This window comes from Stenotrophomonas sp. BIO128-Bstrain (assembly GCF_030128875.1).
Lineage (GTDB): Bacteria > Pseudomonadota > Gammaproteobacteria > Xanthomonadales > Xanthomonadaceae > Stenotrophomonas > Stenotrophomonas bentonitica_A.
Genome location: NZ_CP124620.1, coordinates 1,553,390 through 1,610,727, shown reverse-complemented (window position 1 = coordinate 1,610,727; position 57,338 = coordinate 1,553,390). Strand labels below are relative to the sequence as shown.

The 57,338-nt window shown below is 63.4% G+C and carries 53 protein-coding genes, 1 tRNA gene and 1 pseudogene (1 of these 55 cut by a window edge); 29 read left to right on the top strand and 26 right to left on the bottom strand.

Annotated features, from left to right (window positions below; translation table 11 throughout):
* Positions 1-435 carry the 3' portion of an MBL fold metallo-hydrolase gene (locus POS15_RS07195; protein WP_232767548.1) on the top strand. Its footprint begins 435 nt before the window's first position, so the window shows 435 of its 870 coding nt (coding positions 436-870); its start codon lies beyond the left edge, outside the window; its stop codon occupies positions 433-435.
* 248 nt (positions 436-683) lie between these two features.
* Here the strand turns inward: POS15_RS07195 and POS15_RS07190 are convergent, their stop codons facing one another.
* A complete protein-coding gene (locus POS15_RS07190; protein ID WP_269801247.1) occupies positions 684-815 on the bottom strand; it encodes a hypothetical protein in 132 nt (43 codons plus the stop codon).
* Positions 816-929: 114 nt separating this feature from the next.
* Complete coding sequence (locus POS15_RS07185) at positions 930-1,775, bottom strand: DNA-binding protein (protein ID WP_254427895.1); 846 nt, start codon at positions 1,773-1,775, stop codon at positions 930-932.
* Here POS15_RS07185 and POS15_RS07180 point away from each other — a divergent pair.
* The 7 genes and pseudogenes from POS15_RS07180 to POS15_RS07150 all read left to right on the top strand — a co-directional run bounded on the left by POS15_RS07180 (position 1,755) and on the right by POS15_RS07150 (position 9,511).
* Positions 1,755-2,291, top strand: coding sequence for a hypothetical protein (locus tag POS15_RS07180; RefSeq protein ID WP_254427894.1), 537 nt, complete (start codon positions 1,755-1,757; stop codon positions 2,289-2,291). The genes POS15_RS07185 and POS15_RS07180 overlap by 21 nt on opposite strands.
* Before the next feature lie 92 nt (positions 2,292-2,383).
* A tRNA-Ile gene (locus POS15_RS07175) sits at positions 2,384-2,486 on the top strand.
* 605 nt (positions 2,487-3,091) lie between these two features.
* Positions 3,092-3,481 (top strand): hypothetical protein, encoded by a 390-nt coding sequence (locus POS15_RS07170; protein ID WP_224096875.1) that lies wholly within the window; start codon positions 3,092-3,094, stop codon positions 3,479-3,481.
* Between the two features lie 24 nt (positions 3,482-3,505).
* A complete protein-coding gene (locus tag POS15_RS07165) occupies positions 3,506-4,864 on the top strand; it encodes a TolC family protein (RefSeq protein WP_224096874.1) in 1,359 nt (452 codons plus the stop codon).
* Positions 4,861-5,862 carry an efflux RND transporter periplasmic adaptor subunit gene (locus tag POS15_RS07160; RefSeq protein ID WP_224096873.1) on the top strand — a complete coding sequence of 334 codons (1,002 nt, stop codon included), beginning with the start codon at positions 4,861-4,863 and terminating at the stop codon, positions 5,860-5,862. Before POS15_RS07165 ends, POS15_RS07160 begins: the two co-directional genes overlap by 4 nt.
* 350 nt (positions 5,863-6,212) lie before the next feature.
* Positions 6,213-6,305 (top strand): annotated as a pseudogene (locus POS15_RS07155) (heavy metal-binding domain-containing protein); the annotation flags it as partial.
* Between the two features lie 65 nt (positions 6,306-6,370).
* Positions 6,371-9,511, top strand: coding sequence for a CusA/CzcA family heavy metal efflux RND transporter (locus POS15_RS07150; protein ID WP_074058991.1), 3,141 nt, complete (start codon positions 6,371-6,373; stop codon positions 9,509-9,511).
* A 104-nt stretch (positions 9,512-9,615) separates the two neighbouring features.
* Here POS15_RS07150 and POS15_RS07145 read toward each other — a convergent pair whose 3' ends face one another.
* The gene (locus tag POS15_RS07145; RefSeq protein ID WP_005995738.1) at positions 9,616-10,446 is read right to left on the bottom strand and encodes a DUF4198 domain-containing protein; all 831 of its coding nucleotides are present in this window, start codon (positions 10,444-10,446) and stop codon (positions 9,616-9,618) included.
* Between the two features lie 26 nt (positions 10,447-10,472).
* On the bottom strand, positions 10,473-10,760 hold the full coding sequence (locus tag POS15_RS07140; protein ID WP_005413409.1) for a TonB-dependent receptor: 288 nt from the start codon (positions 10,758-10,760) through the stop codon (positions 10,473-10,475).
* Positions 10,761-10,848: 88 nt separating this feature from the next.
* Here POS15_RS07140 and POS15_RS07135 point away from each other — a divergent pair, with 88 nt between their 5' ends.
* Positions 10,849-11,037 carry an arginase family protein gene (locus POS15_RS07135; RefSeq protein WP_187756563.1) on the top strand — a complete coding sequence of 63 codons (189 nt, stop codon included), beginning with the start codon at positions 10,849-10,851 and terminating at the stop codon, positions 11,035-11,037.
* Between the two features lie 29 nt (positions 11,038-11,066).
* Here POS15_RS07135 and POS15_RS07130 read toward each other — a convergent pair whose 3' ends face one another.
* The 13 genes from POS15_RS07130 to POS15_RS07070 form a co-directional block, all read right to left on the bottom strand.
* Complete coding sequence (locus POS15_RS07130) at positions 11,067-11,618, bottom strand: DUF305 domain-containing protein (protein WP_005995733.1); 552 nt, start codon at positions 11,616-11,618, stop codon at positions 11,067-11,069.
* A gap of 74 nt (positions 11,619-11,692) precedes the next feature.
* A complete protein-coding gene (locus tag POS15_RS07125) occupies positions 11,693-11,968 on the bottom strand; it encodes a hypothetical protein (protein ID WP_005413412.1) in 276 nt (91 codons plus the stop codon).
* Between the two features lie 28 nt (positions 11,969-11,996).
* Positions 11,997-14,423 (bottom strand): heavy metal translocating P-type ATPase, encoded by a 2,427-nt coding sequence (locus POS15_RS07120; protein ID WP_074058989.1) that lies wholly within the window; start codon positions 14,421-14,423, stop codon positions 11,997-11,999.
* A gap of 61 nt (positions 14,424-14,484) precedes the next feature.
* The gene (gene copD / locus POS15_RS07115) at positions 14,485-15,414 is read right to left on the bottom strand and encodes a copper homeostasis membrane protein CopD (RefSeq protein WP_005995728.1); all 930 of its coding nucleotides are present in this window, start codon (positions 15,412-15,414) and stop codon (positions 14,485-14,487) included.
* A gap of 10 nt (positions 15,415-15,424) precedes the next feature.
* Positions 15,425-15,808 carry a copper homeostasis periplasmic binding protein CopC gene (gene copC / locus POS15_RS07110; protein WP_005413416.1) on the bottom strand — a complete coding sequence of 128 codons (384 nt, stop codon included), beginning with the start codon at positions 15,806-15,808 and terminating at the stop codon, positions 15,425-15,427.
* Positions 15,809-15,986: 178 nt separating this feature from the next.
* A complete protein-coding gene (locus POS15_RS07105) occupies positions 15,987-16,337 on the bottom strand; it encodes a four-helix bundle copper-binding protein (RefSeq protein ID WP_224096871.1) in 351 nt (116 codons plus the stop codon).
* 70 nt (positions 16,338-16,407) lie between these two features.
* Positions 16,408-16,773, bottom strand: a complete 366-nt coding sequence (locus tag POS15_RS07100; RefSeq protein WP_019184727.1) for a DUF411 domain-containing protein — start codon at positions 16,771-16,773, stop codon at positions 16,408-16,410.
* A gap of 173 nt (positions 16,774-16,946) precedes the next feature.
* Positions 16,947-17,456 (bottom strand): nuclear transport factor 2 family protein, encoded by a 510-nt coding sequence (locus POS15_RS07095; protein ID WP_012480215.1) that lies wholly within the window; start codon positions 17,454-17,456, stop codon positions 16,947-16,949.
* Positions 17,457-17,475: 19 nt separating this feature from the next.
* Positions 17,476-18,246, bottom strand: coding sequence for a cytochrome c (locus POS15_RS07090; RefSeq protein ID WP_012480216.1), 771 nt, complete (start codon positions 18,244-18,246; stop codon positions 17,476-17,478).
* A gap of 12 nt (positions 18,247-18,258) precedes the next feature.
* A complete protein-coding gene (locus POS15_RS07085; RefSeq protein ID WP_005413421.1) occupies positions 18,259-19,527 on the bottom strand; it encodes a copper-binding protein CopB in 1,269 nt (422 codons plus the stop codon).
* Positions 19,524-21,392, bottom strand: coding sequence for a copper resistance system multicopper oxidase (locus tag POS15_RS07080; RefSeq protein ID WP_012480217.1), 1,869 nt, complete (start codon positions 21,390-21,392; stop codon positions 19,524-19,526). Before POS15_RS07080 ends, POS15_RS07085 begins: the two co-directional genes overlap by 4 nt.
* 113 nt (positions 21,393-21,505) lie before the next feature.
* Entirely contained in the window at positions 21,506-21,925 is a 420-nt protein-coding gene (copL, locus tag POS15_RS07075) for a transcriptional regulator CopL (protein WP_074058987.1), read from the bottom strand.
* A gap of 174 nt (positions 21,926-22,099) precedes the next feature.
* Complete coding sequence (locus POS15_RS07070) at positions 22,100-22,450, bottom strand: helix-turn-helix transcriptional regulator (protein WP_043033515.1); 351 nt, start codon at positions 22,448-22,450, stop codon at positions 22,100-22,102.
* Between the two features lie 126 nt (positions 22,451-22,576).
* Between POS15_RS07070 and POS15_RS07065 the strand changes: the two genes are divergently transcribed.
* Positions 22,577-23,335 (top strand): hypothetical protein, encoded by a 759-nt coding sequence (locus POS15_RS07065; RefSeq protein ID WP_223293216.1) that lies wholly within the window; start codon positions 22,577-22,579, stop codon positions 23,333-23,335.
* Between the two features lie 20 nt (positions 23,336-23,355).
* On the opposite strand, the gene POS15_RS07060 is transcribed toward POS15_RS07065, so the two are convergent.
* Complete coding sequence (locus POS15_RS07060) at positions 23,356-24,408, bottom strand: DNA-binding protein (protein ID WP_032961134.1); 1,053 nt, start codon at positions 24,406-24,408, stop codon at positions 23,356-23,358.
* Between the two features lie 317 nt (positions 24,409-24,725).
* On the opposite strand from POS15_RS07060, the gene POS15_RS07055 reads away from it, so the two are divergent.
* From POS15_RS07055 to POS15_RS07010, 10 genes are all read left to right on the top strand, one after another.
* Positions 24,726-25,118, top strand: coding sequence for a hypothetical protein (locus POS15_RS07055; RefSeq protein ID WP_102789625.1), 393 nt, complete (start codon positions 24,726-24,728; stop codon positions 25,116-25,118).
* Positions 25,119-25,189: 71 nt separating this feature from the next.
* Positions 25,190-26,500 (top strand): TolC family protein, encoded by a 1,311-nt coding sequence (locus tag POS15_RS07050; RefSeq protein ID WP_102789626.1) that lies wholly within the window; start codon positions 25,190-25,192, stop codon positions 26,498-26,500.
* The gene (locus tag POS15_RS07045) at positions 26,497-27,981 is read left to right on the top strand and encodes an efflux RND transporter periplasmic adaptor subunit (RefSeq protein WP_167390410.1); all 1,485 of its coding nucleotides are present in this window, start codon (positions 26,497-26,499) and stop codon (positions 27,979-27,981) included. Before POS15_RS07050 ends, POS15_RS07045 begins: the two co-directional genes overlap by 4 nt.
* Positions 27,978-31,157 (top strand): CusA/CzcA family heavy metal efflux RND transporter, encoded by a 3,180-nt coding sequence (locus POS15_RS07040; protein ID WP_102789627.1) that lies wholly within the window; start codon positions 27,978-27,980, stop codon positions 31,155-31,157. The genes POS15_RS07045 and POS15_RS07040 overlap by 4 nt, the downstream gene beginning before the upstream one ends.
* Positions 31,158-31,244: 87 nt before the next feature.
* The gene (locus POS15_RS07035; protein ID WP_246333236.1) at positions 31,245-31,652 is read left to right on the top strand and encodes a copper-binding protein; all 408 of its coding nucleotides are present in this window, start codon (positions 31,245-31,247) and stop codon (positions 31,650-31,652) included.
* A gap of 245 nt (positions 31,653-31,897) precedes the next feature.
* The gene (locus tag POS15_RS07030) at positions 31,898-32,245 is read left to right on the top strand and encodes a metalloregulator ArsR/SmtB family transcription factor (protein WP_102789628.1); all 348 of its coding nucleotides are present in this window, start codon (positions 31,898-31,900) and stop codon (positions 32,243-32,245) included.
* Positions 32,242-32,790 (top strand): arsenate reductase ArsC, encoded by a 549-nt coding sequence (locus POS15_RS07025; RefSeq protein ID WP_102789629.1) that lies wholly within the window; start codon positions 32,242-32,244, stop codon positions 32,788-32,790. The genes POS15_RS07030 and POS15_RS07025 overlap by 4 nt, the downstream gene beginning before the upstream one ends.
* Complete coding sequence (arsC, locus tag POS15_RS07020) at positions 32,787-33,200, top strand: arsenate reductase (glutaredoxin) (RefSeq protein ID WP_102789630.1); 414 nt, start codon at positions 32,787-32,789, stop codon at positions 33,198-33,200. Before POS15_RS07025 ends, arsC begins: the two co-directional genes overlap by 4 nt.
* Positions 33,197-33,922, top strand: coding sequence for an arsenical resistance protein ArsH (arsH, locus tag POS15_RS07015; RefSeq protein ID WP_102789631.1), 726 nt, complete (start codon positions 33,197-33,199; stop codon positions 33,920-33,922). Before arsC ends, arsH begins: the two co-directional genes overlap by 4 nt.
* Positions 33,923-33,940: 18 nt before the next feature.
* Positions 33,941-35,245 carry an arsenic transporter gene (locus tag POS15_RS07010; protein WP_284129283.1) on the top strand — a complete coding sequence of 435 codons (1,305 nt, stop codon included), beginning with the start codon at positions 33,941-33,943 and terminating at the stop codon, positions 35,243-35,245.
* Positions 35,246-35,274: 29 nt separating this feature from the next.
* Here POS15_RS07010 and POS15_RS07005 read toward each other — a convergent pair whose 3' ends face one another.
* From POS15_RS07005 to POS15_RS06980, 6 genes are read right to left on the bottom strand one after another with little or no spacing between them, the layout of a single operon-like run.
* Positions 35,275-35,553 carry a hypothetical protein gene (locus POS15_RS07005; RefSeq protein WP_074052285.1) on the bottom strand — a complete coding sequence of 93 codons (279 nt, stop codon included), beginning with the start codon at positions 35,551-35,553 and terminating at the stop codon, positions 35,275-35,277.
* Complete coding sequence (locus POS15_RS07000) at positions 35,550-38,747, bottom strand: CusA/CzcA family heavy metal efflux RND transporter (RefSeq protein WP_284129282.1); 3,198 nt, start codon at positions 38,745-38,747, stop codon at positions 35,550-35,552. The genes POS15_RS07005 and POS15_RS07000 overlap by 4 nt, the downstream gene beginning before the upstream one ends.
* Before the next feature lie 8 nt (positions 38,748-38,755).
* Entirely contained in the window at positions 38,756-39,703 is a 948-nt protein-coding gene (locus tag POS15_RS06995) for an efflux RND transporter periplasmic adaptor subunit (RefSeq protein ID WP_102789691.1), read from the bottom strand.
* A complete protein-coding gene (locus POS15_RS06990; protein WP_102789690.1) occupies positions 39,700-40,980 on the bottom strand; it encodes a TolC family protein in 1,281 nt (426 codons plus the stop codon). Before POS15_RS06990 ends, POS15_RS06995 begins: the two co-directional genes overlap by 4 nt.
* Positions 40,981-41,036: 56 nt before the next feature.
* On the bottom strand, positions 41,037-41,393 hold the full coding sequence (locus POS15_RS06985) for a hypothetical protein (RefSeq protein ID WP_102789689.1): 357 nt from the start codon (positions 41,391-41,393) through the stop codon (positions 41,037-41,039).
* A complete protein-coding gene (locus POS15_RS06980; protein WP_102789688.1) occupies positions 41,390-42,007 on the bottom strand; it encodes a cation transporter in 618 nt (205 codons plus the stop codon). The genes POS15_RS06985 and POS15_RS06980 overlap by 4 nt, the downstream gene beginning before the upstream one ends.
* A 105-nt stretch (positions 42,008-42,112) precedes the next feature.
* Between POS15_RS06980 and POS15_RS06975 the strand changes: the two genes are divergently transcribed.
* From POS15_RS06975 to POS15_RS06965, 3 genes are read left to right on the top strand one after another with little or no spacing between them, the layout of a single operon-like run.
* On the top strand, positions 42,113-42,526 hold the full coding sequence (locus POS15_RS06975) for a helix-turn-helix domain-containing protein (protein ID WP_017160757.1): 414 nt from the start codon (positions 42,113-42,115) through the stop codon (positions 42,524-42,526).
* On the top strand, positions 42,523-43,794 hold the full coding sequence (locus tag POS15_RS06970; RefSeq protein WP_102789687.1) for a site-specific integrase: 1,272 nt from the start codon (positions 42,523-42,525) through the stop codon (positions 43,792-43,794). The genes POS15_RS06975 and POS15_RS06970 overlap by 4 nt, the downstream gene beginning before the upstream one ends.
* 23 nt (positions 43,795-43,817) lie before the next feature.
* A complete protein-coding gene (locus tag POS15_RS06965) occupies positions 43,818-46,811 on the top strand; it encodes a Tn3 family transposase (protein ID WP_074058973.1) in 2,994 nt (997 codons plus the stop codon).
* Here POS15_RS06965 and POS15_RS06960 read toward each other — a convergent pair.
* Together POS15_RS06960 and POS15_RS06955 are read right to left on the bottom strand one after the other, a co-directional pair.
* A complete protein-coding gene (locus tag POS15_RS06960; RefSeq protein WP_174704360.1) occupies positions 46,778-47,356 on the bottom strand; it encodes an adenylate/guanylate cyclase domain-containing protein in 579 nt (192 codons plus the stop codon). The two genes, POS15_RS06965 and POS15_RS06960, sit on opposite strands and share 34 nt — an antisense overlap.
* Before the next feature lie 2 nt (positions 47,357-47,358).
* On the bottom strand, positions 47,359-48,279 hold the full coding sequence (locus tag POS15_RS06955; protein ID WP_102789235.1) for a TIR domain-containing protein: 921 nt from the start codon (positions 48,277-48,279) through the stop codon (positions 47,359-47,361).
* 136 nt (positions 48,280-48,415) lie between these two features.
* Here POS15_RS06955 and POS15_RS06950 point away from each other — a divergent pair, with 136 nt between their 5' ends.
* From POS15_RS06950 to POS15_RS06925, 6 genes are all read left to right on the top strand, one after another.
* On the top strand, positions 48,416-49,948 hold the full coding sequence (locus POS15_RS06950; RefSeq protein WP_102789236.1) for an adenylate/guanylate cyclase domain-containing protein: 1,533 nt from the start codon (positions 48,416-48,418) through the stop codon (positions 49,946-49,948).
* Positions 49,949-50,653: 705 nt separating this feature from the next.
* Positions 50,654-51,292: a Pycsar system effector family protein gene (locus POS15_RS06945; protein ID WP_146027614.1), complete on the top strand. Its 639-nt coding sequence runs from the start codon at positions 50,654-50,656 to the stop codon at positions 51,290-51,292.
* Between the two features lie 862 nt (positions 51,293-52,154).
* Complete coding sequence (locus POS15_RS06940) at positions 52,155-52,388, top strand: hypothetical protein (RefSeq protein WP_102789238.1); 234 nt, start codon at positions 52,155-52,157, stop codon at positions 52,386-52,388.
* Positions 52,389-53,167: 779 nt separating this feature from the next.
* Positions 53,168-53,716: a hypothetical protein gene (locus POS15_RS06935; protein WP_146027615.1), complete on the top strand. Its 549-nt coding sequence runs from the start codon at positions 53,168-53,170 to the stop codon at positions 53,714-53,716.
* Entirely contained in the window at positions 53,713-55,602 is a 1,890-nt protein-coding gene (locus tag POS15_RS06930; protein ID WP_146027616.1) for a hypothetical protein, read from the top strand. Before POS15_RS06935 ends, POS15_RS06930 begins: the two co-directional genes overlap by 4 nt.
* Positions 55,599-56,564 (top strand): hypothetical protein, encoded by a 966-nt coding sequence (locus tag POS15_RS06925; RefSeq protein WP_102789240.1) that lies wholly within the window; start codon positions 55,599-55,601, stop codon positions 56,562-56,564. Before POS15_RS06930 ends, POS15_RS06925 begins: the two co-directional genes overlap by 4 nt.
* Positions 56,565-57,338 lie beyond the last annotated feature (774 nt).

Below are 57,338 nucleotides of genomic sequence, written 5' to 3'. Positions count from 1 at the left end.
GGCGGAGTGGCTATCTCCCGCACTGTGACTCAGCACGGCTCGGATTCAATGTACGCGATTGAGTCGCTGGCGAAGAGACTTGGCAGTGTTATGGGTTTGGTCTTTGAAAAGGCTGGTTCACCAACGATCTACCTTGCTGCTGATACCGTCTGGACGAATGAAGTACAGGATACGATCAATCGCTATAAACCGGATGTTATCGTCCTCAACACTGGCGATGCTCGCATCACGGGTTTTGATACGGGGATCATCATGAGTTCTGGGGATACACTTAGGGCGCACACGCTCGCCCCTAATGCGAAGATTGTGTCCGTGCATATGGATGCCGTGAACCACGCGACTGTCTCCCGCGCCGACCTGCGGCAGTACGTTATCGAAAATTCGCTCCAAGGCAGCGTCTTGATTCCTGAAGATGGTGAAACGCTCAAGTTTTGACCCCGCCACCTCTGGCGATGATGCGTTAGCGTTGGCCGCTGCAGCTGGATGGATCCTCTGCGTATGGGGCAGGGCGATAGCTTTGATTTTGCGCCGGCTCGAAGAAATAAGGCCGGCCACGGGATCAAGCTACTGCACATCTCGATAAATTCGGTAGACCAGCGGCGACCTCTAACGCAGGGGATGAGCTGAATGCTCAACGTGAGTATTGGCACATCATCGCCAAAGCCGGCCAGCGAATGGCATGCCTACTTGATCCAGATCCGGGCGCCGCCCTCCAGCTCAACGCAGTCGGGAGTCTCGACGGCATCGACCAGCGTGATCCATTTGAAGAGCTGCAATTCGACGCTGGGGATCCTGTTCACCTGGGCGTTGCTCATCATGGATCAGGTACCTCACGGGTCTATTGCGGCGAGTGGGATCCGGGGCAGGACTGCACCCTGCCCCGCTTGCGGATGATCGGGCTGGCCTAGCTAATCGCACCGGTCATCGGCCTACCCCGAGCGCGCCTTTCGGACCGGTTTTGCCTTGGTTCGCGCGGGCGCTGCCGGCGGTGTGAGTGCAGCGCGCACTTGCTCGGGCAGATCGCCCAAGCGCTCAAGCTGGCTGGCATAGGCGCTTGCCAGCGCGCTCTGGATGTCCCGGTCGCGCAGTGCCTGGGCGGTGGTCTGTTCAGCCTGCTGGCGGGCCGCGCTTAGGTTGCTGAGCTCACGCTGGTGCTGAAGGGATTGCGCGGTGACGCTGTGCTGGAGCTGCTGCAGCGCCTGGCGTGCCCGGTCCACCTCGGTCAGTGCGCGGTCTTCGGTGGCGCGGAGATGCGCCAGCAGCTCATCGCGCTCGGCGGTGTGCTGGTCGGCCTTCTGCGCCAGCTCGGCGCGCAGCGCGGCCACCTGTTCCTCCAGGAGTTCGTTGCGCGTGGAAGTGCCGTCGCGTTGGCGGCGCAGGTCGTCGCGCTCGTCGTGCAGCTGGCGCAACTGTTCGCGCAGGGCGGCGGCGCTGGTCTCAGCCGTACGGGCCTCGTGCTGGGCTTGAGTCAGCCGCTCCAGCGCTTGGGTGCGCTCATGCGCCAGCACGTCCTGCTGGCTGGCCACGGCGGCCTGCGCCGCGTGCAAATCGGCGCGTTCGCCAACCACCAAGGCCTGCGCGTGGTCGGCGGCGGCCTCTAGGGCGGCGGCCCAGCAGCGCTGCGCCAACGCGTCCACCTCCGTCGGCACGTCCGGGCGGCCCTGCTCGCGGGCGCGCTGCCGCAGGCGTGCGCCGACGCTGGCCCACCAGCTGTCCAAGTGACGGGTCACGGTATTGGGTGAACCGGTGCCCAGGTGGGCGCGGATGCGTTCCACCGTGGGGCGATCGCCTCCGGCGATGAGGTCGTCGGCGGCCTGATGGACGGTGGAGACCGCCTTTTCTACGCTGAGCGAGCCAGCCTGCCCGAGGCTCCCACCGACTTCGTTCGTCAGAGCGTCTACCCGCTGCTCGACCGCGGCGACGCAGCCCTGCCGGATGCCGTCCTGACTACCGAGCTGCGCGCCTTCCTCAGCGAGACCGACGCGCTGGCGGTGATGGCGGATTTCCCGAACGATCTCCAGCTGCTGCGGTATGCACTGGATGGTTTTGAGCTACCCGATGACCAGGTTGCCGCATGCGGACCCCGGCCGGCCCCGGTCATGACATGCATGTCGAAGGAAGGCCTTCCTGGGCTGCTGGTCGAGGACTGGTTCGCAGCCCATCCGGAACATAGGGCCAGGCGCCACCATGCGTTGGTGGACGCGCAGGCCTTGCGGATGGCCTGGCTGGTGGCGACCGGCCGGATCTCTGCTCCGGCGTGGGCCCACTCCTACCGCCGCGCCCGGGGATAGCGGCATAGCGTCCATCCCCGGTATGCTTGCCCCATGAACCGCCTGAGCCAGCTCGACCCTCGAATACCGGCGTGATCGCATCGATCGATCACGCCCCTGTTGCTCATGTTGGTCAGAGGGCCGGCCTTATACCCCGGTGAGAGCACGCGCCAGATAAGCGCGTACACGTCGGTTCGATTCCGACCAGGGGCACCACCGTCAACGACGGAAAAATGCTTCTACTTGAGGGTCGGCAGGGATTCGTGAGAAAAACAGCCGAATCGGCTCTATCGCCATGATTCAACGAGGAAACACCCCTCGACGTCAACAGTTCGTGGATTACAGAGCTAGGCTTGATCGAACCAGAAGTCGCGTGACAGAGGCATTGCGGAAGTACTGCTCAGGCACGCGTGCCCTTCTTGAATATTGGATTCAAGAGTTTCCACGCTCCTGACCCAACGGAAACCCTCAACAAGAAGGCTCCGACAGTCGCCTGACCCATTGCAGTAGTTCCTAGTGCGGGATCGTCCGTCCAGCGTCGACGTCGGCCAAACCCTCGCGGGTCTGCCGATCCTTCTCCTCCTCGGTCAATTCCGGTATGTGATCGCCGCCGTGCTCCCTTCTGAGGCCGACACGCCAGCCGCCCCGGCCGCATCCCCCTGCTGCGGCGGATGCCACCGCTGAGTCCGCGCGATGGCTTGATCGTGATCAATGCCAGTCGGCCCCAAGAGGGCTAGACTGGCAATTATGAGAGCTCGCACGTCCCCTGCCCTGATCTGCCCAGCGTCCGCAGGCGCTGCTTCGGGCGTGCGGGAGCTGTCATGGTGAAGCTGCTGAGGCGATGGCGGCGACCCCGTCCTCGTGCCCGACTGGCATGGCTGGGACTGTGGGCGCTGCTGCTGCAACAACTGGCGCTGGTGGCCTACGCCTGTCCGCTGGAATCGGTGGATGCTGGACAAGCGACCCTGATGGTCGGTTGCGAAGAGATGTCCGCGCCGGATCCCGATGCTCCGGCGTTGTGCGACCAGCATTGCCAGCGCGATCACATCGCCACGGCCGATGCGAAGGCCCCTCAAGTGCCTTACCAGCCCGCGCTGGCCGCCTCCGCGCTCGTGCAGGCTCTGTTGCCACCGGTACACGCACGTTCTATCGGGATGTTCCGGTGTGCGTGTCCGATCCGCCCCCCCTGCAGCGCTTCTGTAGCCTGCTGATTTAAGCCCCTCCTGGATTGACCCGTGCTCGTGCTGCTTGTGTTGCAGCACGCTCGTTGTCGTTTGTCCGGAGGTCTTATGGAGATGTCCTTCTTTCTGCGTGCAAGACGCAGGATGGCGTGCGGGGTGTTGTTTGCCCTGGCGCTCAGTGGTCCTGTGGTGGCGGCACCGCCCGCTATCCCGATCAGCTATCCCGAAGCACTACAACAAGCGCTTGCTAACGCCCCTACCCTGCAGGTGCGCCGATCCCAGATCGATGCAAGTACCGAAGAAGCCGCGCGTGCCGGCGCGTTGCCCGATCCACGTCTGATCGTGGGGCTGGCGAACTGGCCCGTCAGCGGACCCGATGCCTTCAGTCTGCGGGCAGACGAGATGACCACCCAGCAAGTCGGGCTGATGCAGGAGTTTCCTGCCCGTGCGAAACGACGTGCCGAGCAAGCGCTGGCTCAAGCGACGCTGGCACAAGCGCGCTCACTGTCGATGGTCGAACAGCAGATGGTGGTCCAAGCGGCCGCGCAGGCCTGGATCGAGCTGCGGAGTACGCAGCAAGCCGTAGATGCGTTGGAAGGTTTGCGCGAGCCGGCGCGCATAGCCGAGCGTGCGGCGCGTGCTCGCTTGGCAGGTGGCACGGCCGGGGCCAGTGACGTGCTTGCCGCCCAGGCCGTCCTACTGCAGTTGGACAATCGCCTGGAGCAGGTACATGCGGAGCACGCCGCGGCGCAGGCCGGCCTGGCGCGGTGGTTGGGTATTGCACCAGAGGCGATCTTGGCCAGTGGTACGGCGCCGGATTTTTCGCAGTTGCCATTGGAGCCCACCCAACTGCTGGCCAACCTGGACCAGCACACACCACTACTGGGCTGGGAGGCACGCCAGAGCTTAGCCCAGGCCCAGGTGGATGCGGCCGTGGCCGAAACCCGCCCGGATTGGAGTGTGGAGCTCACCTACGGACGTCGCGAGCGCGCACTCGACGGCATGGCGCGCAGCGACATGCTCATGGTGGAAGTGGGCGTGGGCCTGCCGCTGTTCCAGAAGAACCGCCAAGCACGAGGCATCGTGGCACGACGGGCTGAGCTGGAGGCGGTGTCCGCAGAGCGCGATGAGGCCCGGCGCATCCAAGCCGAGTCGGTGCAACGCGCGATGGCGCGATGGCGCGGGTTAACCGGCCAGTTGGAGCGTCAGAACACGCAGAGCCTGCCTTTGGCGCGCGATCGCGCACGCACGGCGTTGGCCGCCTACGGCGCCGGTGCCGACCTGCAGCCGTGGCTGGAAGCGCGGCGCGATGAGATCGAATTGCAACTGGAGAACGCCCGTCTGCTGGGCGAACAGGGCCGTGCCTGGGCGGCACTGGCCTATCTGCTGCCCCATGAGGAGAACACGCCATGACCCCGACCAAGACGCGTCTCACACAGCTCGCCGTGGCCCTCGGGTTGCTGGCGCTCGGCTTTGCCAGCGGCTACGCCTGGATGACTCGAACCTCTGATTCCACCCCGCCCACCGGCACGAGCGGCGCAGGTCAAGCGCGCAAGGTGTTGTACTGGTACGACCCCATGGCGCCGGAGCAGCGATTCGACAAGCCGGGCAAATCTCCGTTCATGGATATGAAGTTGCTGCCCAAATACGCAGATGAGGCCATGGGCGGCGGAACGCAGATCAATCCGCGCCTGCAGCAGAACGTGGGCATACGCACTCAGGAAGTGACGGTAGAGTCACTAGGGACTGCTGTACGCGTGCCGGGCACACTGACGAGGGATCTGACCCAGGAAACCGTGGTCAGTGCGCGCACGGAAGGCTTGATCACCCACGTGCAGGTAAAGGCGCCGTTTACCGAGGTTCGTCGTGGTCAAGCGCTGGCCACCGTGCAGGCCCCGGCATGGAACGCGGCCATCGCCGAAGCACATACCCTGAGCCAAGCTCAGTCCGCGAGCGCGCGTGAGCTACAGGGTGCCGCGCAACAACGGTTGCGTTCGTTGGGTGTTCCTTCTGGCGCCTCGGCCAGAAGTGGCGTCGTGCTTGGCGCAGACCACAGTGGTGTCGTGACCGAGATCCTGGCACGCGAGGGGCAGACGGTGATACCCGGTACGCCACTGTTCAAGATCAATGGGCTGGACACGCTGTGGCTGGAGGCCTCGGTGCCCCAGGCAGCGCTGGGCACCTTGCGGCTGGGGACCTCAGTGCAGGCCACGGTCAATGCATGGCCGGCAGAGCGCTTTGGCGGACAGATCCAGGCGTTGCTTCCCCAGGTCGACATGGCTAGTCGCACGCAGCGGGCGCGAATTGTGCTGCGCAACCCGCAGCGTCGGCTGGTGCCGGGCATGTTCGCCGAGGTTCTGGTGCAGCCCGATGCGAGCAGGCCTTGCCAGTCGTTCCCACGGAGGCGCTGATTGCCACCGGGCGGGACAGCCGGGTCATCGTGCAGGATCCGGACGGGAGCTTCCGGCCAGTGCGGGTGAGTGCCGGACGTAGCGTGCAAGGGCGCACGCAGATCGTGGCAGGCTTGGCCGGTGGTGAACGCGTGGTGGTCTCGGGTCAGTTCCTGCTCGACTCTGAAGCCAATCTCTCCGGTGCGTTGGAGCGCCTGGGCGCTGCACAACCTACAAGCCCTGCCAGCGCATCAGGTGTACACGAGCGCCATGACGCCGGGCACGACGCACGCACTGTCGTGCCGTCACCGTCCAGACAGCCTGCGCCTGTCGCGCCAGAGACCTCCACCTCCACGCCGCCACGCTGCCCGGTGCAGTACTGGTATGACCCGATGGTGCCGGAGAAGCATTTCGACAAGCCGGGCAAGTCACCGTTCATGGATATGCAGTTGGTACCCAAGTTCGGCTCCGCCGCAGCCGCTGATTGCCAGGCAAGCGCCGTCATGTCCGAAGCGATGGAGGGCACGCCATGATCGCGCGCCTGATCCATGCTTGCATCGCCAATCGCGTGCTGGTGCTGGTTGCCGCCGCGCTGCTGGCGGTGGTCGGCATCTGGTCGATAAAGAACACGCCGCTGGATGCGCTGCCGGACCTGTCGGATACCCAAGTCATCATCCGCACGCAATGGGCTGGGCAAACCCCGCGTATCATCGAAGACCAAGTCACCTACCCGTTGGCCACCACGATGTTGTCCGTGCCGGGCGTGAAAGCGGTACGCGGCTTCTCCTTCTTCGGTGATTCGTTCGTCTACATCCTGTTTGACGATGCCACTGATCTGTACTGGGCTCGCTCTCGAGTGCTCGAGTACTTGAGCCAGGTGCGCGATCGACTTCCGCCGAATGTGAATCCGGCGCTGGGTCCTGATGCGACAGGGCTGGGCTGGATCTACCAGTACGCCTTGGTGGATCGGACCGGTCAACGTGATGTGGGGCAGCTGCGTGCGTTGCAGGACTGGTTTCTTCGTTATGAGCTAAAAACCGTGCCGGACGTGGCTGAAGTAGCCAGTGTGGGCGGTGCGGTGCGCGCCTGGCAGATCCAGCCGGATCCGCAGGCGTTGGCGGCCCGTGGACTGACGGTGGCCGAGCTCATCGAGGCGGTGGATGCGGCCAACGGCGCTACCGGGGGCTCCGTGATCGAACAAGGCGAAGCCGAACTGATGGTGCGTAGCGAAGGCTACCTGCGCACACAGGAGGCGTTCGAACAGGTGCCGGTAACCGGCAACGACGGCATCCCCGTCTTGCTCGGCGAGGTGGCCACGATCAGTCGCGGGCCGGTCTTCCGTCGTGGTATCGCAGAGTCGGATGGTCAAGGTGAGGTGGCCGGCGGCGTGATCGTCCTGCGGACCGGCAAGGATGCCTTGGGGGCCATTCGGAACGTCAAAGCGCGACTGCAGGCGTTGCAATCCAGCTTGCCCGAAGGCGTGGAAGTGGTGGCGGTGTACGACCGCTCCGAGCTAATCCAGGATGCGGTACGCAACCTCACCCATAAGCTTGGTGAAGAGTTCCTGGTCGTAGCGCTGGTATGCCTGCTGTTCCTGTGGCACCTACGCTCGGCGTTGGTGGCCGTCATCACCCTACCCTTGGGTATCCTAGCGGCCTTCATCGTGATGCACGCCCAGGGGATCTCCGCCAACTTGCTGTCGTTAGGAGGCATCGCCATCGCCATTGGTGCGATGGTCGATGCAGCGGTGGTGATGATCGAAAATGCACACAAGCATCTGGAGCACTGGCGGGAGGAGCACGGTCGGGAACCCCAGGGTGAGGAGCGCTGGCAGTTGATGGCCCGCTCGGCGGCCGAGGTCGGACCGGCCCTGTTCGCGAGCTTGCTGGTCATCACCCTATCCTTCGTGCCGGTTTTTGCCCTGCAGGCGCAGGAAGGGCGTTTATTCTCGCCCTTGGCCTACACCAAGACCTACGCGATGGCCGCCGCAGCAGGGTTGTCGGTGACCTTGATCCCCGTGCTGATGGGCTACCTGATCCGCGGCCACATCCGGCCGGAACAACAGAACCCCATAAATCGCATCCTGATCGCCGGATACCGGCCCATTCTGTTGTGGGTCCTCAAACATCCCGGTGTCACCTTGCTGCTCAGTGGCCTGCTGCTGGTGCTCACCTTGATCCCCTTTAGCCGGTTGGGCAGTGAATTCATGCCACCCTTGGAAGAAGGCAGCCTGCTGTACATGCCCACTGCGTTGCCAGGCCTGTCAGCCGACAAGGCGCGCCAGTTGCTTCAGCTCTCAGGACGGATGATCAAAACCGTACCGGAGGTCGAGCACGTGTTCGGCAAGGCCGGCCGTGCCGAAAGTGCGACCGATCCGGCACCTATGGAAATGTTTGAGACCACCGTGACCTTCAAGCCGCGGGATCAATGGCGCCCGGGCATGACCCTTCAGAAGCTACGCCAAGAGTTGGACGCCGCGGTCAAGATTCCCGGTCTAACCAATCTATGGGTACCGCCCATTCGCAATCGCATCGATATGTTGGCCACCGGCATCAAAAGCCCGATTGGGATCAAGGTCTCCGGACCAGATGTGGAGCAGATCGAGCGCCTGAGCCAGCAGATCGAGCAGGTGGCCAAGACTGTGCCCGGCGTGAGTTCGGCACTGGCCGAACGCGTCACCGGCGGGCGCTATGTCGATGTACAGGTGCGCCCGGAAATCGCTGCGCGTTATGGATTCACTCAAGGCCAACTCCAGCAACTGATTGCCACGGTCGTTGGCGGCGATCCAATCGGGGAAACGATCGAGGGGCGCGAGCGCTATCCCATCGTCTTGCGCTACCCCCGTGGCCAGCGCGACTCATTGCAGGCCTTGCAGGATCTGCCGCTGATCGCGCCAGGCGGTGTGCAACTGACCTTGAGCCAGGTGGCGGAGCTGTCAATCAGCCCAGGCCCGCCGATGCTCAAGAGCGATAACGGCCGGTTGGTGGGCTACATCTACGTCGATGTGGCCGATCGCGACTTAGGATCGGTGGTCCAGGACCTGCAAGCCGCGATGCAGACCCAGGTGAGTTTGCCTGCCGGCTATGGTCTGGCCTGGTCGGGGCAGTACGAGTATCTGCAACGGGCATTGGCACGCCTGCAATGGGTGGTGCCCGCGGCGTTGGCGATCATCTTCCTGGTCATCTGGATGGTGTTTCGCCGGCTCAGCGATGTATCCATCATCCTGCTCAGCTTGCCCTTGGCGTTGGTGGGCGGTTTCTGGTTGATCTGGGGGCTGGGCCATGCGATTTCGGTAGCCAGCATGATCGGATTCATCGCCCTGGGTGGCGTTGCGGCTGAGTTCGGCGTCATCATGTTGCTGTACCTGCGTCATGCTTGGGAGCAGCGCTTGGCCAGCGGTGCGCCGGAAGATGTGTCTACCCTGCAAGAGGCTATCTACGAAGGTGCCGTGCAGCGGGTGCGCCCGAAGGCGATGACGGTAGCCGTCATCCTGGCCGGGTTGTTTCCGCTGTTCGTTGGTGCCGGTGCCGGCTCGGAGGTCATGCAACGTATCGCCGCGCCGATGCTGGGTGGCATGCTCACCGCACCGGTGCTCTCTATGGTGGTGATTCCCGCAGCGTTCTATCTGGTGCGGCGACGTGGATTGCGCGCGGCGCGGGGCGACCAATGAGAGACAGACTGAGCACCTGAGGTCCGTCCCCACAAAAAGACGCGAGTCATGGAAGAAGTCATGACTGGCGTCAAAGGGGAGAGTACCGCCTACGTGCCTACTTGTCAGTGCCCGGCGTGCGGGGAAATCTCAAAGCTCAGCGACGCCCGATCCGACACAAAATCCAAAGCCTTTTGTGTAGAGGGCACCATGTGATTGGTGTGGATGTACCAGGTCTTGGCGGTGGTCACCTGGAAACTGGCTTGGCCTTGGGCATCGGTGCGCAGGAGCGTAGCGCTACCGTGCCCGCCCTTGACCGGTGCATCAGCACGATGACCGACGTACACGCGTAGGTTGGGCACTGGCGTGCCCTGCTGCAGCACTTGGAACGACAGCTGTTCGCCGACCTTCACGCTTCCAGGATTGCGGGTCAAGCGGATCTCCAACGGATAGCCCAGCGAGGCAGCGAAGTCGTCGGTCAGTTTCGTGCCCACCTGTCCAATGGCACGGGCATGCTTGGTATAGCTATAGGTGACCCCTTTGGGGAACTTGCTTGCGTCATAGGTGGCCAGCGTATCGGGCAAGTCTTCCAGCTCCAGGTACTTGCCGAACTCGCTGGCCGTACGTGTGCTGGTGGAAGCCATCGTCGAGACACCCAGCAGATAGGTGCCCTCGCCCGCCGGATGGACGGTGAGCTGGCTTTGCTTGCCGATCTCTTTCCAACTGGCCAGGTCCGGGGCGGCCTTGGCACCGTCCTGGCTCAGCGAAACGTCCTGTAGACGCGCTCGGGTGACTGCGCCAGCACTTTCATCGAAGGTGCCGTTGTTCACCAAGGCGGTGTTCGCCTCGCCCGCTGCGGTGCCAGGCTTGGAGAAAGCGACAAACAGGTCGTGCGCACCGGCACTGCCGGCCACAGCGAACAGCAGTAGTGTGGCGGATAGTTGCGTGTTTCTCATGATGTGTAGCTCCTCGTGATCGTGGCTTACCAGTGGTAACCAAAGCGGACATTCCAGCGACGACCCAGCAAGTCGTACGTCATGGTGTCGGTGTCGGTGTTGGGGTTGTTCTTCACGAACGGCGCCTTCTTATCGAGCACTTTTTCAACGCCGGCGGAGATATCCCATTTCTTCTTGATGCCGTAGCTCAGTTGCAGGCTGTGGTACACCACGCTGGACACATGCGAGCCGATCGTGTCGGGCACGGCGATGATGTCGTCCGCGCTGCCGATGTACTGCGCCGAATAGACGCCGGTCCAACGGTTCTTGCCCATACGCAGTGAGCCCAAGCCACGCCACTGGGTGTAGCTACCCAAGCCGCTGGTGATCTTGCCGGCGTACTCAATGGTGGTGGCCCCGGGCGTGAGCGCCCCCAACCCACGCGGGGTGAGTCTGGAGGTCCTGGAAGCCCTGCTGGATCTGGTCATGGCCTCGGGCAAGGTACGTGTGGTCGACGTGGCGGAACTGTGTCCGCCCCTGGATCCGGATCAAGCCACCGCACGTGTGGCCGCGCGTTTGATCCACCGAATGGTCAGTGCGCAGGCTCAGTGAAGTGATATCGGCTGGCAAAAGGCAGTGAGCTAACGGGAACGCTCAGCCAGCAACTGCTTCATTTGCGCGATCTCCTGTGTCTGCGAGGTAATAATGTCCTGGCAGAGCTTCACCAACTCAGGATCCTTCAGACGATTCTCCTCACACATCAGGATGGCGCCAGCGTGGTGGGGAATCATCGAACGGATGAACTGCTTGTCAGTGACCGCTGCTTGAGTGCGAATGCCCCACCAGCAGAACAGCATGAACGCCACCGTCAGACCAGCCAGAATCAGATTGCGTCGGCGATCGGGGTACATGCTGGACATTAGCCACAGCTCGATCAGCAGCATGGGAGCGGCCATCAGGCCCGCCATGTAGAACTGGTTGACGTTGTTATAGACGTTAGCCCACTGATCGACCATTGCGTACATCAATGCGTACATGGCCACGAAAGACAGGCCCATCATCAACAACAGGCGGCCGTAATGGCCTTGATGCCCTTGTTGTGCCTGGTGGGCAGGTTGGTGTGAGGCGTGCGGTTTTGCGTGCTGGGACTGCGGGTCTTGCGCGTTTTCGTGCGTACCGTGCGAAGAGGACATAACAATCTCCGTGGGAATGGCAGAACGGCGGAAGAACCCGGGAACTGTTGGAACAGCTCCCGGGCTGAGAACACTTACATACCCTTGCCGGCAGCGAATTCCTGCGGGCTCAGCTTGCCGTCTTTGTTGCTATCGAGCATGCCAAAGTGCGGCGCCAGCTTGTGCTTGGCCAGTTCTTCCTTGGACAGCGAGCCGTCCTTGTTGGCATCGAGCTTGGTGAAATCGGCATCGGCCGCCGCCGGCTTGTGCTGACCGTGGTCGGTGGTGGGCGTGGTGGTCTGGCCGCCGGCGAAGGCCGCGCCCGCCATCAGGAACAAGGCCATCATCGAGAGGGAGGCATAACGCTTCATTGCAGTACTCCTTGTGGGATATGAGCCATCAGTGACAGGAATGGCCGCGCGCAGGCTCATCGGCGCGGTCAGGGTGGGGGGTGGCAACAACGGTGGAGCCGGACAAACGCAGGGCATTGGCGACCACCGAAACCGAGCTCACGCTCATGGCGAGCGCCGCGACCATCGGACTCAGTAGGATCCCGAACGCGGGGTAGAGCACCCCGGCCGCGAGCGGAACCCCGAGCGCGTTGTAGACGAACGCGAAGGTGAGGTTCTGCTTCATGTTGGCCACGGTGGCCTGAGAGATCTTCCGGGCGCGCAGGATGCCGCGCAGGTCGCCCTTGACCAGGGTGATCTGCGCGCTCGACATCGCGACGTCGGTGCCAGTACCCATGGCAATGCCGACGTCGGCGGCGGCCAGCGCCGGCGCGTCGTTGATGCCGTCGCCCGCCATCGCCACCCGCCGGCCTTCGCGCTTGAGGCGCTGCACCAGTTCGGCCTTGTCCTCGGGGCGGACCTCGCCATGCACTTCGTCCAGGCCCAACTCTGTGGCCACAGCCCGTGCGGTGGTGAGCCCGTCGCCGGTGGCCATGATGATGCGCAGCCCGGCGGCGTGCAGCTCATTGATGGCGGCCGCGGCCGACGCCTTGATCGGGTCTGCGACCGCGATCAGACCCGCCAGGCGACCGTCCACGGCGAGGAACATGGCGCTCGCACCCTCGCGGCGCAGACGCTCGGCGACGTCGACATGCGCACCGGGATCGGCGCCCAGATCATCCATGAGGGCGGTATTGCCCAGCGCAAGCGCGCGACCGGCGACGGTTCCGCGCACACCCATGCCGGTCACCGAGTCGAAGTCCTCCACGCGGTCGAACTCGAAGTTCCGGCGTCGGGCCTCGGCCACGATGGCATCGGCCAGCGGATGCTCGCTGCCCTGGTCCAGGCTGGCCGCCAGGTGCAGCACCTGGTCGGCGTCGAAGCCCTCGAAGGCCACGACTTCCTTGAACGCGGGGCGTCCTTCGGTGAGGGTGCCGGTCTTGTCGACGATGAGGGTATCGATGCGGCGCATGTGCTCGATGGCCTCGGCATCGCGGAACAACACGCCCACCTGTGCCGCCTTGCCGGTGGCGACCATGATCGACATCGGCGTGGCCAGACCCAGCGCGCAGGGGCAGGCGATGATCAACACCGAAACCGCGTTCAGGATGGCAAAGGTCCAGGCCGGCTCCGGGCCGAAGAAGCCCCAGATGAAGAAGGTGGCCACCGCGATCGCCAGGACCGCGAGCACGAACCAGTAGGCGACGGTATCGGCCATCCGCTGCATCGGCGCGCGAGCGCGCTGCGCCTGCGCGACCAGCTGCACGATCTGCGACAGCACAGTGTCGGAACCCACCTTGGCGGCGCGGATCACCAGCGCGCCGGTGCCGTTCTGGGTCGCGCCGATGACCTGATCGCCAGTGGTTTTCTCGACCGGGATCGGCTCGCCGGTGAGCATCGACTCGTCGACCCTGGAGCGGCCTTCCACCACTTCGCCATCCACCGGCAACTTTTCGCCGGGTCGCACGCGCAGGTGGTCGCCGACATGCACGTGGGTTAGCGGGATGTCTTCCTCGGTGCCGTCGGCATTGACCCGCCGGGCTTCCTTGGGCGCCAGACCAAGCAGGCCCTTGATTGCCGCGGACGTTTTCGAACGCGCTCGTAGCTCCAGCATCTGGCCGAGCAGCGTCAGCGACACGATCACCGCCGCCGCCTCGTAATACACGCCGATGCGCCCATGTTCGGTAAACGACGGTGGGAACAAGCCGGGTGCCAGCGTGGCGACCAGGCTGTAGCCAAAGGCGGCCGCAACGCCAATCCCGATGAGGGTGAACATGTTCGGGCTGCGGTTGCGGATCGACTGCACGCAGCGCTCGAAGAACGGCCAGCCGGCCCACAGCACGACTGGTGTGGTCAAGACCAGCTCGACCCAGGTCTGCACGTCGATCGACAACGGCAGGATCTGCACGTCGCCCAGCACGACACGCGGGAGGTACTGGCCGAACATGGCCAGCACGAGCGTCACCACAGTCAGCGGAAGCGTCCACCAGAACCGGCGCGAGAAGTCGCGAAGTTCCGGATTGTCATCGTCCTCCAGGCTCGGCATTTCCGGCTCCAGCGCCATGCCGCAGAAGGGACAGTTGCCTGGACCTTGTTGCCGGACTTCCGGGTGCATCGGGCAGGTGTAGATGGCGCCGGGCTGTGCCACCTCGGGTTCGTCCTGGGGCGTCAGATAGCGCTCCGGATCGGCCACGAACTTCGCGCGGCATCGCTCCGAGCAGAAGTGGAAAGGTGTGTCGGCGTGGGTCGCATGATGCTGCGTCGTGGCGGGATCGACCTGCATGCCACAGACCGGATCGGTGACCCGTCCATCCGCAGCCTCGACAGGGGCTGCGCCTGCAGAATGGTGATGGTCATGGGACGACGGTGAGTTCATGCCGATGCTCGCTTTAGTGGGGATGGACTGCCAAGGCAGTGTGCCATTGCGGGTTACACAGCTATTCGGGGCTGAGCGTCCCGAGCACTGAAACAACAATCAGGATCAAGATGGCCAGCGCGGCCTCAGCCGTAACACTCTGCCGCAAAGCCCGCACCTCCTGCGCGGGATCTCCGCTGGTCAGCGCTCGTTCCAAGCGCGGCACCAGCGTCCATCGGTGCAGCGCTCCCAAACCCAGCATTCCAGCGAACAGGGCCAGTTTGAACAGCAGCAACTTCCCGTAGGTGCTCTGGAACAGGGCCGAAAACGACCACGCGGTGAGATCCCCGTAGTGCGCGATGCCGGACACGATGAGCGCACCAACGAAGATCGTTCCCAGCGTCGAAAAACCATGCAGAAAGTCATGCGTTGATCGCAGACGCCCGCTGCCGTTCGTCTCTTTGCCGCGCAGCAGCATGGCAAGGAACATCAGGACCGCTGCGATCCAGCCGCCTGCCGCGAGAAGATGGACGATGCCTGCAGCAAGCCGGACCGCGCCTGCCAAGCCCTCGCCAGCGGCGGCGTGGCCGTTCCATGCCAGCGAAGCGAGTGCGCCGCCCGCCAGCATCGCCCCCAGCGGGAAGGCGGTCTCCACCTTCCCGCGGCGACGATGCCATCCGAGCACGAACATCAGGGCGACCAGCAGCGCGCCTCTCGCCATGGCTGCCCGGCCCGCGGACGTCTCGAGCAGATACCAGCCAAGCGATCCGCGATCAACCTCGGCAAGCGGCATTCCCATGATGCCCGCGGTCTTGAAGACGACATCGAGCCCGGTGAGCACGAGACCGGCTACGGCACCCGCCAATAGAACGCCCATGAGTGACCACCCGGCCAAGGCGTCGGCGAGTGCCGATCGACGCGACCCGTACCAACCGAAGAGTGGAACCCCGAAAAGAACCATGATGACAAGGTATTCCAAGAATCTCAGTGCATAAGCCGACAGGTCGAACATTCGCGACTCCTCAGCGCACCGTGAAGCTGAAGCTGCCCGGCATGGGGTGGTTGTCACCACCGACGGCGCGGTATTCCACGGTATAGACGCCCGGAGCCAGCGGTCCAGGCAACTTGGCACGCAGGGTCTTGCCGTTGTTGACGATCTCGGTCGTGAAATTCTCGATCGGCATGGTGGAACTGCCGTGCTTCATGAGCAACTTGAGACGCGACGCCCGCGGAATCAATGTCTCGTTGAACACGAGATCGATCTGGCCTGGCGAGGCCACCACCGCATTTGCCGCCGGTGTGGACTGCTGCAGCGCGGCGTGGGCGTGCGCGACCTGCAGCGAAAACTGCCCGGCCGCGATTGCGAGGACGAGCGCGAAGGAGCGAATGACGTTGGACGACTTCATATGGATAAATCCTCATTGGAATGTGATGCAAAGCCCGTTCGGGAGGGGCCGCGCTGTGTTCGATGCGACAAGCGTTAGATGTCGGACTGTCACCGAAACCACGATTTGTCGGATTTTCTTGATACTTCCGCTTTCGCGAGACGAGGATCCCACCGGCTCAGGCGGGATCCTCGACGCATTACGCTGCCATGGCGCTGCAGCTTTCCGCGCAGCGGCGACAAACTTCGGCGCAGCGCGTCATCTCAGGGTCGTTCATGGCGTCGCATGCATCGGCGCACTGGCGGCAGATCTCCGCGCAGGCACCGCAAACCACGTCGTGAACGATGGCACCGCGCAGCATCGCGTCGGCACTGGTTGCGCAGGTATCGGCACACGTCGCCAACAGGGCGATATGCTCCGGGGCCGCGTGAACACCTCCTTTGGTCAGGCAGTAGTTGATCGTCTCCAGGCAGATCGCATGGCATTGCGTGCAGTTGTCGATGCACTCGTTCATGGCCTGGGGCCGGTGTGCTGCGGAATGGTGAGTCATGTAGTTCTCCTTCTTCCTCGCGGGCGAGAATCGGCGCGCCCGCAACACCGTCCCCTGTTGCTGCGACGGATCAGTGCTGTGCGAACGGTTCAGTGGTTCCGTCGCGATGGATCAGCTCGACCGTGAACGGCTGCTGGCGTCCCTCCGGGACCTCCATGCCCGGAGAACCAAGCGGCATCCCTGGGAGGACCAGGCCGCGTGCGTTCGGCTTTTCTTCGAGGAGACGCTTGATGTCCGCGGCCGGAACGTGGCCTTCGATGACGTATCCGCCGATCTCGGCCGTGTGGCAGGAGCCCTTTGCATAGGGGACACCCAACCGCTCCTTGACCAGACCCAGGTCATCCATGTCGTGCACATCCACGGTGAATCCCGCCTTCTGCACGTGGTCGATCCAGACACCGCAGCACCCGCAGGTCGGGGTCTTGTGGACGGTCATGCGTGGCAGGGCTGCTGGAGTCGCGTCGGCTGATGGGACGACAACCTGTGCGGAGGGCGAGGTTGTGGGTTGCGCGGATGAAGCATCCTGGGTGCAAGCACCCAGACCAGCCACGGCAAGGACCACAAAAGTCAGACGGTGCAATGTGAGCGTAGTCATTTCAATCTCTCGACTCAGCGCTTGGTCCGCGAGGACCAGTGGATGTGGACGATCCGCCAGCCGTCCGCGGTCTCCTTCAGCACCATCGTCTCGGCGCTCTGGACGGTCAGTGGCTGGCCGTCCTTCTGGGCATGCAACTCGCTTTCGGTTCCGACCCACGCGAACTCGCCGGCGGCTCGTGCGCGCTGACGGAGCAGCTGGCGATGGGCGCCCTTGAGGAACGCCGCATCGCTGACTGCGTGATGGCCCATGTATTCCTCGCGGCTGCGTTCGGCGCCCCCGGACTCGAGGATGAGAACGTCGGCAGCGAGCAGGGCTTCGACCGTGGCCAGATCGCCGCTAGACAGGGCCCTGTTGAAACGCTCCGCTACGGCGACCGCGGCCTCTGCAGTGACTGGGACGTCGACGTCCGCAGATGCCGCGGCAGCGGGGTGATGTGCGTGCGGCTGTGTCGCCTGCGCCATTGCGGGGGACACGACGGCCAGTGCCAGTGCGAGGGTGAACGAGATTGCTGTTGCGTTCATTGCGTGGGCTCCAAGGAGATCAATGGGTGTGCGCATGGCCGTCATCGGCCACGGGCGTGTGTGGTGCAGGGTGCGACTCCACCTTGCCGTCGGGATGGCCGTGGCTCACCAACCCGACTTCCGTGTCGCTGGGTGTCGGGCCGTGGTGATCGTCGTCCACGCCCGGCGGGTGCGCATGCGGCATGGAGTTGTTGCCCGGCTCGAATAAGGCAGGGTGATCCTCGGCCTTTTCGTCGTCATGGTGGCCTTGCGTCTCGCCGCCGCCATGCGAATGGCCCTCGCTGCTGTCGACAAGTTCCTTGTACGCAGTCGCGTCCAGCGTGGGCAACTTCTGCAGGAAGGCCGACATGTTCCATATGAACTCATCGTCCATGCTGCCGCCCCAAGCGGGCATGCCGCTGGCCTTGATGCCGTGCTTGATCACCCAGAACGCCTCAGCTGGAGCGACCGGCTGTTTGCTTAGGTTCGGTGGCGCGGGGTACAGGCCCTTGCTCATCTCGGTGGCCGCCGCGTCTGGTGAAAGATGGCAGGTCACGCACATGGCGTTGTAGTTGCCCGCACCCTGGCGGATACGCTCAGGATCATCAAGGTTCGTGGGTAGCTGAAGCTTGGCGGCGCGCACCTCAATGGAACGCTCGCGCGCCGTTTCAAGTAGCGCATACACCGGGCGACTATGCGGATCGTCGGCGGCCACGTTGTACACGCCCAGAGAGACCGTGGCGGTTGCGACCACCGCAACCAATGCCACGCCGGCACCGAGCCATACCCACATCTTTTTGTTGGATTTCATTGTCAGTTCCCCTTAGAACCAGGTACGAAGGCCGATGACCAAGCGCGTGTCTTCAAAGGACTCGCCATGCTCGCGTCGCATGTCTGCGGTATTGCCAAACGCGCGCTCGTACACCACGCCGATGTAGGGAGCGAACTTTCGGGTGAACTCATAGCGAAGTCGTAGCCCCGCCTCAGCGGCACTCAGACCCGAACCTATCCCGCGCAATGGATCGTTCTTGCCATAGGCGGTGACTTCCACCAGCGGCTGCAAGATCAGCCGGTTGGTTAGCAGCAATTCGTACTCGGCCTCGACATTGGCGGCAGTCTGGCCCCCTTCGCCGAGATAGGCTGTGGCGGACACTTCGAACTTCATCGGCGCCAAGCCCTGTACACCGATAGCGGCGAAGTTCTGCGATGCCCCAGGCTTGAAGTCATGACGCACACCGGCCACCACATCCCACCACGTGGAGATACTGCGGCCGTAAAGCACTTCCAGATCAGCCGACTCGGTCTGACCATCCGTGCGTTCGCCTTCACTGCGGAGCCAGACGCGATTGAGGTCCGTACCGATCCAGCCCTGGCCCTCCCAGCCCAGCCCGGTGCCCGGATCGGCATCCCAGGTTTCCAGGCGATTGAGCAGCACGTAGCTCTTGATCGAGTTGTCATGCACCGGATGCGCGTGTTCCGGCGCGATGGCCGCCTTGCGATCCGCGTCCGTCACCGCGGGAATCGGGGTGCGCGGCTGCGTTGGCGCTGCAGGCCCGTGTCCCATCTGACTGTGGTCCATGCCCTCCATCGATTGCATTCCCGCTTCTGGTGTAGCGGGCGCGGGCGAATCATGGCCCATCTGCGAATGGTCCATCCCCTGCATCGCAGGCGTGGCCGTGCCGGAGGTGTCGGCTGCAGCGGGCTGTGCCATCTGACTGTGATCCATGCCCTGCATCGACTGCGCCTGCGCTGTGGGCGCCGCAGGTGTGCTCGCGGGCGAGCCGTGCCCCATCTGCGAATGGTCCATGCCCTGCATGGCAGGCTCGGCTGCGTTAGCCTGCGGCTCGGCGTGGCCCATCGCCGCATGATCGATCGTCGCTTCGCTCGTCTTGGCCGGTGTTGCAGGCTTTTGGGCTGGCGCAGGTTTTGATGTCGGCGCCTGATGTGCAGAGTGATCCTGAGTCTGGGTCTGCGCGCCCTGCTCCATCTGCATGGAGCCGTGCTGCATAGATTGGGCGCTGGCCGCATTGGCCAGGGCCAGCGAGATAGCCGTCAGCGCAGTCAGGGTGGTATCGCGTCTATTGATGTTCATTCGTCGACCCTCACCGTGCGCATCATTCCGGCTTCCATGTGATAAAGCAGGTGGCAATGGAACGCCCAGCTGCCCAACGCATCGGCACGCACGCGATACGTGCGTCGGCTACCTGGCGGCATATCCACCGTGTGCTTGCGCACCATGAAGTTGCCGTTGTCGTCCTCCACGTCACTCCACATGCCGTGCAAATGGATGGGATGGGTCATCATCGTGTCGTTAACCAATACGATGCGCATACGCTCGCCGTAGTTCAGCCGCAGCGGCTCGACATCGGAAAACTTCTGACCGTTGAAGCCCCAGGAGAATTTCTCCATGTGTCCGGTCAGATGCAGCTCGATCTCGCGACCGGGGTCGCGTCCGTCAGGGTCTTCAAAGGTGCTCTTGAGCATGGAATACGTCAGCACATGACGGCCGTTATCGCGCAGGCCATTGCCCGGATCATCCAAGCGCGAACTCACGCTCATGGCTTGGTTGTCCAACAGGGGATTGTTGGTCTCGCTAGCAGGGTGTGATTGCATGCCCCCGTGCTGCATGCCTGCCATGGCACCATCGCCGGCGGCGGGCATCGCATGGCCTGCATGGGCCGAGGTCGCGTTACCGCTGACAGGTGGGGTCATGCCAGGCATGCCCATGGCCGCACCACAGCCGCCTTCCATGCCCTTGCTGCCGCCAGACATATCCATCGACCCATGATCCATGCCCATGTCTGCCATCGTCAGCAGCGGCCGGGGATCCACAGACGGAACGGGCGCGCGTAATCCTTCGCGCACAGCGAGCGTGCCGCTGATGTAGCCGGTGCGACCGGAGTCTTGGGCAAAGATGGTGAATGCGTCCTGCCCGGAGGGCTCCACGATCACATCGAAGGTTTCTGCTACCGCGATGCGGAACTCGTCGACGGAAACCGGATGGACATACAAGCCATCTGCCGCCACCACGGTCATCTTCAGCCCCGGAATACGCACATCGAAGTACGTCATGGCAGAGCCATTGATGAAACGCAGGCGCACCTTCTCGCCACTGCGGAACAAACCGGTCCAGTTGCCCAGTGAGGTCGTGCCGTTCATCAGGTAGGTGTAGGTGTTGGCGTTGACGTCGGACAGGTCCGTGGGCGTCATCCGCATCACGCCCCACATCTTGCGATCTTCCAACGTGGCCGACAGGCCGTTGCGCTTCACATCGCGCGCAAAATCGCCGACCGTGCGCTTGTAGTAATTGTCATGGCCCGGCATCTTCTTCAAACGATCGAACAGGGCCGTCGGGTCCAGGTCTGTCCAATCGCTCAGCATCACGACGTAGTCGCGATCGAAACTGAAGGGCTCCGGCTCCAATGGGTCGATGACGATCGGGCCATAGAGCCCGGCTTGTTCCTGGAACCCTGAGTGGCTGTGGTACCAGTAGGTTCCGCCCTGATGCAGGGTGAACCGGTAGTGGTAGGTCTCACCACGTCCGATACCGTCAAAGCTCAGACCCGGCACGCCGTCCATGTTGGCCGGCAAAATGATGCCGTGCCAATGGATGGAGGTGTCCGCGCCATGGATGGAGTTAGCGGGCAATGCATTAGAGACGCGCAAGTTGACCGTGGTGCCTTCCCGCCACCGCAGCAACGGCGCCGGAACGGACCCGTTGACCGTGATCGCGGTGCGGGTCTTGCCGGTGAAGTTCATCGGCGTCTCGCCAATGGTCAGGTCAAACTCAGTGCCCGATAGTACGTTGGGTTGTCCCGGCCCCTTGAGCGCCCAACTGGCTTTGGGCCAGAAACCTAATCCTGCGACTGCGCCTCCCAAGGCCAAGCCTTGGACAAATCGCCGCCGCGAAGGCAGCAGCGGTCCACCGCGTGGACCACGAAAATCATCATGCGACATGAAAATGCTCCAAGCGTCGTGTTGCCACCGGCGGGCGGTGGTACAGAGCGGGCGGCTGGCCTAAACAGGCATGCAAGCCACACCAACGGCGCCATTGCGGCGCCTAGGGACGCTTAGCCGATCGGTGGTCGGATCAGATGAGGCAAGGCAGGTGCCGCATGCCCTAGGGGCAGCGGCATGACATCCAGGCCCAAGGCCAGTTGCACCGAAACATGCAGGCGCGCAGGAAGTGCGCTCGCGCAAGCGTGTACGCAGGCGCACCGGCACGCAGAAGACTTGCAACAGTCGGGACCGGCATGGTCGCCATGCCCAGTGCCAGCCTTTTCAATCGATGTGGCATCGGGATGATGCTCAGCACTGTGATCGGCGAAGCAGTCTTCGTCGACTTGCACCGCGGCAGCCACTTCGCTGGCCTGCTCTTCCATGACCGGGTTCATACTGACGGACGCAAACGCCGACCACGCGCCGTTAAGCACGAGCATGGCGATCAGGAACAGTCGCAGTAGAAGTGAGGAGGCTGACACGGGCGACATGGTATATCACTTTAGACAAGGCGCGTGTGTATCGGTCGTGAACAAAATCTCAAGTAAGCCTGAGATGTCGCGACTTGTCAGTCGCACTAGCCGCGGACACTGCAGCTCCCTCCAGAAGCGCCCAAAGGGCGGGTTGAGGCGAAGAGTTGCCCATAGGGCGAGCGCTTGTTCGGTTTACTTCTCGGGCGTGGCCTCGATCAGCTTCACCAACTCGCGCTTCTGCTGCTTGCTTAGCGAGCCCCAGCGCAGGAGCAACTTGGCCAGCAGATCATCGTCGGTGTAAAGGAAGGCGGCGGGGATCCCCAACGCTTGGGCCAACCGCTCAGCAATCTCCAGCATGGGCTCGTGCTTGCCACGCTCGTACTGGTTGATTCGGGGGCTGGCCACGTGAGGATCCAGACCGGCCCGGATGCCCAACTCCTTCTGCGACAAACCCGTGTGCAGGCGGGCTTGTTTGAGGCGTCGAGCGAAGGTCGGTGTTGAGTCGACGGACAAAGTCACGCGCGCACCCCATGGAGACCCCATAAGGATGGCGGATGTACCCTGCCTTGCATACTAAGATATTCTTAGCTTTGAGGCAACCGGCGACACCGGTAGCGCCCCCCCTCCCCCCCCCAGGAGCCACGCCGCTCCCTCATCCCCGGAAACCGCATGCCCGGAACCTCGTCAATGACGCCATCTGGGGTCGCCAGCATCGAGGAGTTGGGCCTTCGTGGCACCCTTTTCCTAGCCGCACTGTTAGCCGCGCAGCTACGACGCATACCGGTGGCGCCCACACGCCGCTCCACCTTGCTGGTGCTGGACACGCTGCGAGACTTGGCCTTGATCCAAGTTCCCTGGCCAGCGGATCGATGGCAGATCCGCCCCGATGCCGAGGTCACGCCCATCGAAGATCTGCAATGGGCTTTCGCCTGGTCTACCCACGAGCGCAGGCACCTGCTCCCGGTGCTGGAAGACCAACTCGGCGATATGGCACACGATGTAGACTTGGCGGACGCGAAACTGGAGCTGTGGGATGAACTTGCACTCTGGGAGACCGAGCAGTTTCTGGAGCAGCAATTGCTCAAACATCACTTCGACCCAGGCTGGGCACGTGATGTGGGGTTCGTCTTTCAATCCGGACCGCGGGGCTTGCCGATCGCGCGGTGGCGTTACTGCTGCTGGGCGGCGGTACGCCAAGGTGCCTCGGTGGCGATGCGTCTTGGCGTGCACGACAGCGCCCATGTGCGGGAAGCCATCTTTCAGGAGGTCCAGAAGCGCCTGCGCTACCTGATGACCAGTTCGCCCGAGCAAGGCATGTTCAAGCCCTATCATTTGGCACCGGAGTCCTCAGTAGCCAAACTGTTTGTAGATTGGGTCGTCCCTATGGAATGGGCGTACTGGACAGGTGAGCGCCACCCCAGCCGCTAGCAGACAAACGAGCAGCCTCGTCAGTCGGCTCCCCCATCTTGCGCATGGCCGCGCCGAGTTTTCTTCACCGCATTTTGTGCTGGCGTCAGTTGATTCAGTAGAGGCTCTAGCGCTTCAAGACGTGCATTGGCACGCAACGCATCGGCTTCAGCGCTCTCGCGGCGCTCACGCTCCCGCGCAAGGGTGTCTTGAACTTGAGCTAGCTCGTTGCGCATGGTATCCAAGGTCTTGGCGTCAGTCTTCCAGCGCTCCTGCAGTGCCAAATAGTCCGTCGCGGTCTGGCGCAACGCCACGACCTCGCTGTGTTGGCCTTCGTGGGCCTGTCGTAGCTGGGCAAGCTCACGCTCAATCCGCCCGTGGCGCTCCAGCCATTGACCATTGTCGCGGTTCAGCACCAACAGCTCCTGATTCTTCGCGCCCAAGGCTTCATTGGCCTGACGTAAGGCTACTTGCAGCTCTTGGACCTGATGCTCGTGACGGCGAAGCTCTTGCTCACGCTGCTCTTTGGTTGAAGTGCGGTAGTGCTCAAGCGCTTCCCGGGCATGGGCATGCTTGTCCTCCAGAGAACGCGTATGCGCCTCATGATCAGCCAGCCGCACCGTCATGCCAGCGATGCGCTCGTTCAACTGGGCGATTTCCGCGATCCTGTCACCTAGATTCTGTTGAAGGAGGGCGTGAGCAGCTTGCTCTTGGTGCAGGCTTGCTTCGGTGCGCTGCAGCCGACTGCTCAAGGCGGCAGCCTCCTCTTGGGCACCGGAAAGCGCCTGTTGCCGACTGTGGAGCTCAGCCTGATGGCGCTCACGCTCCTGGGTGAGGATGGCCTCTGCTTCCTCCTGGAGCCGCGAGGCCAAGCGCGCAACCAAGTCCTGCAAAGCATCACTAACGGCTACCGTCCTCGCCGGACCGCCGCCTTCCTCTCCTTCCAGTTCACGCAAGTAGCGGTGGATCGTGGTCTTGGAGCCCGTGTTGCCCAAGGCCACTCGCACCGCGTCGACTGACGGCTTCTTGCCTTGGGCCAGCAGCGCGTCGCGCGCCTTCTGGACGTCACTCTTATAGAGTCCTGCGCGCGCCATCGTGCCACCCCACTTTATTTCGTAATGTATTACATACCATGTAATTACATACTATTAAAGCAGGTAGACGACCGCTCGTCGGCGAAAATAGTTATACGGGATAATATTGAATTATCCCGCGTGATACCCCGTTGGGCCCGTCAGACAGACGTCAAGCAGTACGAAACCACCATTCCGTGAACTTCCGGCATGTACCGCGCTTCCAAGCAAGCACTCGCAGAGCTATGCTCATTCGCAATGCTCTCTTCCTTGGCCCCTCTTACGCGTAACCAACGCCCGTGTGCTCGGGTGGTCGTGTTGCCCTGCGCGGGTCGCCGATGAAGCTGCGCGCGTTCCGGACCCGTTCGCTCCGTCTGCGCTTTGCTTGGCTGGCATTGCTGGCGCTGTTGTTCCAGCAAATCGCGCTGGCCGCCTATGCGTGTCCCGTCAGCGAAACGCCACTGGAACCGCGGATGGTCATGGCCGGTTGCGAAGGCATGGAAATGCCCGATCCGCAGGTACCGGCCCTGTGCGACCAGCATTGTCTGCGGGATCACGTCACCAGCCAAGACCTCAAAGCGCCACAGGTGCCGTCGCTCGGCCTGCCGCCGGTGCACTTCGCGTTGACCGCGGCCTTACTGCCGCCGGTTGAAGCCCAGTACTACGAAGACGTGCCCACCTGCCGGTCCGACCCGCCGCCGGCGCAGCGCTTCTGTAGCCTGCAGATCTAGACCCCCAACGTAACTCGTCCCCGCGCTGCCGGATCCGCCGGCGCGCTCGTCGTTGCGTGTTCGGAGGTCTCATGTCGTTTTCTTCCCCGCTGCACCACCGGTGCAGCATTTGCCGTTTGCGCGTCTGGGTGCTCGCTTTCGGCTTGTTTGCCGTCGCTCCTGCCTGGTCTGCTACGGCCAGCATCACATTCGATGACGCGGTACGCTTGGCGGCCGAGCGCGCCCCGATGCTCCAGGCGCGTCAGTCGCAGATTGCGGCCAGCCAGGAAGAAGCCGTCCGCGCGGCGGCCTTGCCCGACCCTAGGTTGACGCTGGGCGTCGCCAATCTACCGGTAACGGGCGCCGACGCGTTCGACGCCAGCGCCGACTTCATGACCATGAAGCAGATCGGCGTGATGCAAGACTTTCCGGCTCATGCCAAGCGTCAGGTACGCCAGGCGGTCGCCGACCGCACCGTCGAGCAGGCACAGGCGCTGTCGGTGGCCGAACGACTCGCCGTGCGACAGGCCGTGGCGCGAGCCTGGATCGCCCAGTGGGCGGCGCAACGAGAAGTCACGGCGTTGCAGGCCCTGCGCGAACCAACCGGCATAGCCGTTCGCTCCGCCAAGGCACGGCTCGCCGGCGGCACCGGTTCGGCGGTCGACGCGATGGCGACGCAAAACGCCGCGCTGGAAGTGGAAAACCGCATCGACGACGCCGAGGCGTCGTTGGAAGCCGCGCGTGCCAGCTTGGCACGCTGGTTGGGCGAAGAACCGATGGCGCTTCGCATCGAGGGCGCACCGCCCGAGCTGATGACGCTGCCGGTTGCCCCAGCCACGCTGGTGGCCTCGGTCGATCGACAAGGGCCACTTCTGCCTTGGCACTCCCGCGAGACCATCGCCGAAGCGCAAGTCGATGCTGCCATTGCCGAGAAGCGGCCGGACTGGAGCCTCGGCGTGACTTACGGGCAGCGCGAACGCACGCCCGAAGGCCTGCCACGCAGCGACATGCTGATGGTCGAGTTCGCGATCGATCTGCCGTTGTTCCCGCGCAACCGGCAGGACCGCGGCGTGGCCGCGCGGCGTGCCGAACTGGACACGGTGGCCGCCGAACGCGAGGACGCCCGTCGTGCACAGGCCGAGCGCGTGCGCATGACCCTGGCCGAATGGGAAGGACTCAAGCGGCAGGTGGCGCGCAAGGAAACCGAGTCGCTCCCGCTGGCCCGTGACCGCGCGAAGACCGCGCTGGCCGCCTACGCCGCCGGCGCCGACCTGCAACCGTGGCTCGAAGCGCGCCGCGACGAAATCGAACTGCACGTGATGCACGCCCGCCACCTGGGCGAACTCGGCCGCGCCTGGGCGGCGCTGGCCTATCTGCTGCCCGAAGAGGAACGCTCGCCATGACGTACACGATGAATCGAGTGGCGATGATCGCCGCAGCGGCCGCACTGCTGGTGGCCGGCCTCGCCGGTGGTTACTGGTGGGCCCAGCGCGGAAGCGACCACGACATGGCGATAGCCGATGCACCGGCGACCGCTGCTGGCGAGCGCAAAGCGCTGTACTGGTACGACCCGATGGTGCCAGACCAGCACTTCGACAAGCCGGGCAAGTCGCCCTTCATGGACATGCAACTGGTGCCGAAGTACGCCGACGAAGTGGCCGGCGGTGGCGTCAACATCGACCCGGGCCTGCGGCAGAGCGTGGGCATCCGCACCGAGGAAGTCGAGGTCGGCCGGTTGGCGGCGACGATGCGCGTGCCAGGCACGCTGGCCTGGGATCTTCGCCGGGAAGCCGTGGTTAGCGCGGTGACCGAAGGCCTGGTGAGCCGGGTGCAAGTCAAGGCCCCGTACACGAGGGTCGCACGGGGTCAGCCGCTGGCGGCGTTGCTGGCACCAGGATGGAGCAGTGCGCTGGCCGAAGCGCAGGCGCTGCGCCATGCGCAGTCCGCGTCGGCACGGGAACTGCAGTCGGCCGCGCAGCAACGGCTGCGCGTACTCGGCGTGCCCGGCGGCCTGGGCCGCGACGGCAGCGTGACCTTGAGCGCACCGCACGACGGCGTGGTCACCGAAGTGCTAGCCCGCGAAGGCCAGACGGTGATGCCCGGCACACCGCTGTTCCGCGTCAACGGCACGGCCACGCTGTGGCTGGAGGCGGCGATCCCGCAGGCCGATGCGGCGCGGTTGCGACCGGGCACGCCGGTCGAGGCGGTCGTCAGCGCATTTCCGGGGCAGACCTTCGCAGGCGAAGTCGAAACCCTGCTGCCGCAAGTCGACACGGCAAGCCGCACGCAGCAGGCCCGGATCGTGCTGCGCAATCCCGACGGCGCGCTGGCGCCGGGCATGTTTGCCGAGGTGACGGTGCAGCCCGAAGGCGGCGCACCGGTACCACTGGTGCCCACCGAAGCGCTGATCGCCACCGGCACGGACAGTCGGGTGATCGTGCAGGACGCCAAGGGCGGCTTCCAGCCGGTGCGCGTGCGCACCGGCCGCAGTGGCGGTGGCCGCACCGAAATCCTCGCCGGGCTCAAGGGCGGCGAGCGCGTGGTCGTGTCGGGCCAGTTCCTGATCGACTCGGAGGCCAGTTTGTCGGGATTGCTCGGACGTCTTGAAACGGCCAAGGCGCCCGAAGCCGCGGGCCAAGCGGTCCTGCACGAGACTGAGGCCACCGTCGAGTCCATCGCCGGCGGACAGATCACCCTCGACCACGGCCCGTTCGCGACGCTGAACATGCCGGGCATGACGATGGCTTTTCCGCTGGCCAATCCGGACGTGGCCAAGGACATCCAGACTGGCGACCGCGTACACGCCTTTGTCCGCTCCGACGCCAAGGGACTGACGGTGGAACGGCTTGAGCCGATCGGAGAACGCGCGGGAGATCAACCATGATCGCCCACCTGATCCGCGCCTCCATCGCCAACCGCGCCCTCGTGCTGATGGCGGCCGTGCTGCTGGCTGCCGCCGGCCTGTGGTCGGCGCTACACACACCGCTGGATGCGCTGCCCGACCTGTCCGACACCCAGGTCATCATCCGCACCCAATGGCCCGGCCAGACGCCCCGCATCGTCGAAGACCAGGTCACCTATCCACTGACCACGACGATGTTGTCGGTGCCCGGCGTCACCGCCGTGCGTGGGTTCTCGTTCTTCGGAGACTCCTACGTCTACATCCTGTTCGACGACGACACCGACTTGTACTGGGCGCGCTCGCGCGTACTGGAGTACCTGAGCCAGGTCCGCGATCAATTGCCTCCAGACGTCAGTCCGGCCCTTGGGCCCGACGCCACGGGCTTGGGCTGGATCTACGAGTACGCCTTGGTGGACCGCACCGGCCAGCATGACCTGGGCCAGTTGCGGGCGCTGCAGGACTGGTTCCTGCGCTACGAGTTGAAGACCGTGCCCGACGTGGCCGAGGTCGCCAGCGTCGGCGGCATGGTGCGCGCTTGGCAGATCGTGCCCGACCCGCAGGCACTGGCGGCCCGCGACCTCACCGTGGCGCAGGTGATCGCGGCGGTGGATGCGGCCAACGGTGCCACCGGCGGCTCGGTGATCGAACAGGGCGAGGCCGAACTGATGGTGCGCAGCGAGGGCTACCTGCGCAGCCGCGAGGATTTCGAGCGCGTCCCCCTCAGCAGCACCGCCGCCGGCGTGCCCGTCCTGCTGGGCGAAGTGGCCACCATCACCCGTGGCCCGACCTTCCGCCGCGGCATCGCCGAACTCGACGGCGAGGGCGAAGTCGCCGGTGGCGTGATCGTGCTGCGCACCGGTAAGGATGCGTTGAGCGCGATCGAGAACGTCAAGGCAAGACTGAAGCAGTTGCAAGCCAGCCTGCCGGAGGGCGTGGAGATCGTGCCGGTCTATGACCGCTCCGAGCTCATCCATGGGGCCGTACGCAATCTCACCCACAAGCTGGGCGAGGAGTTCCTGGTGGTGGCGCTGGTGTGCGCTCTGTTTCTTTGGCACCTGCGTTCGGCACTGGTCGCGGTGATCACGCTGCCGCTTGGCGTGCTGGCCGCGTTCATCGTGATGCGCTACCAGGGCATCACCGCGAACCTGCTGTCGTTGGGCGGCATCGCCATCGCGATTGGCGCGATGGTCGACGGTGCCGTGGTGATGATCGAGAACGCGCACAAGCATCTGGAGCATTGGCGCGAAACCAACGGTCGTGACCCGGAGGGCGAGGAACGCTGGGATCTGATGGCCGCGTCGGCCATCGAGGTCGGTCCGGCACTGTTCGCAAGCCTGCTGGTGATCACCTTGTCGTTCGTGCCGGTGTTCGCGCTGCAGTCGCAGGAGGGCCGGCTGTTCTCCCCGCTGGCCTACACCAAGACCTATGCGATGGCGGCGGCGGCCGGTTTGTCGGTGACCCTGATCCCGGTGCTGATGGGTTACCTGATCCGCGGCCACATCCGTCCCGAGCAGGCCAACCCCGTCAATCGCGTGCTGATCGCCGGCTACCGGCCGGTGCTGGACTGGGTCCTGCGGCACCCGCGCCTGACGCTGGGTTTGAGCGGATTGTTGCTGCTGCTCACTGCCGTTCCCTATGCGCGCATCGGCAGCGAGTTCATGCCGCCGCTCGACGAGGGCACGTTGTTGTACATGCCCACAGCGCTGCCGGGGTTGTCGGCGGGAAAGTCCGGTCAGTTGCTGCAGCTTTCCGACCGCATGATCAAGACCGTGCCCGAGGTCGCGCACGTGTTCGGCAAGGCCGGCCGTGCCGATACCGCAACCGACCCGGCGCCGATCGAGATGTTCGAGACCACGGTGACGTTCAAGCCGCGCGATCAATGGCGGCCTGGCATGACCATGGACAAGTTGCGTGCTGAACTTGATGCGGCGGTGAAGGTGCCGGGTCTGACGAACCTGTGGGTGCCACCGATCCGCAACCGCATTGACATGCTTGCCACCGGCATCAAGAGCCCGATCGGGATCAAGGTGTCGGGGCCGGACACCCGGGTTATCGAGCAGATCAGCAGCGAACTTGAACGCCTCGCGAGAACGGTGCCCGGTGTGAGTTCCGCGTTGGCCGAGCGCGTGACCGGCGGTCGCTATGTTGATGTCAGCATCCGTCCGGAAGTCGCAGCCCGCTACGGCTTGAGCCAGGCGGATCTGCAGCAGCTCATCGCCACGGTCGTCGGTGGCGATCCCATCGGCGAGACCATCGAGGGCCGCGAGCGCTATCCCATTGTGCTGCGCTACCCCCGCGGGCAACGCGATTCGCTGGCGGCGCTAGCGCAATTGCCACTGGTGGCTCCAGGTGGCGTGGAACTCTCGCTGGGGCAAGTGGCCGATCTGACGCTGACGCCCGGACCGCCGATGCTCAAGAGCGAGAACGGACGTCTGGTCGGTTACATCTTCGTCGATGTCGCCGGCCGGGATCTCGGTTCGGTGGTGAAGGACCTGCAGCAGCGCACCGCCAAGGACATCACCTTGCCGCCGGGTTATGGCATTGCATGGTCGGGCCAGTACGAATACCTGGCGCGGGCGCTGGCTCGGTTGCAGTGGGTCGTGCCGGCCGCTCTGGCGATCATCTTTCTGCTCATCTACCTGGTGTTCCGCCGCTTCAGCGAGGCAGCCATCATTCTGCTGAGCGTGCCGCTGGCGCTGGTCGGCGGGCTGTGGCTGATCTGGGGACTCGGCCACGCGATGTCGATCGCAACCATGATCGGTTTCATCGCGTTGGGCGGCGTCGCCGCCGAGTTCGGCGTGATCATGCTGCTGTACCTGCGCCACGCTTGGGAGCGGCGCCTCGCTGCGGGCGAACCGGAGACTCTCGCCACGCTGGAGGCGGCCATCCGCGAAGGCGCGGTGCTGCGCGTGCGACCCAAGGCCATGACCGTCGCCGTGATCCTCGCCGGCCTGCTGCCCTTGTTCATCGGTGGCGGTGCCGGGTCGGAAGTCATGCAACGCATCGCCGCGCCGATGATCGGCGGGATGGTCACCGCGCCATTGCTGTCGATGCTGGTGATTCCGGCCGCGTATCGCCTGCTGCGTGGTCGCACTTTGTCACGAACCACGCCCGCGGCACCGCCGCCAGATGCCGCGACGTGTCAAAGACCACATTGAAATTGCTTTTATAACGGTGGCGGCAGGCCGACTGCGTTGCCGTCGCATGACTCTGCAGTCACCCTTCAATAATCGAGGTAAGAACAGATGAAACTGATGCCCTTCGCGTCCACCCTGGCGATACTGCTGCTGGCAGCATGCTCGCAGGCACCCAGCAATGACGATGCGACCACCCATGGCTCCGCTGCGACGGCTGACAACATGGCTATGTCGGCCACAGAACATGCACAGATGGCTGATCGGGAAAAACCCGCTTCGCCCGAGAGGGCTAAAAACGCTTCAGCCGCCGGCACGGTGGAGTCCGTCGACATTGCTGCCGGCAAGATCACCATCGCCCATGGCCCGGTAGAGGCACTGCACTGGCCGGCTATGACGATGGGCTTCACGGCATCGCCCGAGCTGATCGCTCCGGTGGAGGTCGGACAGAAAGTGCAGTTCGATTTCGAGGCGCGAGGCATGACGGCCAGGATCACCCGAATCGCTCCTGCACAGTAGCTGGGTCTGCGGGATATCCGAGGAGCGGCGGTGTCGCCCTCGGACCAGAACTGCGTCGGCCACTAACTGGCTTCACCTGGAAGCTGACCTCGCGAAAATGGCGAAGGAGCGGCGCTATGTCGAGACAGGCTCGCCGTGGACGGTGTTGCCATCGGCCACGGGCGACCTTCCTCAGCTCCGCCGAGTAGAGGCGGAGGGTCCGCCACCTCATTTTGATTCTACAAGAATAGTTGTATAGTGCAGTTATGAAAGATGACTTTGCTGTCTCAGCGCTGTCTGCCCTTGCGCATTCCGACCGCCTAGCCGCATTCAGGATGCTCGTGCGCGCAGGCCCCAATGGCATGCCGTCGGGCGAGATCGCCGAAGCGCTTGGGATTGCGCCACCGCGCATGAGCTTTCACCTTGCGACCCTGGAGCGGGCGAGCCTTCTGCGCTCTTGGCGCGACGGGCGGCGCGTCCTGTACGCGGCCAGCTACGAGGACATGCGCCAGCTTCTTGAATTCCTCACTGAGGACTGCTGTTCCGGGAATCCGGACATCTGCGGCGCCCTCAATAACCTCGTCACTCCTTGTACCGCGGAGACCTGCGCATGAGCTTTCCTCAGCCCTTTAACGTCCTGTTCCTATGCACCGGTAATTCAGCCCGCTCGATCCTGGCCGAGAGCGTCCTTCGCAAGATCGGCGATGGCCGTTTCAATGCGTTCTCCGCGGGCAGCCACCCCAAGGGGGAGGTCCACCCTCTGGCAATCGAGACGCTGCGTCAGGCCGACTACCCAGTCGAGGGCCTGCGCTCCAAGGCGTGGGACGAGTTCGGAGTGCCGGATGCCCCGCGCATGGATTTCGTGTTCACCGTCTGCGACCAAGCCGCCGGCGAGGCCTGCCCGTTCTGGCCAGGACAGCCGGTTACCGGGCACTGGGGCATCGAGGACCCTAGCCACGAAACGCGCGGGGACATGTGGCAGCGCGCTGCCTTCCGGCAGGCGCTGGTGTACATGGAGAACCGCATCAAGGCGTTCGTCGCGCTACCGATCCACACGCTGTCGCGGGCGGCCTTGACGGCGCAGGTAAGCGACATCGGGCAGTTCGAGGGCGCCACGTCGCCCCGACCCGACCCGACGTGGCTTGAGGGATCATCATGACGCTGACGATCTACCATAACCCGGCCTGCGGCACGTCTCGGAATACCCTTGAAATGATGCGCCAGTCTGGTGAAGACCCGGTGGTCATCGAGTACCTGCAGGCGCCGCCCACGCGCGAGAAGCTGGTCGAGCTGCTCGCCGCGATGGGCATGTCCCCTCGTGAGCTCCTGCGCCAGAAGGGAACACCGTACGCTGAGCTGGGCTTGGATAATCCCGCGCTCACCAACGAACAACTGGTGGACGCGATGATGGCGCACCCGATCCTGATCAACCGTCCCATCGTTGTTTCCGACCGGGGCGTGGCGCTGTGCCGACCGTCCGAAAAGGTGCTCGCGCTGCTCGACAACCCGGTGTCCTCCTTCACCAAGGAAGACGGCGAAATCGTGACCGCAGCCGGGGCGTCGACGTGATTGATCGCATTGCCGTAGATCTGCCGAGCATCGACGCAACGCAACTTGCACCGATCGACGTTGACGCACTAGCTGGGCCCGGCGAGCCAAGGCACCCACCGCGGATCCTCATCCTCTATGGATCGCTGCGGGAACGCTCTTATTCCCGGCTGCTGGCAGAAGAAGCCGGCCGACTCTTGCGCTGGTATGGCTGCGAGGTGCGAATCTTCGATCCGCATGACTTGCCACTGCCTGACGGAGCCACCCCGGATCATCCGAAGGTGGGTGAGTTGCGCGAGCTCGCGTACTGGTCCGAAGGCATGGTTTGGGTCAGCCCGGAACGCCACGGCGCCATGACCGGGATCATGAAGGCACAGATCGATTGGATTCCTCTGGCCGACGGCGCCAAGCGCCCAACACAAGGCAAAACCTTGGCGGTGATGCAGGTGTCCGGCGGCTCGCAGAGCTTCAACGCGGTAAACCAGCTGCGCGTCCTCGGCCGGTGGATGCGTATGGTCACCATCCCGAACCAGTCCTCGGTGGCCAAGGCATTCCAGGAATTTGATGAGGCCGGACGCATGAAGCCATCTGCGTACTATCAGCGAGTTGCTGACGTGTGCGAGGAGTTGGTGAAGTTCACTTGGCTCGTGCGTGGTCGCTCTGTGTATCTGACCGATCGCTATTCCGAGCGCGTTGAGAGCGCCGAAGAACTGTCCAAGCGCGTGAATCAGCGCTCCATCTAACCTTTGTCGGAGCGCGGCATGCTTGCCCTCGCGATATTCATCGTCACCCTTGTATTCGTCATCTGGCAGCCGCGCGGATTCGGTATCGGTTGGTCGGCACTCGCCGGCGCCGCAGTAGCGTTGGCCACCGGCGTCGTCGGGTGGGGTGACGTCGCCACGGTGTGGGGGATTGTCTGGGATGCGACGTTCACTTTCGTCGCACTCATCATCATCTCGCTCATCCTAGACGCAGCCGGCTTCTTCGAATGGGCTGCCCTGCATGTGGCCCGCTGGGGCGGCGGCAATGGCCGGAAGCTCTTCCCGCTGGTCGTCTTGCTGGGCGCTGCGATCGCGGCAGTATTCGCCAACGATGGCGCTGCACTCCTGCTGACGCCGATTGTTCTTGCCATTCTGCTGCGCTTGAACTTCCCGCCTGCAAGTGCGCTGGCGTTCACTGTGGCTTGCGGCTTCATTGCTGATACGGCCAGCCTGCCGCTCGTTGTCTCGAACTTGGTCAACATCGTCACCGCGAACTTCTTTGACGTCTCATTTGGACGCTACGCAGCGGTCATGGTGCCGGTGAATTTGGTGTCGGTCGGTGCCACGCTGATCGTCCTGTGGCTCTGGTTCCGCCGCGACATTCCGCGCACTTACCCGCTCCACGATCTTGAAGCGCCGCATGAGGCGATCCGCGACAAGGCAGTCTTTCGCGCCGCCTTGCCCCTTCTTGCATCGTTGCTCGTTGCGTACTTCGTAACCGGGCCGCTCGGCGTCCCCATCGCCTTGGTGACGGGTGCGGCTGCGCTGGTGCTGGTGGCAATTGCAGGTCGCTGGGCGAGAGGCGGCCGAGGCGCCACCATGGCCCTGACCAAGATTCTGCGCGGCGCGCCTTGGCAGATCGTGCTGTTCTCGGTTGGCATGTATCTTGTGGTTTATGGGCTTGGCAACGCCTGGCTGACAAAGGTGGCAAGTGCGGTGCTTGAGTGGCTGGCAGCGCAGGGAACCTTTGTGGCCACGATCGGTACCGGCTTCGCGGTGGCGGGTCTCGCATCGATGATGAACAACATGCCGGCAACCCTGGTGGGCGCGCTGGCCATCGACGGGGCCAATCTTCCGGCCGCCACCCGCGAAATGATGATCTATGCCAACGTCGTGGGCAACGACCTTGGCCCCAAGCTCACTCCGATTGGGTCGCTCGCGACCCTGCTGTGGCTGCACGTCCTTGCCGGCAAGGGCCAACGGATTACGTGGGGGCAGTACATGAAGGTGGGGCTGATCCTCACGCCCCCCGTCCTGTTGGCCACGCTCATCGCGCTCTGGATCTGGCTGCCGCTCGCGCAATGACCGCGTGGACGCAAGGCCGCCGTCAGTGATCACAATTTCTTCAGGGGTGCTGCGGTGGGTGGCGGCGGCACCGGTCCCGGGTCGTTGAAGCACAGCATGACCTGATCGATGCCGAATTGGTCGGCAAGCACCCGCGCGGTCACCGCGTGCACCAGGTCCAGGTCGACCGAGGGCGCCGCGACAGTGATGGTGGCCGCGATCGCACGACCGTGCTCTTTGGCGGGGACCAGGCGCAGGTCATCGACCGCTTTCACGCCCGGGTCGGTAAACATCGCCGCACGCACCTGTTCCAGGTTGATCTCGTTCATGGTGTCGAAGATTCCAAAGCAGTGCCACCGGCGCGGGGAGCTCGGTCGCGATGCAGCCAACGATAGAGCACCGGCAGCACCAATAAGGTCAATGCGGTGGATGAGACGATACCGCCGATGACGACAGTGGCCAGCGGCCGCTGCACTTCCGAGCCAGCACCGACATTCAAGGCCATGGGTAGGAAGCCCAGGGAGGCCACCAGGGCGGTCATCAGCACCGGCCGCAGGCGTCCAAGGGCGCCGTCGCGCACAGCCTCGTCCAGCGGATCGCCCTGTTCGCGCAGACGGCGGATGAAGGCGATCATGACCAGCCCGTTGAGTACGGCCACGCCCGACAGCGCGATGAAGCCCACGCCGGCCGAGATCGACAGCGGAATCCCGCGCAAGGCCAGTGCCAGTACACCGCCGGTCAGCGCCAGTGGCACGCCACTGAACACGATGGTCGCATCCTTGGCCGAACCGAAGGCCATGAACAGCAGAGCAAAGATCAACGCCAGTGTCACCGGAACGACCACGCCCAGGCGTTGGGTGGCCGAGATCAGCTGCTCGAAGGTACCGCCGTAATCGATCCAGTAGCCCTCTGGAAGCGCGACATCCTGGCCGATGCGTGTGCGCAACTCGCCGACGAACCCGCCCAGATCGCGCTCGCGCACGTTGGCGGTGATCACCACGCGGCGCTTGCCGTTCTCGCGGTTGATCTGATTGGGCCCGCGCTCCACCTGGATCTTGGCCACTTCCCGCAGCGGCACCGTGCGAGGCCCCCCATTGGCGCCGGCGGCCAGACGGCTGGACTCATCGACACTGGTGCTTGCCGGCAGCGGAATGGGCAGATCTGCCAGCACAGCGGGGTCTTGGCGCTGCGCTTCGGGCAGGCGCACGACCAGGTCGAAGCGGCGGTCGCCCTCGATCAACTGGCCGGCAACACTGCCCCCAATGGCCGTGGCCACCGTTTCCTGCACATCGCCCGGGTTCAGGCCATACCGTGCCAATGCCGCCGGATCTGGCGTGATGGTCAACAGCGGCAGGCCCGAGACCTGCTCGGCCTTGACGTCTTCGGCGCCAGGGACGCTGCGCATCACCCGCTCGACCCGGCTGGCCAGACGCGTCAGCTGGTCCAGATTGTCGCCGTAGACCTTGACCGCCACGTCCGAACGGACGCCGGAGATCAACTCGTTGGTGCGCATCTGGATGGGCTGGGTGAACTCGTAGTTGCTGCCCGGAATTTCCTTGGCCGCCGCCTCCAGCTCTTCCACCAGCTCGGCCTTGGGCTTGCGCGGATCGGGCCACTGGTCGCGGGGCTTGAGCATCAGGAAGGTGTCGGCCATCGACGGGGGCATCGGGTCGGTGGCCACCTCGGCGGTGCCGATCTTGGAGAAGATGTTGGCCACCTCCGGGAACTGGGCCAGGCGCTTCTCCAGCGTTTCCTGCATAGCCACCGACTGCTCCAGGCTGGTGCCGGGAATACGCATGGGCTGCAAGGTGATGTCGCCCTCATCCAGGCTCGGCACGAACTCCGAGCCCAAGCGGGTGGCCAGCACGCCACAGCCCACCACCAGCACGGCCGCGCCTGCCAGCACCACGACCCGGCGCCGCAGTGCCCAATCCAGCAGCGGCGTATAGCGGGCCCGCGACCAGCGCATGAGGCGGTTGTCGTGCTCAGCCACGCGGCCGCGCAGGAAGGTGGCGATCGCCGCCGGCACGAAGGTCAGCGACAACACCATGGCGCCGGTAAGGGCGAGCACCACCGTGATCGCCATCGGGTGGAACATTTTTCCTTCCACCCCGGACAGCGCGAAGATCGGCAGGTAGACCGCCGCGATGATGCCCAGGCCAAACAGGCTGGGACGGATCACCTCGGCGGTGGCCGAGGCGGTCAGGTCATAGCGCTCTTCATCGTTGAGCTGGCGGCCCAGCGCGTGCTGCGCCTCCCCGAACCGGCGCAGACAGTTCTCGATGATGATCACCGCCCCGTCCACGATCAGGCCGAAGTCCAGCGCACCCAGACTCATCAGGTTGCCCGATACGCCGCCACGCACCATGCCGATGATGGTGAACAGCATCGCCAGCGGAATCACCGCCGCGGTGATCAACGAGGCGCGCACATTGCCTAGCAGCAGGAACAGCACCACCACCACCAGCAGCGCGCCCTCGATCAGGTTCTTGGACACCGTGCCGATGGTGCGGTCCACCAGCGCGGTGCGGTCATAGACGGCCTTGGCATGTACACCGGCAGGCAAGCTGGCGTTGGCGGCGTCCAGCTTGGCCGCGGCCGCCTGGGAGACCTCCCGGCTGTTGGCGCCGAACAGCATGAAGGCGGTACCGACCACGACCTCATGGCCATTCTGGGTGGCCGCGCCGGTGCGAAGCTCCTTGCCTTCGCCCACGCTGGCCACATCGCGCACCCGGATGGGCACGCCGTCACGGCGGTCCAGCACGATGTTGCCGATCGCCTCTAGATTGGCCAGCTGACCTGGCACGCGCACCAGGAACTGCTGGCCATTGCGCTCGATGTAGCCGGCGCCAATGTTCTGATTGTTGCGCATGACCGCGGCGACCACGTCGTTCAACGTGAAGCCCAGCGCCACCAGCTGGGCCGGGTCGGGGGTGATGTGGATCTGCCGCTCAAAGCCGCCGATGGTGTTGACCTCGGTGACGCCCGGCGTGGTGCGCAGCTGCGGCCGGATCACCCAGTCCTGCAGGGTGCGCAGGTCCGTGGCCGTGTACGGGGTGCCGTCGGGCTTGCGAGCGTTGGGCTCGGCCTCCACGGTGTACATGAAAATCTCGCCCAGCCCGGTGGAGATGGGGCCCATTTCCGGGTCCAACCCTTCGGGCAGCTGGGAAGAGATCTGCTGCAGGCGCTCAGCGACCTGCTGGCGGGCAAAGTACAGGTCGGTGCCGTCCTTGAACACGACAGTGACCTGGGAGAGCCCATAACGCGACAGCGAGCGGCTGTAGTCCAGCTTGGGCAGGCCGGCCATGGCCGTTTCAATGGCAAAGGTCACCCGTTGCTCGGCCTCCAGCGGCGAGTAGCCCGGGGCTTGGGTGTTGATCTGGACCTGGACGTTGGTGATGTCCGGCGTGGCGTCGATGGAAAGGTGACGGTAGCTCCACACGCCCAGCGCAACCAGCGCAGCGGTGAGCACCAGCGTCAGCCAGCGATGGCGGATGGACAGCCCAATGAGGCGTTCGAGCATGGCGGGCCTCATTCCTCTTCCACGGTGGACTTTTCGATGTCGGCCTTGATCAGGAAGCTCTGAGCCACCACCACCTGTTCACCGGCCTTGAGTCCTTCCAGTACTTCGGCGCGTTCGGCGTCGCGGCGGCCCAGCTTGACCGGCCGGGTGTGGTAGGTCTCGCCCTGCTGCACGTAGACCACGTCCTGGTCTTCAGCGGTCTGCAGCGCGGTGATCGGCACCACCAGCGCTGCCGATTGGCGATCCACAGTCACCCGCGCCTTGACCGCCGAACCGGGCCGCCACAGGCCATCGGTGTTGGCCACCGTGGCGCGCGCAATGGTGCTTTGGCTGGCGGTGGCGGTGCCGGGAAGGACGCGCTCTAAGGTGGTCTGCGCCGTGACGCCATCGCTCAAGCGGGTGACCGTCACCGGCACGCCGGCACCGATGTGCTGGACGTCGGCCCCGAAGATGTGCAGGTCCACCCACAGCGTGGACAGGCCCGCTACCTCGAACAGCGGTGCGCCCTCAGCGGCTGCCATGCCCACAGCGGCCGTACGCGCCATGACCACGCCACTGATCGGCGCGGTGACGGTGTAGGTGGTCAGGCTCAGGTTGCTCTCCACGGTGGCCAGTGCCTGGCCGGCGCGTACCTGATCGCCCACGCCGGCTCGCACGGAGCGGACCGGTCCGGGAAAGCGTGCAGTGACCTGCGCGATGCGCCCGTCAATCGGGGTCAACAGCCCTTGCACCTCATGCTCATCGGCAATCTCACCGGGGCCTGCAGGCGCGACCTGGATACCCGCCGCCTGCGCCGCTTTGGCGGCAATCTTGGTTTCCAACGGTGCCTCCTCGTGCTCACCGTGTTCTTCGCCCTCAGCGGCGGCGCCGCTCTCGGAGGCTTCGTTGGGGGCCGACGCGTTGCAGGCGGCCAGCATCAGGGCCATGCCCAGTGCGGTCCAGGAAAAGCGATTCATGGGGTCTCTCCAGTGGAAGCGGCCGCCGGCGGCGTGACAAGCGCCTGGCCGGTCAGTCGTTGAATTTCGATCAGGGCGCGCTGCGCATCGAGCGCCACGTCCAGCTGCTGCTGGGCCATGGCCGTGCATTCGGACTGCAACTGTGCCCATTCCAGGTAGCTGATCGCGCCAGCGCGATAGGCGCGCTCGGCGGCCTGCTCAGCCCGGGCCAGCTTCGGCAGCACGTCGCCTTGCAACCGTGCCACCTCGGCCTGTGCCACGGTGTAGCGGCCATGGGCCTCGACCAACGTGGAATACAGCGACAAGCCCTTGGAATCGCGCTCGATTGCCAGCACCTCCAGTTCGGCTTCACCGGCGCGAATCTCCGGCTGTGCACGGCTGCGGCTGCCCAGCGGCATGGACAGGCTGGCCACCAGCGCGGTGTCATCGGACTCCTGCAGGCGACGCACACCCAGCTGCCAGGACAGGTCCGGCGCGGCCGCCGAACGCGCCAGCTGCAGTCGTGCCTGCGCGATCCGACGGGCGTCGGCAAACTGCGCCAGTTCCGGAGTCCGCTCCAGCTCCTCGGCCAGCGTCTGCATGGACGCGATCGCCGGCAAGACCATGGGATCGGCCGCAGCCACCTCGAAGCTGGGAGCACGTTCGCCCCACAGTGCGGCCAGATGCTGACGAGCGGCGATTCGCTGCTGCTCGGCCCGATCACGGGTCAGCTCGGCCCGCGCCAGTGCAGCTTGGGCGGTGAGCACCACCGATTCTGGTGAGGCGCCGGCCTGTAGGCGCTGCCGGGCGGCCGCCACGGTCCGCTGGCGCTGACCGACATCCATGTTCGCCAGTTTGCGTTGCCGATCGGCACCGACCACGGCCAGGTAGCGCTGCGCCGTTTCGGCGAGCAGGTCCAGTCGGCCGGTCTCCCGCTGCACGGCCAGTGCATCAATCCGGCCCTGGGCCAAGGTGCGGCGGGCGTCGAGCTTGCCGCCGCGCTCCAGGACCGAGCTCAGGCTCAAGGTCAGTTCCGCGCTGTCCAGGCCGCGGGCTGCGCCAGTGCCCAAAGCGTTTTCGACCTCTGCACCGACCGTCCACGGTGGGCGCTGCACCGCCTGATCGCGCTCGGCAGCGAGCACGTTGGCCCGAGCATCGACCAGGCGCAGCTCGGGGTGGGTTTGGGCCACACGCGCAAACGCGTCGTCCAAGGTCATCAACTCGGCGGCCGACGCCGGCGTCGCCATTGCGCCGCCCAACAGCAGCCATGCGGCTATCGCCGCCAATCGCACATGCATGGAAGTACTCCGAAGGTTCTCGATATCGACAGGGTGCCGGCGCATGCCGGCGGACCTCACCCTGCGATCGGCGGTCGGAATGGCGCAATCGGGTGCGCGTGCGGATACGTCGGCGTATCGGCGTTCAGTACGGGCAAATACCGGCCGATGTCCGCCACGGCCAGCAGGATCTCAGGTGCCGGCACGGCTTGGCCGCAACACAGCACCAGCTGCTGAAGCCGGTGCAGGGCGACGTCTATGCCACGCTCGGCAGCTGGCGGCGACACTGCCGGGCCGCGGTCGGCAGTGGCCAGATGGGTTTGAACATGTAGCTCGCCGACCAGTGCCAGCACCGGCTGCGCCACCAGACCCACGGCCAAGTGCGCCAGCAGGAGCCAGCGCAGGCCAGAACCCAGCCGGCCAAGCCTGGTCATACAGCCGTCTTGCGCGCGTCGGCACGTGCCCGGCGGGCATCACCCAAGATCTCGAAGGCCTCCTTGATCACGTACAGGCCGATCAGGGCGCCGATCACGAAATCCGGGTACGGACTGGCCAGCCACCAGACCAGCAGGCCGGCCAGGATCACGCCAACATTGGCGACCACATCAGCCCGGGTGAACAGCCAGGTGGCTCGCAGATGCACTTCGCCGGACTTTAGCGGCGCCAGCATGCGCAGCACGGTCATATTGACCGCCAGCGACAGCAGGGCGGTGCCAATCATCCAGCCGCTGACCGGCTCGGCGCCGTACATCACGCGACGGCCGACCTCAACCAACACGCCCACACCCAGCACAAGCAGCACGCTGCCGCTGACCCACGCGGCATTGGCCTTGAATCGCGCCGTGCGCCCGATAGCGACCAGGCCAATGGCATAGGCGGTGGCATCGGACAGCATGTCCAGAGCGTCGGCCAGTAGGCCAGTGGAATGGGCAATCCAGCCGGCGATGCCGCCGATCACGGCCATCGCCGCGTTCAACGCTAGGGCGATCCAGAGGACGCGCCGCTCCTGCGCATTCTTGGCCTCGTGGTGGCAGCCGCAATCACTCATCGGAACATCTCCAGTCGCAGGGAAGCCGGGCCCGGGCGGGCCGCTGGCATGACACAGCAGGTGAGGGTAAAGTCCGTAGCTACTACGGAGTCAAGCGTACTACGAATGAAAATCAGTGAGGCTGCCGACGCCAGTGGATGCCACCTGGAGACGATCCGCTATTACGAGCGGATCGGCCTGCTGCCGCGCCCGGGGCGCTCGGGCAATGGCTACCGGGTCTATGGCCCGGCCGACATCGAGCGGCTGCGCTTCATTGCGCGCGGCCGGGACCTAGGCTTCAGCCTAGAGGAGGTCCGCAGCCTGCTGCAGCTGGCCGGCGATGAGGAGCTTTCGTGCGGGGACGTGGATCGGCTGGCACGCAGCCATCTGACCGACGTGCGGGCGCGCATGGCCGACCTGCAGCGCATGGCCAGCGAGTTGGAACGGGTGATTGCCAGTTGCCACGGTGGGCAGCGGGCGGAATGCACCATCCTGTCGACCCTGCGGCAGCCGGTCGCTGTGGAGGCCACGCGCCAGTGACCGAACTGGACCGCTACCTCGATGCGGCCACGCGCCAGAACACGGTGCGCAGCTATGCGTCGGCGCTGCGGCACTTTGAAGTCGAGTGGCAAGGCCACCTCCCAGCGACACCTGACAGCGTGGCCCGATACCTGGCCGCGTATGCGCAGACCCTGGCCACCAGCACCCTTCGCCAACGCCTGGCGGCCATCGCCTCTTGGCACCGCGACCACGGATTTGTCGATCCCACCCGGTCGCCGCTGGTGCGCAAGGTGCTCAAAGGCATCCAGACCCTGCACCCCGGGCAGGTCAAGCAAGCCGCGCCGCTTCAGATTCGGCGGCTGGTCGAGCTCGACGACTGGCTGGCCGCTGCGATCGCGGCGGCACGCGCGCGGGGCGACGGAGCGGCAGCGCTGCGCCACCAACGGGACCGAGCGCTGGTGCTGCTCGGATTCTGGCGTGGCTTTCGCGGCGATGAACTGCTGCGTCTGGACGTGGCCCATCTCACGCTGGTGCCGGGACAGGGGATGACCTGTTTCCTGCCGCGCAGCAAGGGCGATCGCCGAGCGGCCGGCGTTACCTACAAGGTGCCGGCGTTGTCGCGGCTGTGCCCGGTGGAGGCGACCCAGGTGTGGCTGCAGGCGGCCGACCTGCAGGAAGGACCGGTATTTCGGGCGGTCAACCAATGGGGCCAGGTGAGCGCCGAAGGCCTCCATCCCAATAGCTTGGTGCGCCTGCTACGCGAGTTGCTGACCAGTGCCGGCTTTGCCGATGCGGGGCTCCACAGCAGCCATTCGTTGCGCCGCGGCTTTGCCAGTTGGGCCAACGACCAAGGCTGGGACATGAAGGCGTTGATGGAGTACGTGGGCTGGCGCGATGTGCAGTCGGCCATGCGCTACCTGGATGGGCGTGACCCGTTTGCCCGGGACCGCATTGAAGCGAGCCTACCCAGTCCAACCGCGCCGGTACCGGCGATGGCACTGCCGGCACCCGAGGGCAAATCTGCGCTGCAGCTCCGTCTGCGCATGGTGCTGACCCCGTTTGCCCGCGCGGGCCGCGGCGCGGCCAAGGCCCGGGGCCGGATTGAAGAGATCTGCTTGGCTCCGTTCCAGGCAGTGCGTCTGAACACCGCCAGCAGCGAGTACCGGTTAACTGTTCCCACCGATCCCGATCGGGATCTGGATGAAATCCTGGCCACGTTGCTCGATGACATGCACCGCATGGCCGATACGCACCAGTGTTTCCTGGAAGCGTCTCTCAATACAGACGACGGCCGGCACTGGGATTGATCCCCTCATAACCTCCGGATCCAATGGCTACCCTTCACGAGACCGCCTACCCGCGACTGAAGCCTGATCCCACCGCCAAGGAACTGGAGGAGATCTCTACCCCCACCGCCGCTGAGATTGCATTCGCCAAGCAGCTGACCACCCAGCCGGGTCCGCAACTGGCGGTACTGATCCATCTCAAGCTCTTCCAGCGCTTGGGTTACCTCACAGTGTTGGCCGAAGTGCCCGAGCGGATCCGGAAGCACATCGCCAAGGCCGCCCGACTCGGGCGCGTATTGGACACCGACCAGCTCGAACGCTATGACGCCTCCGGCAGCCAGCGCCGGCATATGCCGCAGCTGCGGCAGTTCATTGGGGTGCGTCCCTTGGACAAAGCTGGGTTGTCTTGGCTGGACACAGTGGCCACCGGAGCAGCCCAGACCAAGCACACTATCCCGGACATCGTGAACGTCCTGCTCGAAGAGCTGGTGCACCACCGCTACGAACTGCCAGGCTTCCGCACCTTGGAGCTGGCCGCCATTGGCGCACGCGAGCGGGTCAATTTGGGGTACTACCGCAGCATCAGCCACGCACTGACGCCTGCCACACGCACGCTCATTGACGAATTGCTGCGCGCACCGGAAGGCTCCAGATTTACTGGCTGGCAATCGCTCAAGCGCGAGCCTGGCCGGCCGACCAACAAGGAAGTTCGTTTTTATCTGCAGCACATCCGCATGCTGCAGCAGTTGGCTGACCAACTGCCTCCCATCGATGTGCCGGTGCCCAAGCTCAAGCAATTCCGTGCAATGGCTCGGGCCTATGACGCCAGCGAACTGGCCGAATTGGCTGAGGACAAGCGCTATGCGCTGGCCACCATCTTCATTCGCTCCCAGCACGCCAAGACGCTGGATGATGCAGCCGAGTTGTTCATCAAGCAGGTGCGCGGGCTGGAGAACACGGCCCAGCAGAAGCTGCTGGCTTACCAGCTCGAACATGCCAAGCGGGCCGACTTCCTCATCGGCCAGCTCAAGGAGATCCTGCAGGCCTATCAGCTCGACGGCAGCGATAGTCAGCGCGTGGATGCCATCGACAACAGCCTGGAAGCGGAAGTGTCGACCTTGCTGGCCGAATGCGAAGAACATATGGCCTACGCCGGGAAGAATTACCTGCCTTTCATGCTGCAGCCCTATGGCGCGGTCAGGCCGCTGCTGTTCAATGGGCTTGAGCTGATGAACTTGCGGGCGACCAGCCACGATGCCGGCATGGAGCCGTTGATCGCAGCCGTGCTCTCGCTGCGCAACCAGCGCCGTGAGCTGATCGAGGTCGCTTCCCTCGGTTTGGACCCGGAAAAGGACTTCGACTGGATGTCCAAGCTCTGGCGTCAGCACGTGTTCGGCAAGCGGGCCAGCGCGGCCGGCGCCGGCTGGATGCACCGGAAGTATTTTGAGGTGGCCGTGCTGGTGCAGGTCAAAGACGAGCTGAAATCCGGAGATCTCTTCATTCCCAGCAGCGAACGGTTTGACGACTACCGCGAGCAGCTGGTCGATGAAGCCACCTTGGCCCAGGAACTGGAAGCCTATGGTCAGGTGTCAGGCCTGCCCACCGACGCCGAGTCTTTCGTGGCGGGGTTGCGTGCACAATTGACCGCCTTGGCCGATGAGGTTGACGCGCGTTTCCCGGAAAACGCGCATGCGGACATCCTAGATGGGCGCCTGGTGCTGCGGAAGGGGCAACGGGCCGAAGTCTCCAGCGCGATTACCGCCGTGGATCGCCTCATCGCCGAACGGCTCCCAGAGTCCAGCATCGTAGATGTCCTGATCGATGCCAGCCAATGGCTGGATCTGCACCGTTTCTTCCGCCCGATCGCCGGTACCGAGAGCCAAGTCGAAGATCTGCCCCGACGTGTGATCACCACGCTATTTTGCTATGGCTGCAACCTGGGGCCGACGCAGACGGCGCGGTCGATCAAGGGTTTCAGTCGGCGCCAGGTCGCTTGGCTCAACCTCAAATACGTGACCGAGGATGTGCTTGAGAAGGCCATCGTGGAGGTCATCAATACCTACAACAAATTCGACTTGCCGGGCTATTGGGGCAGCGGGAAGAGCGCCTCAGCAGATGGCACCAAATGGAGCGTCTACGAGGACAACCTGTTGTCGGAGTACCACATCCGTTACGGCGGTTACGGTGGCATCGGCTACTACCACGTATCCGACAAATACGTGGCGTTGTTCAGTCACTTCATTCCCTGTGGCGTGCACGAGGGCATCTACATCCTCGACGGCCTGCTGGCCAACACGTCCGACATCCAGCCTGAGATCGTCCATGGCGACACGCAGGCCCAAAGCTACCCGGTCTTCGGTCTGGCCCACATGCTGGGCATCCAGCTGATGCCCAGGATACGAAACATCAAGGATCTGAATTTCTTCCGGCCCGAACCTGGCAGGGCCTATAAGAACATCCAGGCATTGTTCGGAGACAGCATCGACTGGCAACTGATCGCCACCCATCTCCACGACATGCTGCGGGTGGTGATCTCGATCCGATTGGGCAAGATCACCGCGTCCTCGATCCTGCGCCGGCTGGGCACCTATAGTCGGAAGAACAAGCTGTACTTCGCCTTCCGGGAACTTGGCAAGGCCGTCAGAACGCTGTTCTTGCTGCGCTACATTGATGACAACGAGATCTGCAAAACGATCCATGCTGCGACCAACAAGAGCGAGGAGTACAACGGCTTCGTGAAGTGGGTCTTCTTTGGCAGCCAGGGGATCATTGCTGAGAACGTCCAACACGAGCAGCGCAAGATCATCAAGTACAGCCAGCTGGTCGCCAACATGATCATCCTCCACAACGTGGAGGGCATGAGCCGCACCTTGGCTGAGATGCGGAAGGAGGGGATTGAACTGACGCCCGAGATCCTGGCCGGCCTGTCGCCGTATCGGACCAGCCACATCAATCGCTTCGGCGACTACCATCTCGACCTTGATAGGGAAGTGGCGCCGCTGAGCTATACAGCGAAAGTCCTTGAACAGGCCCCATAGACGGGGAGATCCGCTATCGGGACAAGGAAATTATGATTTTGTTTCAATCGCTTAGGCGGTTTTTGGCCCTGTACGTAACGATTCCCTGCCGACCCTCTACTACTGTCGATTCCGACCACCTGCTTCACGGTGCCGGCCCAGTGCGGATACTGGCGCCGCAGTGCCGGCACGACGATATTCTTGACCGCGTAGTTTATTTTCAACCCTGCCTTGGCCGCTGGCGTGGCTTGCCGGTTACCGACCCAGATACCCATGACGCGGTCACCGTCGTAGGAGGTAATCTTGCCGCCCTCCTTCTTGATGATGGTGGCGGCGCAATGCAGGAACGCTTTGTAGATCTCCGCGCTCAGCCACCAATGCTCGGCATCGACCATCTTGGTGGAGCCTTTAAGGTCTGCGTACAGGACCGTGGCGCGATCAAACTCGACTGCGTCGTTGCCGAGCCGCAGATCCTCAGGATCGGGCACGACCTGGCCCTGTCGGGTTGACCATTGGTTTTGCGTGATCGCTTCCACTGCTGCCGTCATCTCTTCCAGCACTGTCATGGTCAGTCTCTCGGTCCAGCGGCGAGAATCCGGGCGCGGATCTGCTCGCACGCCGGTGCCAGCAAGGCACGGGCATCGGCACCAGGTTTGTATCGGTAAGGAACGGTAGTCAGCCCCGCCAGATCGCTCGGCAGCTTCAGCTTGTCTTCGCGCGGCTCCATCAGGAAGGCGCGCCGACGTCCCAGAAACCCAATGAACATGCCCAGCTCAAAGACGACGTTGTCGCGCATGACCGGCCACTCGTCACCGCGGCTGATCACCATGTCGTCGGCATGCGCCACGGCAATTGCAAAGTCCGCCTGCTCCAGCTGGGCCTCCAGCTCATCAAGGGTGTAGTTGGCCGCGCGGAAAACGCCGTGGTCCCAGACCACCGTCAGGAAGGGATCGTGCTCGAAATGCTGCACCAGCAGGCGGGTGACCGGCAGCGCCTCCACCGAGGACATCACGAAGACCCGGACCCGTTCGCGGGGGGCCGTAATCATTCGGTTACGCTCCTTCAGCCGGCGCGACAGAGCAGCTGCCAAGCGCCGCCAGATCAATGGGTGTGCATCGGCAGCGCGACTGAAATCGCTTTCAGGCACCTTCAACACCACTGTGGGCTCGGTGGCGGTAATGGTGGCCGCACGCAACTGGGTCGGCTCGATGGCTGCCATCTCCCCCACGTGTTCCCCGACTCGGCGGGTATTGACCACCTTGCCATTGACGATCACGTCCACCGCACCGGCAACGATGAAAAACACGTCGGTTTCGGCATCTTCTTGCGTGATGAAGGACGCGCCAGCCGCGACTTCCAGCAGTTCCCCGGCCTCAGCCAGCTGCGTGGCAGCAGCCTCCAGCCCCGCCAGGGTGCGGAACTCGGCCAAGGCCGCCACCAGTCGCCTGCCGCCGTCGGCAGAAAGTCGCTCGATAATGCTCGCCCCCATACCTTCCCTCCCTTGAAAGTGTGAACTGGCTCCCAATATACGACAAATGAACCAGCCGAAAACCGGTTGGTGCCCGGCCCGAGAGCGACGCGACCCGCTCCGGCTCGGTCTCCATTTGGCCGCAGGGAGCAGGACGATGGGACATAGCTGGAAGGAAGACCGCACCAAGAAGCGCCTTACCACGCGTTACGAGGAAGTCCGTAAGGTCGATATTCGTGACTACACGCGCGAGACCTCGTTGGACAATATCGCGGTCAACCGCGCCTATCGGGTTAACGGCGCGCATGTCTACATCGACATCGTCAATCTGCAGGACATGCTCAACTGCACCAATGTTGAAGGGGAAACGTGCCACAAGCGCGCTCTCCGCTTCCTGAATCAGCATTACCGCGCCGTCCACCGCCTCCTGGTCGAGAGTGAGACGGTCCGCGTGGATTTCCACAACCAACGGTTGCATGCGGTGGTCACCAAGCCCTATGGCGATGCCGATGAGCGCGCACGGATCGAGCGCGCGGTGGCCATTGCCCAGCTGACCATCGACGTTCTGGCCGAAACGGGCGATACGGATGAGCACATCCCTAATGCACAGGTCCGTGTGGGTATCGACAGCGGGCTGGCACTGGCCGTCAACAACGGTCGCCGCGCCAGCCGCGAGCCGCTCTTCCTGGGCTCCCCGGCAAATCAGGCCGCCAAGTGCGCCGGCCATGGCGTGGCGGAGGGCATTTACCTCACCCATGGTGCACGGGCGCTGCTCGAGCTGCCGGCGCTGAGCGGCGACAAAGACCGCACCACGCCGCTGACCCAGGATCAGGTGGCGGCCTGCGTTGAGGCGGCAGGCTTGGGCGTTTCCAAGACGCGGATCATAGAGCTCTGGAAGGAGGAGCAGGAGGACCTGCCCATTGGCGAATTCGAATTCAGCCGCCCTACCCCGCCGATTTCCGATCTGGACTTCAGCCTGCTTAGCGCTGCCAAGTCCAAGCGCTTCGAGGGTGTGTCGCTGTATGCAGACATCGACGGCTTCACCAACTTCGTAGATAAGCATCTGGATGAGGATCCGCAGCATCTGGTACGCGCTCTCCACGTGCTGCGGTCAGAGCTGGATGCGGTAGTGCACTTGGACTTTGCCGGGCGGCGCATTCGCTTTATCGGCGATTGCCTGCAAGGCGTGCTGCTGGAAGGTACCTCAAAGGAGACCGACACCGAAGCGACGGTGAGTACAGCTGTACAGTGCGCAGGCGCACTTCGCAGCAGCTTCGCCGTGGCCATTGACTACTTGAACTCCGAGGGTTCGATCACCGAGGAGCTGGGTCTGGCCATCGGCTTTGAGCTTGGGCCGCTGGCACTGTCCCGGCTGGGAATGAAGGGCAGTTTGGTGCGCTGCGCAACCGGCAGGGCGGTGCTGGCCTCGGAGGCCGAACAGCGGCAGTGCGATGGCGTGCAGACCGCGATCGGTGAGAAGGCCTACAACGCCGGTACCGACGCAGTTCGTCGAGTGTTCGCATCTGACCGAAAGGTGGCCAACCTCGATTACGCGGCAGCGGTGGAAGAACTGGCCGCGTCGGGTGACCCAGTGGCCAAGGCGGTGTTGGCGGCCCATTACGCAGAGGCGGCCCCCGCGGTGGTTCCCGGCCTTGAACAGCCGATCCGCCCGCACTCAGATATCCACTGATGGCGTTGGCCTTCGAATTGCTGCAAGGCGTGGCATCGGACTACGGTGCCACGCTGCATCGCGCCGCAGGCGGAGGGAGGGCTGAGATCTCGGTCACTCGTCCAGGCGGGGCTGTGCATGTTTTCACCCTGGCGATCTCCATCGCCGGGGAGCACGTGTCTGCTAAGGAAGCCCCAGGACACCACCAACTTCCGCAATTCTGCCCTGACAGACACATCAACCCCAACCAAAGCTTCTGCCTGGGATGGGGTGACGGTAAGCCGGGGCACATTATCGACGAAGCGGCAGCCAGACAGTGGTGGTCGACGGTGTATCGATTCTTGGCCCATCAAATCAGCGCGAATGTACGCAGGGTCTTCCCAGGTGCAGAAAACGGCCGCGCCCATGGCGACGCGGCCAAGCATCAAGCTATCGCGGAGCAGGCGGCCGAATGCCTGGGCCCAGAATTCAAGGCGGCGGCGCAAGCCGGTCTGTTCGAAGTCCGGCAAGATGTGCGGCCGGGAAAGCGTCGACTGGAGCTGTGGCGTGGCGATCAACTGATTGCGCGCGTTTCACTTCGCAGCAATTCCCTGATTTCCGGAAAGCTGGCCTGCCCCTGCGGTTGCCGACCGAAGCGCACGACAGCGGAATGCGCGGACCACGCCGAAGCTCTGGCGACCTATGTCCTGGAGCGGCACCGCTGCGCGCTAGCCGACAGGGCCTTCCTTGATCAATGCGCTGCAGCGGGAATGGCTTGCTGCGGGACCTTGGAGACATGCGGTCTTCGCAACGCCATCCGGCGCAAGCAAGTCGGATGCACGAAGAAAGAGAACCCTCAACATGCAAGAAGTTCGAGATACTGGCGACCGCCAGCCAAATCAAAGCGACCGCGTTAACGCTGCATGGCAGCAGCTTCAACTCGTTCTTGGCTTCTTCTCGCGAGTGGACACGAAGCTATCGGTGGGTCTGGGCATCAACCTGGGCATGCTGGCGATGCTCTCCACCCGAATCCCCAAGCCAGAAGATCTCACCCTGCTTGTTTCAGTCGTTGGCGTGCTGTTCCTGACGCCCCTCACTTTGAGCTTCTGGAACCTGTGGTTGGGCTATTTTCCCGATCTTCGCGGCGGATCCAATTCGCTGATCTTCTTTAGTCGAATCGAAAAAATGACCGAGTCTGAGTTCCTGCGCGCGTGTGAAACCAGAACGCTGGATGGGTTTGAGCGCGACGTGTTGGGCCAATGCTGGAGGAATTCCAAGATCCTGGTCGCTAAGTTCAAGTGCTTGAAGAGGTCTTACCTCGCTACCGCCCTGACCATTGCACCTTGGATGGCGCTCATTACCCTGCTGCCACCGCCTGTAAAGTAGCAGCACGCTATCGATCCGGTAAAGTCGGCACCATGGCACCTTGATTGAATGAATCCCCCTCGAATCAGGTGGGGGCGTCACCCCTTGGCAGCCATTGCATTTGGCTTTCGGGAAACAAGAGGGCCGACGGTCGCCAGGGTCTTTCCCTCATACAGTCCTCATCCATCGCCATTGCACCCCATCGAGCCACCAGCTCGACAGTACGTCCATGGAACGACTGCCTCACCGGATCGAGGGAAGCGGCGTGCGTGATGTCGCCCTCGCCGGCATACGTCCCAGCGGCGGCAATCCATCTCGCAGATGTCCGACTTCGGCCAGAAGTGGGCATCTACCCTACCCCCGATAACGAATCCTAATCATGAAGCTGGATGCCTCCTCCCGCGTTTGGCGGAGGACAACTTCCGGCCCAAAGCACCTCACAACCCGGCGTCCGAGTCTTCTGCTCGACTGCGTCTTCTACGCCGCCCTCTACTCCGCGATTCCCAGTGCATCATGCTTTCTGATTTGATCTTCCGGCTAAGCACCGGCTCTGGATGCCCTATCCATGGGGGGGGCGCTCCTCAAGGGAGATCGCTTTTCGGAACGTTGCAGGAGTCGAACGCTACCGGGGTGTCTCCTAGCTCCTCACAAGCGGTCGCTAATGACACGAGGAACTCAACCGCAAGCTTTCAAGCTTTGAAAGCCCAACCGGCGCAATTTCGCATTCCCAACCATGCGATTTGAAAGTGCTTCCACGCCTAATTGCCCGCAATTAAGTGCATTGCAATCAATATGTTAGCCATATTGCAGGGGGTTGCGCGCACGAGTAGAGTTGTTGTCAGTGCGCGACCTTGCGCGGCCAGACCACGACTGAGTACGGCAGATGTCCGAAGACTCGCTCGAAACGAAGTACCTGCGCACCTTCGGCGCTGTTCTGTCTGCGGCCCAGACCGCAAGGATCCTTGGCTACAAGAGCACTGCGTCGTTGGCCAAGGCGCGCGCACGCGGGTCGCTGCCCTTCCAAATGTTCCTGCTGCCCAAGCGCCGCGGCTGGTTTGCCGACACTGTCGATGTTGCCGCCTTCGTGGATTCTGCGAAGGCATCGTCCGGCGGCTAGCCGCATTTCCCAACCCACCAGGAAGCCCTGAGCATGAGCTGAAACCGCCCTCTCTGACCCCTGGAAATGACAATGCCCCCGCGTCAACGAGGGCATTAGCCTCTCGAAAGAGCGAGAGGTAGGAAGTACTAAACACCAACAGGTTTAGGCTCCTTCATTTCTTCCGCGAAGTCAAGCCGCCAGTGATGGTCGGCCAGACAGGTGTTGCCTTTACATGGGCCGGCATATGCCGACCCGAGTGAAGGTTGCGCCCTGGCCCGCCCCGTCCCTCGCGGTGTGGTGCCACCGTGCACCTAATCCGGAGAAAACCATGCTTTCAGGAGCTGCCTGCCCGGTAATGTTCGACACTGCTCGGGTCAATCACCCCAACCTGCGCCCCACCGAAACTTCTTATGCCGCTTGGCCTGTACGCCGAAGCCGGCTAGTCGCCACTCTGCGCGGCATCACCCGCCACTACCCCGTGATGACTGCCGCGAACAGTCACCATGACTGGCTAGCTGGGTACGCGGCTCGCTTCTTTCAGTTTCGGTGCCATGCCCTTGCCGCTCCTCCGGTCACCGCCTCCCCTGCCGGCCACCGGCTAGGGATTCAATGGGAGAGGCGTCATGGCTAGTCTTCCCCACCCTTCAGTCACCTCATCAGACACCCCGCCCGCGTCTAGCAAGGAGGCGTACACCGCTCGCCCACTCACGCCCTCTGAATCCACCAGACTGGACGCCTACTACTACCAGTCACCAAGGAATAACCAACGCCTGGTTGCTGTCGTGGAACCATGCCGCTTGGCCTTGGCGCTGGATCTGGAGTTTGATCCAAGCGTGGCAACCTACGTTGAGCGCCCTAGAACATTACTGGTGCGTGGCCGAGATGTTGAGCTCTGCTTCTGGATCTCCAGGAAGTGTGGCACCGAAAGCTTCATCGTATTCCGCAGACAGGCCGCCGCCACTGTTCCGGCGCTCCGCGCCGAACAGCAGTTTTGCGCCGAACTGATGGAAGCTTCACAGCGTGCGGGTTTGGACCTTGCAATCCGGAAGTTGCAGTCCATTCTTGCAGCACGGGTGGCCAATGCCACGCGACTTGAGCTGCTTCCTTATGTGCAGGCAGCTAGACGGTCGCGAGGAATCAGTGTCTTCATTGACGCAGTGATGACCCACATGAGAAGGCACCCCGTCAGCTCTTTCCATGCAATCGAAACGAGCCTGCGCCCGACGTTCGATTGGCGGGATATTCGCAGTGCGACCTGTCTTCTGGTACATCGCGGGGACCTGGCGATCAACTTCAATGAGAGGCTTCGGACCTCGTCGTCAGTTACGCTGGGAGCAAACCCATGAGCGGGGTGAGTCGCGAGGAGCTACTGTCCTGGGATCTGCTTAGTCCTCAAGGGCTGACCTCAAACCAACTCAAGTCCTACCAGGCTCGCGTTGACGCAGTTCATGCCGTCGTCGCAGGCTCCTCGATCGCTGCGGTCGCGAAGCGTCACGGGCTGAACGCCAAGACGCTTGCATTGACGCTGCGAAACACACAGCAGACGTCCCCAGATGGGCGGCCGTGGGGTTGGCGCGCCTGCCTGCCATACAGAGTAAGAAATACCAGCCAACGCCTTGCCGCAGAATTTCCAGCCGCTGCGGGACCGGGAGCATTCAATTCGTTCCTGAGAAAGCTCCCGGAATTCGAAGAAATGCTCATAGGCTACGCCGGCCCACTGCCTTCGAGAAATGAGCGCAGCCCCAAGTTTGATCGATTCTTCAAACTACTGAAGAAGACTGTGCAGAAGTCGGTTCCGGCAGATCGCTATCCAGCTAACGACAAATCATGTGCGAGGAGAAGCGTCCTGCAGTACCTAAAAAGACTGCGTCAAGGCTCTCCGTTTGTAGATGATGGCTTCGAGATAGAGGACGCAACCCTAGCCAGCCAGCTGAACGAAGTGTTTGCGCTACAGATGGGTGACTGGGTGCAGTTCGATGGACACTCTTTGGACACGAATTTCAATGTTGAAGGCGAGGACGCGGATGGGAACCCGTTCTTCCAAACGATCACGAAGACGTGGTTGATAGTCGGCTACTTCGCGCTGATGCGGCTCTGCTCTAGCTGGTGGCTCTCCTTCTCCACCAACTACAACGGAACCGAATTCAACGCGGCATGCGCAGAAAGCTTGCGAGAAAGGTCCGTTCGTGACCTCGTTGTGCCCTCAATGAACTATGAGCCAGGGGCGTGCATCGGATCCTTGTCCGTCATTGGATTTGTGGCAACGGGAGCAATTACGAGTGTCGACAATGCGATGGCTCACAAATTGAAGGTCAATAGGTTGCGAATGGCGTCGGAGCTGATGGGTGTCATTCATCTTGGGCATAGCCATGTTCCTGAAACGCGTGGTCACCTCGAAGCGTGGAACAAGCGGATGGAAGAAGCGGTGGTCCGAAAGCTGCCAGGCGGGTTCCGGCCGGCGGGCGAGCTGTCCGATGCGACCAAAACGAATGGCTACAAATTCGAGAACTTCCCAATGCAGCCCACGGCACTCGAAGATCTCATGGATGTCACGATCGCGGCTTCTAACATATCGCCGATCAACACGCTCCAGAACCGCACGCCAGTCGAGGCGCTTCAGTCTTTTGCAGCGTCTGGCGGATGGCTGTTTGCCACCAAGGATCACGAGGATCGGGCTCGGTCACTTTCGAAGCACAACTTCTCCGTAACCATTCGTGGAGATCGACGTAAGAGGCGTCAGCCCTATGCGCGCTTTGGGCACGCGAAGTATCGAGCCGCATCAATGAAGAACAGGTGGGACTTGTTAGGCCAGAAATTCGCGGCAGAGGTCGACATCCACGATGGAAGGTTCTTGCATCTATACACCGCGTCAGGAGAGCTGTTCGTAGTCCTGAGGGCGCTCCGCCCTTGGGGTCGCTCACCGCATAGCCTTGCGCTTAGGCGGTTAATCCAACGCCGAAGCCGAACGGATGGCTTCGAGATCAGTGGTGCAGAAGATGCGGTCATCGCGTACAGGGAGCATGTAAGAAGGAACTTCAGCTCAGAGCACGGCGCTGCGCTTGCAGCAACGCGACACCGGCGTGACCTAGATGCGGCATCTGAGGCTTCACCGGTGGCTAAGGAAACGACACTGCCTTTGGCCGAGACCGGCCAACAGCGAGCACCTGCTGAGGACTTGTTCGTACCCATTACCGGCCGGGTCAACTTGGGCAGGAAGGGGCCGAAGCAATGACAACGTTCAACTACAAAGGAGAGCCCATCATCCCGACCCGCGGCATGGAAGATGCTCTGACCAAGATCATCTCCGCACTTGAGGTTGACTACCGCGGTATCGGGTTTCATTCGCTGACCCGGTTCGGAAAAAGTACCCTCGCGCAGTTCATCTGCGCAAACACTGAATGGACAGAATGCAAATACGTGGCCAAGCAGGCAAACCTCCGGGTGCTTGGTCCTGGAGAGTCCGCATTCCTGGACTGGTTCATTTCACAGCTCGGCTCACAAGTGATCTCCCACCAGGCTGCTGACCGAAAGATCGAGAGGATCGTTAATACCGTTGATCTGATGCTCAGGTCTGCAGGCGGCGGATCGCTATTCTTCATCGCCGATGATGCAAACTTGCTGGAGCAAGCCGCCTTTCAACATTTCATTACAATCGATAACGCGCTGGAGAAGAAGGGCATTTCGCTCTTTGTCATCTTCCTGTTTCAGGACAATCACACTTCCAGCCGGCGCGAAGAGATCAATAGAACCACGGTCACACCTCAGGTCCGTGGGCGCTTCTTGACCCGCTACCATCGCCTGCATGGAATTCGAGGGGCCCTGGACGTTGAGACGTTCTTGGAGCGCTTCGAGGACGAGGTAGAGGCTAGCGCCGGAGCCGGCGTTACCTTGCCCAGGAGCCTTGCGCCAGAGCTCTACGACGGGGAGTTCCGTTTACGGCATTTCAGTGAGCAGATCTGGAATGCCGGTTGCAGCTGTCGCGCCGCAGCCGGGCACTCCAGTCAAGATGAGTGGCCTCTCAAGGCTATGCGCCTCATTGCGTACTACTTGGCGACCAGGGTCATCTGCAAAATTGGCTTCAAGGAGGTCACGTCTAGTGACATTGAAATGTCGGTCGCCTTCTCGGATCTTGCTGCCTTTGATGGCGAATCGGGAGCGCTGACTTTCACAGCAGATGGAGGCATCAATGGATAGCGACAGTGAGGTCAGAACTGTAGCCCACCTACCGCCAGCGTGGAGTGCCGGCATTTCCCCGTTCGGATTCGTTGTTCAGACGCTGAGATTCAATAGCCTTTACTGCAGTGATGGTCATGGTGCGTTCGGCATTCGCCCAAGGTACACCGAGGATTTGTGTCGTCAGCTCTGTCTCTCTGCAAAGGCCAGAACTTCGATTGCGGCAAGAATTCCTGCTGCGTCTATCCTCGCGCCACTGTGGCAGCCAACTGCTTGGCAAGCATTCGGCGGTTCTGCGACGCACTGGCGTCCATACCTGTCGGGGTGTACTGAGTGCATGAAAACTGGGTATCACTCGATGTTGTTCCAGATGCCTTGGGTCAACCGGTGTCCGTGGCACTCGCAACCCCTCTCATCTCAGTGCGACCATTGCTCGAGACCGCTATGGCATGGCTTTCGCTCCGATGCCCCTCCCCTACTATGCCCATGCGGGCATGACCCGGTTTCGAGCCGGAATACCCTTGACGAAGAAGGTAGGATCGAGGACCTTCGTGGCAGCTGGATAAAGCGATACCTTCGCTGGGCCGGGGCGAGTCGAGGTCGGCGAACGCTGATCGGGGTGGGAGATGATCTGACGTCCGCCGAGGAGGCGGCAGTCCTGTTTCGCGGCAGGGCTTACCCTTGGTACCGACCGAAGTACGCCTCGTCGGACGTGCTCATCAGGGCGTCTACCGTACGTCATGCGCAATCCGTCGAAGCTCGCTCCCAGAAGGCCGCGTTCTCGCGCCTTGCCCC

Coding starts and splice junctions, on each gene's coding strand:
- POS15_RS07160 (WP_224096873.1), top strand. CDS start 4,861: ATGACCCCGACCAAGACGCGTCTCACACAGCTCGCCGTGGCCCTCGGG.
- POS15_RS06955 (WP_102789235.1), bottom strand. CDS start 48,279: ATGGGGGCGAGCATTATCGAGCGACTTTCTGCCGACGGCGGCAGGCGA.
- copC (WP_005413416.1), bottom strand. CDS start 15,808: ATGAAGTCGTCCAACGTCATTCGCTCCTTCGCGCTCGTCCTCGCAATC.
- POS15_RS07060 (WP_032961134.1), bottom strand. CDS start 24,408: ATGGCGCGCGCAGGACTCTATAAGAGTGACGTCCAGAAGGCGCGCGAC.
- POS15_RS07055 (WP_102789625.1), top strand. CDS start 24,726: ATGAAGCTGCGCGCGTTCCGGACCCGTTCGCTCCGTCTGCGCTTTGCT.
- POS15_RS07030 (WP_102789628.1), top strand. CDS start 31,898: ATGAAAGATGACTTTGCTGTCTCAGCGCTGTCTGCCCTTGCGCATTCC.
- POS15_RS06925 (WP_102789240.1), top strand. CDS start 55,599: ATGACAACGTTCAACTACAAAGGAGAGCCCATCATCCCGACCCGCGGC.
- POS15_RS07040 (WP_102789627.1), top strand. CDS start 27,978: ATGATCGCCCACCTGATCCGCGCCTCCATCGCCAACCGCGCCCTCGTG.
- POS15_RS07120 (WP_074058989.1), bottom strand. CDS start 14,423: ATGAACTCACCGTCGTCCCATGACCATCACCATTCTGCAGGCGCAGCC.
- POS15_RS06995 (WP_102789691.1), bottom strand. CDS start 39,703: ATGAATCGCTTTTCCTGGACCGCACTGGGCATGGCCCTGATGCTGGCC.
- POS15_RS06930 (WP_146027616.1), top strand. CDS start 53,713: ATGAGCGGGGTGAGTCGCGAGGAGCTACTGTCCTGGGATCTGCTTAGT.
- POS15_RS07150 (WP_074058991.1), top strand. CDS start 6,371: ATGATCGCGCGCCTGATCCATGCTTGCATCGCCAATCGCGTGCTGGTG.
- POS15_RS07095 (WP_012480215.1), bottom strand. CDS start 17,456: ATGAACGCAACAGCAATCTCGTTCACCCTCGCACTGGCACTGGCCGTC.
- POS15_RS06985 (WP_102789689.1), bottom strand. CDS start 41,393: ATGACCAGGCTTGGCCGGCTGGGTTCTGGCCTGCGCTGGCTCCTGCTG.
- copL (WP_074058987.1), bottom strand. CDS start 21,925: ATGTCGCCCGTGTCAGCCTCCTCACTTCTACTGCGACTGTTCCTGATC.
- POS15_RS07010 (WP_284129283.1), top strand. CDS start 33,941: ATGCTTGCCCTCGCGATATTCATCGTCACCCTTGTATTCGTCATCTGG.
- POS15_RS07105 (WP_224096871.1), bottom strand. CDS start 16,337: ATGACTCACCATTCCGCAGCACACCGGCCCCAGGCCATGAACGAGTGC.
- POS15_RS06940 (WP_102789238.1), top strand. CDS start 52,155: ATGTCCGAAGACTCGCTCGAAACGAAGTACCTGCGCACCTTCGGCGCT.
- POS15_RS07000 (WP_284129282.1), bottom strand. CDS start 38,747: ATGCTCGAACGCCTCATTGGGCTGTCCATCCGCCATCGCTGGCTGACG.
- POS15_RS06960 (WP_174704360.1), bottom strand. CDS start 47,356: ATGACAGTGCTGGAAGAGATGACGGCAGCAGTGGAAGCGATCACGCAA.
- POS15_RS07140 (WP_005413409.1), bottom strand. CDS start 10,760: ATGGGCAAGAACCGTTGGACCGGCGTCTATTCGGCGCAGTACATCGGC.
- POS15_RS06950 (WP_102789236.1), top strand. CDS start 48,416: ATGGGACATAGCTGGAAGGAAGACCGCACCAAGAAGCGCCTTACCACG.
- POS15_RS07130 (WP_005995733.1), bottom strand. CDS start 11,618: ATGTCCTCTTCGCACGGTACGCACGAAAACGCGCAAGACCCGCAGTCC.
- POS15_RS07190 (WP_269801247.1), bottom strand. CDS start 815: ATGAGCAACGCCCAGGTGAACAGGATCCCCAGCGTCGAATTGCAGCTC.
- POS15_RS07045 (WP_167390410.1), top strand. CDS start 26,497: ATGACGTACACGATGAATCGAGTGGCGATGATCGCCGCAGCGGCCGCA.
- POS15_RS06965 (WP_074058973.1), top strand. CDS start 43,818: ATGGCTACCCTTCACGAGACCGCCTACCCGCGACTGAAGCCTGATCCC.
- POS15_RS07170 (WP_224096875.1), top strand. CDS start 3,092: ATGGTGAAGCTGCTGAGGCGATGGCGGCGACCCCGTCCTCGTGCCCGA.
- POS15_RS06980 (WP_102789688.1), bottom strand. CDS start 42,007: ATGAGTGATTGCGGCTGCCACCACGAGGCCAAGAATGCGCAGGAGCGG.
- POS15_RS07090 (WP_012480216.1), bottom strand. CDS start 18,246: ATGAAATCCAACAAAAAGATGTGGGTATGGCTCGGTGCCGGCGTGGCA.
- POS15_RS07085 (WP_005413421.1), bottom strand. CDS start 19,527: ATGAACATCAATAGACGCGATACCACCCTGACTGCGCTGACGGCTATC.
- POS15_RS07025 (WP_102789629.1), top strand. CDS start 32,242: ATGAGCTTTCCTCAGCCCTTTAACGTCCTGTTCCTATGCACCGGTAAT.
- POS15_RS07145 (WP_005995738.1), bottom strand. CDS start 10,446: ATGAGAAACACGCAACTATCCGCCACACTACTGCTGTTCGCTGTGGCC.
- POS15_RS06975 (WP_017160757.1), top strand. CDS start 42,113: ATGAAAATCAGTGAGGCTGCCGACGCCAGTGGATGCCACCTGGAGACG.
- arsC (WP_102789630.1), top strand. CDS start 32,787: ATGACGCTGACGATCTACCATAACCCGGCCTGCGGCACGTCTCGGAAT.
- POS15_RS07070 (WP_043033515.1), bottom strand. CDS start 22,450: ATGGGGTCTCCATGGGGTGCGCGCGTGACTTTGTCCGTCGACTCAACA.
- copD (WP_005995728.1), bottom strand. CDS start 15,414: ATGTTCGACCTGTCGGCTTATGCACTGAGATTCTTGGAATACCTTGTC.
- POS15_RS07005 (WP_074052285.1), bottom strand. CDS start 35,553: ATGAACGAGATCAACCTGGAACAGGTGCGTGCGGCGATGTTTACCGAC.
- POS15_RS06990 (WP_102789690.1), bottom strand. CDS start 40,980: ATGCATGTGCGATTGGCGGCGATAGCCGCATGGCTGCTGTTGGGCGGC.
- POS15_RS07065 (WP_223293216.1), top strand. CDS start 22,577: ATGCCCGGAACCTCGTCAATGACGCCATCTGGGGTCGCCAGCATCGAG.
- POS15_RS07035 (WP_246333236.1), top strand. CDS start 31,245: ATGAAACTGATGCCCTTCGCGTCCACCCTGGCGATACTGCTGCTGGCA.
- POS15_RS07050 (WP_102789626.1), top strand. CDS start 25,190: ATGTCGTTTTCTTCCCCGCTGCACCACCGGTGCAGCATTTGCCGTTTG.
- POS15_RS07080 (WP_012480217.1), bottom strand. CDS start 21,392: ATGTCGCATGATGATTTTCGTGGTCCACGCGGTGGACCGCTGCTGCCT.
- POS15_RS07100 (WP_019184727.1), bottom strand. CDS start 16,773: ATGACCGTCCACAAGACCCCGACCTGCGGGTGCTGCGGTGTCTGGATC.
- POS15_RS07125 (WP_005413412.1), bottom strand. CDS start 11,968: ATGAAGCGTTATGCCTCCCTCTCGATGATGGCCTTGTTCCTGATGGCG.